This is a genomic window from [Clostridium] ammoniilyticum (assembly GCF_025566905.1).
GTDB lineage: Bacteria > Bacillota_I > Bacilli_A > Erysipelotrichales > Coprobacillaceae > Faecalibacillus > Faecalibacillus intestinalis.
On sequence record NZ_JAOQJR010000004.1, the window covers coordinates 18,933 to 76,603 of the forward strand.

The window sequence follows — 57,671 nt, forward strand, 5'->3', positions numbered from 1 at the left end:
TGATAAAAAAGTTCGTTATTTCTCATTTTTAACAATATAACAATAAAAAAATATATATCACTTGCCGACATTGCTAAGCTTGAAAAGCCAAAAAAAATAAGAAAAGTCATTAGAATCAATTTTTTTATAATGAATGATAAAAAAATAGGAATAATTGCCAAGACAAGCGTCGGAGATATTAACATTATTAGAGTTCTACACTTACTCATCTTCGCATCACTTTCAACAGATATTATCGGTTGTAAGTTCTTCATTTTGAATATTATTTTTTTTCTACTTTTTTTCGGATATGATAGCAAATGTATATATTCATGTACAATACTAAAAGGGAAAACAGAAATAAGCACGGCTCCAAATGCAGAAAAAAACAAGCCTATATCATTAATATAAAATCTTTTAATCTTTAAAAAAAATACCAATAGTAGCAATGTACATAACACAATGATCAACATACTAATATTTTCTGTTTTTTTGTTTATTTTAAGTATTTTAAAATTTCTATTATCATAAAACTTTTCTACCATACACATAAATCCTTTCTACTCATCTATACGAACTTGGATTAGCGATTCGAATAGACGCGGGAATACGTCCAATTAACTAGCACTGCTCTGGACTAGTAGTAAAATATGAAATAGACACTAATGATACTAAAACAGTCGTAATGATAACGTTAGAAATAGAACATCTGGGTTCTGGATTTCCATCATTACCACCAACAATTGATAATTCATTCAATTCTTCAACGCTAACTTTTATCTTTGTATTCTATTCCATGATTTTTTCCTAGGTTTCATCATGAACCTATTCCCTAGTACTATTATACAATTCTATGAGTATTTAATCTATCTAAAGACATAAATTATGTCGTAATTTTGCAAATTTGTAAACGTTCATCTTTTTTGTTCCGATTATATGTGTAAAATGTATCTTTTTTGCAAAATTTCCCTAAAAAAGCAAAAGAAGGCAAATTGGAAGAAACCAATCATTGTGTATGCTGTTTACAAGGATGTTTTGGAGAAGCGATGAAGGGCAACTTCACTTGTTTAGTAAATCCTAGATGTACAAGAGAATTTGAACATGATTTATCAAAAGCTGATAATACAAAAAATATTATGATTATTGGTGCTGATCCAGGTGGATTGCTGGCAGCTCGTATTGCAGCTCAAAGAGGTCATAATGTAACGGTTTATGATAAAGATACACATTTTGGTGGAGTATTTAGAAGTGCTGCTTATCCAATGGGAAAAGGAGAACTTTCTACTGTAATTTCTGCTTATAGAAAACAATGTGAAGTATTAGGTGTCACATTTAAAATGGGTCAAGAAGTATCTGAAGATACAATTAAAGAAGCTAGACCAGATACGATTGTTGTAGCAACTGGTTCAGTACCATTAACGCCACCAATTGAAGGAATCAATTCAGAAAACGTTGTAACTGCTTAAGATGTTCTTTATGGTAAAATAGATGTCAACCAAGAACCAGTTGTTGTTTGTGGTGGTGGAGAAGTAGGTGGAGAAACTGCTGAATTCATTGCACAAACAAATCATGATGTCACTATTTTAGAAATGAAACCAGCTATTATAACTGATATTGAAACTGATTGCAAAAACAAGCAGTCGTGTAGTTGAAGAAAAGATGGTTTAGATGTCAAAAACATTAGATAAATTATTTGAAACATATGCATACGATTCAAGACAAAAGACACAGCTCCGTTTAGCTGATGAAAAAGGACTTGATATTTCTAAAATGAAAGATCCTAAGTTTAATTGGGAGCAGATGCGAGAAATCTCATTAGCAATGGAATATGGCTTAACCCCAGATACTTTATGTGATCCTGAAATTAGTGCAGAATCTATGGAGAAGATTCGATACAGCCTAATGGATCAGCAGAGTGTTTTTGAAGATGCAAAAGAGGAGATAAAAAAGAAACGTCCTCAAAGAATCTCTTTAACTATTTTTATAATGGTATTTGCTTTTATTGTAAGTGTCGTTTATTTAATGAACAAAGATACAATTGATAAATACATTGAACCTGTTCCTCTAGAATTAACAACTGATAGAGTAACTGTTGAATACGGTGAAGATATTCATTTTATGGACTATGTAAAGTATTATGATAAATCTCAGCAATTGACAATGCCATTGAATGAAAAATTGAAAAAAGTAAAAGATTATAAATTTGATTATTCAGTTACGAATGGTATTAAAACAAAAGAAAAAGCACTTATAGTTAGTGTTGTTGATAATATAAAACCAACAATTGAATTGATACAAAGTGAAATTACTCTTAATAATGGAGAACAGTTTAATCCAAAAGATTATATTAAAAAAGTAGAGGATAATTATGATCAGTTATCAGCTGATAATGTTGTAATAAATAATTCTGTTGATTCTAATAAAGATGGTGATTATGAAGTTGAATATCAGTTAGAAGATCAACAAGGCAATGTTGCCATATCTACTTTAATAGTTCACATTAGAACAGTATCTCAAAACGAAGATAATACTGCTGTTGGAAATAAAGAAGATTCAGCAGTTATAAAGAATCAGGAACAGAATAATAAATCAAACAAAGTAGAAACACCTAAAGCAATAAATGTTGAACCTAAGATATTTTATATAAGAGATTACAACTATGATTTATCTTCTTGCAGTCAAGCAGCAAACAACTACATGAATCAAGTTTTGAGTAGTAGCAATATTAATTTAAGTTGCTATATAGAGCCGTATCAAGAAAATGGCGGAGTCGTTGGATATAAGGCTGTTTTTGATTGAAATATAAAAGATTAAAAAATAAGAACTAGCTAGAAATAGTGTATATATAGTATAATCTTTTTTGGTGGTAAGTATGAACAAAAAAGATATTATTTTAAAAAATGCATTGGAAATATTTAATGAAAATGGATATGTAGGTACATCAATAAATGATGTTGCAAAAAAATCAGGTATAGCTAAATCCACAATTTTTCATTATTTTGAAAATAAAGAAGATCTTTTTAATCAGGTATTTGTAAAAAGTAAAATAGCTTTTTCAAAAACAAACAATCCTTTTTTGTTTGGGGCAAGTAATGATGAATTAATAGAATTATTAGAATTTCAACGTAATCATATTGAAGAATTAAAATTTTTTAATCAGTTTGAATATTCTAAGTATATATCAGATGATTCAAAAAAATTAGCACAAGAAATACACGAAGATACGATTAACTATATAAAAAATGAACAAAAAAATAATAGAATGGTTGATTTAGATCCTATATTCATTTGTATGTTTATAACAAATACTTTTGTTAGCAATTATAATCGGATTTTTATTAATGGGAAAATAGATCTTGACTATGCTCTAAAGATAAAAAGATTCATCGAAAAAGCGCTTGTGATATAATTCACTTGAATAAACCGACCGTTCGGTCTATAATAAGTTTAGGAGGAATTTATTATGGAAATTAAAGAATTATTTGGTTTTGAAGGAAAGAATGTAGTTATTACTGGTGCGGCAAGTGGTATGGGAAAAGCTGCTTGTGAATTGCTGATTGAATTAGGCGCTAATGTTTATGCTGCTGATTTAAATCCTATTGATTTACCTGTCAAAAAAGCATTTCAAGCTAATTTAGGAGAAAAAGAAGAAATCGAAAAATTAGTTGATCAATTGCCAAATGACATTGTTGCTTTTTATTCATGTCAAGGTATTTCTCATTTTCCTGGTAGAGAATATTTAGTTTCAAAAGTTAATTTCTTAGGGCAAAAGTATATGACGGAATTACTTTTACCAAAAATTTCTGATTATGGAAGTATTACTTATATTTCATCTGTTGGTGGTTTTGGATGGGAAAGAAACTATCAAAACTGTTTAGATTTAATTAATCAAAAAACATGGGATGAATCAATGGAATGGTATAAAAACCATGAAGAGTTATTTATTGCGAAAGATAATAATGCTTTAGATTATACTTTTGCAAAACAATGTTTATTATCATATGTTAATGCAAAATGTATGGATAAACAATTTATTGGAAGATACATTAGAATTAATGCAATATGTCCTGGTGATACTACAACAGGATTGACAGATGATTTTAATAAATCAACTGGTAACGGTAATGCTGAAGCAGGTGCAAAAGCTATTGAACAAATTTTCTTATCAAGTTGGAATGGTTTTGCTGCTGAACCTAAGGATCAAGGCTATCCTTTAGTTGCATTGGGGAGTAAACTTTGTTCATACATATCTGGACAAAAACTTTATATCGATTATGGTTTAACATCATCCTGGACACATATGGGATTATGTGGTACATCAATGGGTTCAGCTCAAGAAGCGTCACAAAAAACAACAGAAAATAAATAATTTTGAGAGATTGTTTTAAAAATATAGTAGGATAATAAAGAAAAATCTAGCAAATAAATAGAAAAAGAATAATGAGACAGTATAACTGAAGCATTGTTCTTTTTTTTGTTAGACTTATATATGGAAAAATTCTATAGCAAAATAATTTAAAACATGAAAACTGTCTTTACAAGAAGGTTTGGGTATGAAAATTACTATAAATTGAAGCATTAAAAAAGTATAAGAAAATTAATGAAAATGATGCACGAAATTTAAGAGTTTTATCAGTATAGTGAAGGGATTGAAATAACCCTAGAGAGAACCTTGAAAACTGAATAAAGGTAATATCAATACATACCGGATTGTTAAATCAAAAATAATGATACTCATGATTAGCCTTAATTCGAGCGTTAAAAGCGTCGCAAATATAGGAATCGTACAGGATAAAACAAATTGAAACCTGTTTGTTATTAAACAAGTGCTCTGTTAAAAAGGTAATACAGAGATTGATATTTATAATTTGTACAGTTGAATATTTCAAATAATTCGTTCAACGTTCTTTGAAATATCGCAATTTCGTACATTACTCATTTCTTAGATTTTTTCTTATTATTTTAGCAAAGGAGGATACTAGTATGGATAACGATAAAAGCATTAAAATATTAACAAGGTCAAAATTGAGACCGTTTTGATATCATCCCAACAAGTTCAAAGAAAATTTGAAAGAAAATTTTACAAATATAATAGACACTTTATCAATAAGTGTTGTTTTTACAACCATAATGATTATTCTGCTTGTTGAATTAAATAAATCTCAAATTTATAATTATTAGTAACAAATTTAATAATATTATTAAAAATCAAAGGAGAAATAACAATGAAATGTTTATTACTTGAAGGTGTAAAAAAAGTAGTCTTTAAAGAATATTCAGTTCCAAAAGTTGGGGACGACGATGTTTTAGTTAAAATTGAAGCAAGAGGTATTTGTGGAACGGATTTGAATAGTTATCGTACAGGATGCCCTAATGGATTTGGACATGAAATTGGTGGATATGTTTATCTAAAAGGTAAAAATGTCAATATTGAATCAAATCAAAAAGTATTTGTTTCAAACTTAACACCAATGGATTTGGTTAGTTACGAGCAAGATGAACATTTTTCCTATATGGGAGGATTTGCAGAATATATTTTAGTGAAAAATTATAAAGAAAATGTAAATCTATACATTGTTCCAGAAACTATGAAATATACTGAAATAGCTTTGATAGAGCCATTTTGTGTAGGAATGAGAGGAGTAAAGAAATACAAATATCATAAAAATAGTCATGTTGTAATTTTGGGTGCTGGAATTATTGGAATGTGTTGTTTTTGCTATTTGAAGTCTAAAGGTGTCGATAATATTGTTATGGTTGATATTAATGAACATCGTTTAAATATCGCAAAAGAACAAGGAGCTATTATATGTAACACAAATAGAACACCTTTGGATCAATTTTTAAATGATCATTTTGGTAATAATTATTCAATGACTAAAGGACAAGTACCAGATGTTGATGTATATATTGATTGTGCAGGAGTTGGAAATCTTACGAACCAATGTATAGAAATGGCAAAAATGAATGCTCAAATAGTGGTTTTAGCAGTACATCATAAGCCAATGCTTGTTAATATGGAGAGTGTCATGTATAATAGCCTTAATATAGAAGGGTCTTGTATGTTTTCACATGATGATATTTTAGAAGCAATAGAAATAATTTCAAAACATCCGGATATTTCAAGAACTTTGATTTCACATGAAATCAATTTTGATAATGCTATAAAAGGGTTTGAAATTGCTGATGATCCAAATATATCATTAAAAGTAATGTTGGTAAAATAAATCAATGGTAGGTATGTTATAAATGGTAGATAATCGTAGGGTAAAAATCACCAAATTAATGTTGCAAGAAGCATTAATTGATTTGCTTCAAGAAAAAGCATTAGAAAATATTTCTGTTAGAGAACTTGTGAATAAAGCAGATATCAATCGATCTACTTTTTATTCGCATTATGATACCATTTATGATTTATTATATAGTATAACCGAGAAATACATGAAAAGAATTATTTTTCAAAATAAGATACATGACTCATCGTTAACTGAACACATTGAACTATTAAGATTTATGAAATCAAATAGAAAAGCGTATTTAGCTTTAATTAGAACTGGACAATTTTTTGACTATTTGATTGACAAATCTTTATTAATCTTTGATAGTAATGAAATGTCATTTAGAATGCTCAAAAAGGAATATAAATCAGCTTATGAAACTATGGTTCAATATAGTTGCGCTGGTACTGTACAAACTATTCGTTTATTTTTAGAAGATAAATTAGAATTAACGACTGCTCAAGTGGCTACTTTGTTATATGAAACACAGGAGGCTACCTATCATGTCTTGCTCGATTTTCAAAAATGAAAAAATAAAAGATTAAAAATTACTTAATTGATTATTTGAAAATGGTAATGATAATTCTTTACATTTTATAAATATAAAAAACCTAAATTTATTTATGTACTCCAAACCTTGATAGGGTTCTATCGAGATAGTATTTAAAGCTTTATGTGGACGCTGATCTCTATATTAAATTTAGAGTTAAAGATAAAAGACATCAGATTTATTACTTGTTAAAGGTAATAATTGATGTCTTTTTTGAAATAATATTAAACTTTGTTATATAAACCTATTTCTAGCTATGTCATTATTTAACTTTTTGATTAATTAAATAATATATTAAGTTTATGACTAAAAATTTCTAAGAAGAAAGAAAAAAGGAAGGATTATTCAAAATGTATTGAATATATAGACATTAAGCGATATAATTTGTCTATAATGATATTGGAGGAATTATTATGGCAAACCTACGAGAAACAATTAGACCATCAGCGGATTTAAGAAATCATTATAATGAAATTTCTAAACAATGTAGAGAAGAAAAAGAAGCGGTCATCATTACTGTACATGGTAAGGGAGATACTGTATCTCTTTCTTTTGAAGAATATCAAAATATGAAGGCTCATATTGAATTATTAGAAACACTTGCTGAAGCTGAAGATGATGTAAAAAATGGACGAGTTGCTCCTATAAATGAAACATTTGATGATTTAAGAATGATATTAAAAGGTAAGTAATATGAAATATAATATTATTCGAACAGATAAGGCAGATGAAGGAATCAGACACACTGTTTTATATTTAGCAAATCATTTTGGTAATGAATTTGCTATAGAAAAGTTAGATTATATTGAAAACACTATCTTACTATTAGAAGATAATCCTTATATAGGAACGTTGCCTAGATATGCAGTGTTAAAAAGACAAGGTTACAGAGTTCTGATATTAGAAAAGAATTTAGTATTCTATAAAGTTAATGAAGAAAAAAAAGAAGTTGTTATTTATGCGTTTGTTGATCAAAGACAAGATTATTTGAATATCATTAGAGGGTTATAAGGCTAAAAAGGGTTTTATATTCTAATTGTGTTGATAAAAATGAATAATTGCATGTAAATGATGAGCTTGGAGATAAAGCGAATGCTTATAAATCATAAACTTATTTTGTTGGATTACATGTATCTAACGAAAACATGTCATTCAAAATTACGAAAAGTGCATGGCTTTTTGATACAATGAAACACTATTCAGAAATTTCATTAAGTGATATGATTTTTATAGATAGCAAATTTGAAATATCAAATACTCTTTTAAAAGAAATACCTAAATAATCTTATTATAAAAGAATTACAACCAATAATATAACAATGCTACCAAATGAAAAGGTATTATAACAAAACAAAATAAACAACCATAAATAGAAAAAAAGAACAATGAGACAGTATAACTGAAGCATTGTTCTTTTTTTGTTTGACTTATATACGGAGAAAATCTACAACAAAATAATTTAAAACATGAGAACTGTCTTTACAAGAAGATTTGGGTATGAAAATTACTATAAATTGAAGCATTAAAAAAGTATTAGAAAATTAGTAAAAATGATGCACGAAATTTAAGAGTTTTATCAGTATAGTGAAGGGATTGAAATAACCCTAGAAAGAACCTTGAAAATTGAATAAAGGCAATATCAATACATACCTGATTATTAAATCGAAAATAATGATACTCACGATTAGCCTTAATTCGAGCGTTAAAAGCGTCGCAAATATAGGAATCGTACAGGATAAAACAAATTGAAACCTGTTTGTTATTAAACAAGTGCTCTGATAAAAAAAGGTTATACAGAGATTGATATTTATAATTTGTATAGTTGAATATTTCAAATAATTCGTTCAACGTTTTTTGAAATATCGCAATTTTGTACATTACTAATTTCTTGAATTTTTTCTTATGATTTAAGCGAAGGAGGAAATGAATATGGATAACAATAAAGATGAAAAAATACTACTAACATTAAAGGAAGCAGCAAATTATTTTGGTATTGGAATTAATACATTAAGGAGACTTACTAATAAACATACCAATTTATGTATTTTTAATGGAAATAGAAGAATGATCAAGAGACCAACCATGGAAAAGTGGTTACTTAATCATAATGTTTTTGATTGTTAGGTGAAATGTTATGGGAAAAGATTTAAGGAATAAAGAATTAGGACTAGGCATAAGTCAAAGAAAAGATGGAGTATATGTAGCTCGTTTTACTAATAGAGCAGGAAAACGTATCTTTTTTTGTGATACAAACTTAAGTTTGTTGAGAAGAAAGTTTGAAAAGGCTAAAGTTGAAGATTATGAAAACAGAAGTGTTGCTAGTGGATCTTATACCTTAAAAGAATGGTACAACTTTTGGATAAAAAATTATAAAATACCGAATGAAGTTACACCTCAATATGTAGAACATTTGGATGCGACATTTAATAAATATATTCTATTAAAAGATAGGGGAAATATTGATTTACGTGATCTGAGAAATATCGATATTCAATTAATGGTTAATGAAGCAAAAGAAAATTCAGTTAGTGCATCTAGAAATTTATTATCGATATTAAAACAAATGTTGGAGCTGGCTTATGAAAATGATTTAATTGTAAAAAATCCAGCCAAAAGTGTACACATAAAAAAGCCTAAAAGGAAAAGTACGGAATCAATGTCTAGAAAAGATGAAAAAATGCTTTTAAAGCATATTAGTTCTCAACAAGTAAGGGATATGGTTTTGATGATGTTAAATACTGGACTAAGAATTAGTGAATTATTAGGTTTATCTTTTGATGAAGTAAATTTAGAAGAAAGGTATATTGAAATTAGTCATCAATTATCTTACAAAAGGAATGAAGAACGTGAATATACTTTTACGCAAACTAAAAATAAAAAGAAAAGGATAATTCCAATTAATGATGTAACATTTGAAATATTAAATAGAGTTATAAAAAAAAGAGAAAAACAATTAGGAAAAACATATAGAGGTAAAAGTGCCATAAGTGATCAATTAGTATTTATTACAGTTTATGGTGATGCATATTGCCGCTCTGGATTTAACAGTACTCTTAATTATTCTATAAATAAAACTATTAAATCAGGGTATGAGTTTGAATGTCCAAGATTATCTCCACACATATTCAGACATACTTTTGCAACAAGATGTTTGGAGGCAGGTATGTCACCAAATACAGTAAGCTCATTGTTAGGACATGGAACAATTAGAATGACACTTTCTTATGTACACAATAGTCCAGAAAAATTCAAAGAAGATACGTCTTTATTGAATAGAATTTAACTGTTTTTGCTGGCATTGAGTTGGTATTGAGAAAATTTAATCTTAAAAAGCATTGATTTTATGGGTGTTTTTTTGATGATTCACCACATTCTTGTAAACATTGTCGTTAAATAAAATATTACAAATATTTAAGTAGAGATACGTCTCAAAAACCTTGAAAATCAAGTTTTTTGAAAAAGTGTCTCTACTTTTTTGTGAATATATGTATTTTTTTTGGTGACAAATAAAATCTTTATAAGAATGTCATGAAATAATGATTAAAGCTTGGAAATTGTTAAATTTTTATTGATTAAACTAACGATAGGTAGCAATATAACTAACATAAGGAAGTGAATGGATATGGAGAGGAAAGAAGAAATTATTCAGGCGACATTTATGTTAGCGTCTAAAAATGGAATAGACAATGTTTCAATGTCACAAATAGCGACGCATTAGGGATAAAGAAACCATCATTGTATAATCATTTCCGTTCGAAGGATGAAATTGTAAAGGCAATGTATGATTATTTAAGAACACAAGAAAAAGAAAAACTAAAAATAACGGATCTTGATTATGGAAAACTTGTCAAAGATAAAAGTCTAGAAGAAGTTTTAAAATTAGCGGTTCATAATTATTGTAAGATGAATACACAAAGTGAAATGTTTTCATTTTATAAAATCATTTATTCAACACGTGCTACAAATTGTATGGCTGCCCAAATTATGTGTGAGGAAACAGAAAAAATGCTTTTAGCAACAAAAAATCTTTTTTATGCATTACAAATTCATCAAAAAATATTTGTAAAAGACATTGATCAGGCAGCTATCTCTTTTACAATGACAATACATTCTTTGATTGATTATCAATTAGATAGGAAAAGTTGCAGGAACTGGACTAGGAATGTCTATTGTCAAAAAGCTTGTAGATGTAATGAATGGAAGTATTGAGGTTGAAACAGAACTAGGTAAGGAAACGAAATTTACCCTGGTTTTACAACATAAGGTTGCTGATAATAATTTATTTTTGACAAAGACAGATATGTCTTTAGTTGATGAACAACAAATTTTACAAGGAAAACACGTTTTATTGGCTGAAGATAATGATTTGAATGCAGAAATAGCGATAACGATTTTAGAAGATATGGGATTAATAGTTGAATGTATTGAAGATGGGATTCAATGTGTGACTAAAATGGAACAAATGCCTGCTAAAAGCTATGATTTGATTTTAATGGATGTTCAAATGCCTCATATGGATGGCTATAAAGCAACGAAAACAATTAGAGAATTATCTGATGAAGGAAAGGCTCATATTCCAATTGTTGCTTTAACTGCTAATGCTTTTGAAGAAGATAGAAAAATGGCAATTTCAAAAGGAATGAATGATCATATTGCTAAACCAATTGATGTAAAAAAGGTTGAGGAAGTTATTATTTCTGTTTTAAAATAATATTTTCAATAAAAAGAAAAAGGGTGTTATTTATCTAAAATCACATATTCTTCTCTTTTTTAGATATATTCATTGAATTTTTCTGCTTCTTTTTTTAAAATAAAACCATATCGAGGGGAAAAACATGCAAAATAGTAAAATAACAATGAAAGAACTTTTATATAAAATGGCTTGTTATCAAGAACTATATCCAAATGTACATCTTTTTGAAAAAACAGATTTAAATCAAATGAACTCTAATTTTTTAAGCAATACAATAGAAGCATTTCGTTTAAAAAAAGATTGTACAAAATTAGAATATTGCAAAGATAAACTTTATCATGTCATTTCTAAATACTATGTTGTAGATCAAAAAGAATATGTAATGGAAATTATTTGTTGTTTAGACGAACAACTAGAGCTATCGCGACAAGAAAATAGCAGTCTTATTTTAAAGTATTTGGGTAAACACGATGATTTTTATTTAGATGTATTAACAGGTGCTTATAATAGACGTTTTTATGAAGAAAAAATAAAACATCAAACAACTCCTGCAGGAATTGTTATGCTCGATGTGGATGATTTTAAGATTTATAATGATACATTTAGTCATGATTTCGGAGATAGGGTTCTTAAAATGATTGTTGAACATATTAAGAATTCACTTAGAAATCAAGACAAACTTATTCGCTATGGTGGAGATGAATTCATTATTTATTTGCCAAATATTGAAAAAGAAGATCTTTATTTAATTATGCAAAATATTTTAAAAAATATTCATCATGCAACAATCAAAGGGTATGAAAGTGTTCAATTTTCTATGAGTGCAGGGATTACAATGTATCAAACAGGGACAATTGAAGAAGCAGTTTCTTTGGCAGATCATTTATTATACCATGCTAAAAGAAAAAAGAATTGTATATTTACAGAATTAGATCATCAGTATTATTCTGATAGAAATGATACTAAACAAACAATTCTTATTGTTGATGATTCTGAGTTAAATCGTGCAATTCTTTATGAAGTATTAAAAGATGATTTTTATTTATTGGAAGCTACAAATGGGCAAGAATGTATTGACTATATTAAACAATATGGTTCGGGAATTTCTTTGATTTTATTGGATATTATTATGCCTGAAATTGATGGCTTTGATGTTTTACAATGGATGGAACAAGAAAAATGGTTAGATGATATACCTGTTATTTTAATTTCAAGTGAAGATTCAGCAAATATCATTAATAAAGGTTTTGTGATGGGAGCATCTGATTACATTAAAAGACCTTTTGATTATCGAATTGTTTATCGACGTGTTTATAATATAATTAAACTCTACGCTAAACAAAAAAGATTAATGGATTTATTAAAAAAACAAGTAGAAAAGAACTAAACGTTATTAATGATTTTATCGTATTGAATTTGGGAAATATATTTGATTTTTATCATAATGTTTTTATGGACAGGATAAACATCACAGTGGTCAAACTTTAAGGTTTATCCTTTTTTCTGTAAATTATTTTGATTTTAAGAAGATGATATAACATTTGTGAAAATAATAGAATAGTTAAAAAAGTTGATAACCAACAGAAAAAGCCAAAAGTTGATTTCCTGAGTTATTTGTAGCTCAAGAAATCCTCAAGTTTTTCAATTAATTGAATTATAGCGATACTATAATTTTTTTTATTAAAATCTTTGTTTAAATATGGTAAAATATTTTAAAGAAAGTTGGTGACGATATGAAAAGAAGAGCAATTTATAAACTTTCTTTTAAAGAATATTTAAAAGCAATAATGATTTTTATTGTTTTTATAATGATTTGTTCTATTTCGTTTTTCTTTTATATAAAAAAAGATATAGAAAATGAATCTGTTAATAAAGTGGTTGTTAAGACAGAAAAACAAACTGAAAGTTTAAAACAGTATATAGATATTCAATATCGATATCTTGAAGGTATTGGTAATCATATAAGTCAGCAAGATTTATTTTGCGAAGATAATATAAATTTAATTCATTCCATTAAAGAATATACAAAATTAGAAAATGTTGGAATTATTGATAAAAATGGAGAAAGTCATTATGATAATGGTGCCGTAAAGAATGTAAGTCATCGTGAATATTTTCAAGAAGCACTAAATGGAAATAGAGTCTTAAGTGCTCCACTTGAAAGTGTTATTGCAGGGAAGACACGTGTTATTATAGCGGTACCTATTTATGATCAACAAAAAGAAATTGTAGGAGTTATAGGTGGTAGCTATGATATCGGGGATCTAAATAAAATTGTTTTTAGAGGTATTTATGATGGAAAAGGATCGGCCTTTCTTGTTTCTAAAGAAGGGCAGTTGATTACTTATGATAATGCGGTTAAAAATAAAGATTTTTTAGCTTCTGAAAGTATTTATAGTTATTTTGCTGAATACAATGTTTTATCTCCGGATGATCTTCAAAGTTTAAAACAAAAATTTATTAAACAAGAAAAAGGTTATATGACTTTAAATCATAATAATAAAACATCTTATATGGCTTATTATCCATTAAAAATCAATGATTGGATCATGTGTTATAACATTGATGTAGATGTAGCACAGGAATCTTATACATTTATCATTTATGCTGAATATTTACTTTTTGCTTTATTTGTTTTTGCGTTAGTGATTTTGTTATTTACAATTTATAAAGTAAACAATAAACATCAAAAAAGATTATTAGAATTTACACGTATCGATGCATTAACAGGTATAAAAAATAAGGAAACATTGCAAAATGAAATTAGTACATATTTAAAAAATGACTCTTCTCAACAATTAGGGGCACTTTTTATGATCGATGTTGATAATTTTAAAACAGTAAATGATTTAAACGGCCATGTTATTGGTGATGAAGTTTTAAAAAACTTTGGCTCAATTTTAAAAGAGTCTTTTACAATAGAGGATATTGTAGGGCGTGCAGGTGGTGATGAATTTATTGTTTTTGTTAAAGATATTCAAGAGCATGGAAATGCGATAAATAAAGCCCAAGAAATATGTCAAAAGATAAGAAATATTGAAATTGACAATTTTAAAGGAACAATTTCTTGTAGTATTGGGATTGCCTTTTATCCTGAACATGGAACAACATTTAAAGGCTTGTATAATTTAGCTGATCAGGCTTTGTATCAAACAAAGAATCAAGGTAGAAATGGTTATACATGTTATACAAAATAATAAATTATAGATAAAAACTATCAAATTGATAATTTTTATCTATTTTTATTTATATAAATAGAAATGTATACTGTAGAACTAAGGGAGAGAAGAAAATGAAAAAATCTTATGTATATTTATTGACAACATTTATGTTATGGGGAAGTTTATATGTTGTCAGCCAATTTGTTTTAGGAAAGATTCCTACGTTTACAGTAGCAATGTTTCGCTATTTAATTGCTTTTATAGCATTAAGTTTAATCTCGTTAAAAAGTGAAAAAGAAAAAATAGAAAAAAGTGATTATAAATATTTCTTTATTATGGGATTTATTGGTTATTTTATTTCTGTTGATTGTCAACTTTTAGGAACTAAGATTGCCGGTGGATCAATGGCTTCACTTATTAATTCATTAAATCCAGTGATTATTAGTGTGATGGCAATGATTATTTTAAATGAAAAATTAGAAATGAATAAAATTGTTGGTATTGTATTATCGTTGGCTGGGGTTTATATGATTATAGGTACAGGAGCTAATATTCAGTTTTTAGGAGTTCTTATTTCTTTTATTGCAGTTATTGGTTGGGCTTTTATGTCTGTTATTTCAAGAAAGATTTCTAATAAATATAGTGCATTAACACTTACAAAAGTATCAATGTTGATTGCAACAATTTGTAATATCCCCGTGTCATTTTTAGAAGTACAAATGACACATCCTCTTATTCAAGTAGATTTAGGTGCTGTTTTAGGACTTGTTTATATGGGAGTTGTTTGTACGGCATTTACGAATATTTTATGGAATAAAAGTTTATCATTATTGCCTGCTAATACTTGTAGTGCTTTTTATCCAATTCAAACATTAACTTCTTCATTTTTAGGAGTTGTTGTTTTTCATGAGGTTTTGACAACTTCATTTGTATTGGGATCAGCTTTTATTATCGTTGGTGTTTTAATTAGCTTATTATTTAAAAAACGTACTCGAAAAGAAAAAGAAGTCCTAGTATAATCATATTAGGTGATACACATGAATTTATATCAATTACGTTATTTTACAACATTAGCACAAGAAGAACATTATACAAAGGCAGCTTTAAAATTACATATTACTCAACCGAGTTTAACGCATGCCATTCATTTATTGGAAGATGAACTAGATGTTGCGTTGTTTGAAAAAAAGGGAAGAAATGTTGTTCTAACAAAGTATGGAAAACTTTTTTTAAAAGAAATCGAGCCAATTCTTAATCGTTTAGATGATTCTATAGAAAATATTAAACAAATTTCAAAAGGAAAAGAAACTTTAAATATTGGTTTTGTAAGAAGACTAGGGATGAGCTATATTCCCCAACTGATTTCTTCTTTTCAAAATGAAAATGTGACCTTTCAATGCCATAGTGGTTTTTCTTATGATCTTATTCATGATTTAAAGAAAAATGATTTAGATATTGTTTTTTGTTCCTATGTAGATGATCAAGATATATTTTTTAAACCTGTTATAACACAAGAGTTTTATGTAATCGTCAGTCTTAATCATCCACTTGCTAAAAATGATGAAATTGATTTAAAACAAATAGAAGATCTACCTTTTATTACTTTTACTAAAAATAGTGGAATTCGTCCAATGATCGATCATCTTTTAGAAAAGGCAAAAATACATCCTCATATATCAATGGAATTAGAGGAAGATGAAGTTGTTGGTGGTTTTGTAGGTCATGATTTAGGGGTAGCGATTGTTCCTGATATGGCAGTTTATGATTTGTTGCCAATCAAAAAAATAAAAATTAAAGATATAGATGAAAAACAAACATTTTATATGGCTTATTTAAAGAATACGCAAAAATCAAAAGCATTTCTTGAATTTATTGAGCATGTAAATTGTGATGTATTGTAGAAAAACAAGTCTTTTTTCTAAAATGGAAAGAGATTTTTTTTAATTGATTAAAAATGATACACTATCATTTGTAGTAGAGAAAGTCGTATGGAATATAAACTAATAGCTTTTGATATGGATGGAACATTATTAAATTCTAATAAACAAATTTCAAAGAAAACCCAAGAAGCAATTGCTAGAGCAGTTGCGCATAATAAAATTGTGATTTTAAATACAGGAAGAAACCCTGCAGAGCTTGAAGAATTTTATGATATTTTACCAGGTGTTCGTTATTTAAATTGTATCTCAGGCGCACTTGTTTATGATTTAAAAGAAAAGAAAGCCTTATATCAAAAAAGTTTTGATGAAGATATTTTGAAAAATATTTATTAAAAGAGTAACGGAAGTTACTTTTTTTATGCTAGGATAAAAACAAAGGAAGTGTTTAAGATGTTTAAAAAACCAAATAACATGACGGTCATGGATTTTACAGGAATTTATGAAAATGAAAAGTTTTATAAACATAAAAATATTAGATGGCTTGATTTACATGAATTACAAGGTGTTTATGGTTATTGTAGTCAAGAAGCAAGAAGAACAATAGAAGCTAAAATAAGTAATCTATCTCCTGAAGGTATACATTTTATAGATTCTGGTAATTTTCATTATGTTAGTGAGTTTTGGATAGAAAAAATGGAACATGATTTTATTTTAGTTGTTTTTGATCATCATAGTGATATGATGCAACCGATGTTTGATGATATTTTAAGCTGTGGATCTTGGATTTTAAATAGTTTAGAAAATAATAAATATTTAAAAAAAGTGATTTTAATAGGTATTGATGAAAAACAGGTTTCATTGATTAAACGTCAAGATAAGGTTCTCTATTTAACAGATGATGATTTAGAAAATAGAGAAGTGTGGAAAAAAGTTGATGATTTATTACGTCAATATCCTTTATATATTTCAATTGATAAAGATGTTTTGAGTCAAAATGTTATTCAAACAGATTGGGATCAAGGTTCTATGCAACTCATGGAATTTAAAATATTACTCGCTTATTTATTTAAAAACAGTCAAACAATTGGAATTGATATTTGTGGAGAATGTGCTAATGAAGTAGGACAATTAAATGAAATTAAAGAAGATGATGCTTTTAATGAAAAAATACTTTCCTTTTTAAAAAAAGAAGAGGATTAAGTAAAAAGTCTTAATCCTCTTTTAAAGTATTATGAAACATATTTAAAAGTAATTCTACAAAGATTACAACAATCGATTGTAAATCAACAATTGATTGTTTTGATAAAGTATATCCTGGAAGAATAAGTGTATTTTCAATTAATAATTTAGGCTTTGGATTTAAAGTAATTATATACGTATTTTTAGAGGCGTTTGTAAGGTCAAAAAAACGAGAAACATTATTTTGATTACCTTCAATAGAAAAATAAATCAAAAGGTCATCTTCATGAATTGTATTATAAAGATGACTTGCTTGCATATAATCATAAGCAAAATAAGTATTAATACCTAAATCTTGTAATCCTAAAACTAAATGCTTTGCTGGTAAAGATGAATAATGAACACCAATGATATAGATGTTTTTGGTGTTTTTTATTTGTTTAATAAGTTGGTTGAGCTTATTTTGATCAATGTTATTGAATTGACGAATGACTGATAAATATTTAGATGTTAATTCATCAAATAGATTTTCAGAATTTACTTCAACATGTTCTTGATGCAAATAATGAAGCATGTCAAAACGAAAATCTTTATAACCTTTATAACCTAAAACTTGACAAAATCTTAAAATTCCAGAAGTTGAAACTTGACATAGTTCAGCAATTTTAGTAATCGTCGCTGTTTCAATAGCTGTAGGGTTTTGAACAATATAATCGTAAACTTTACGTTCTGTTTTAGAAAAATCATTTTTATGTAAGTGGATGGTTTCCATTAAGTTCATAGTCTCACCTCATGTTTATTTTATATAAAAATGATAAAATTGTCAAAATAATATGTAACTATTGACAAAAGAAAATAATAAGATTATGATTTGCTTGTAAAAATTATCAAAATAAAACGTAAAAAGTTACAAGGAGACTATTATGAAACAATTACCAGAAGGATTTTTATGGGGTGGCGCAACTGCTGATTTCCAATATGAAGGAGGATTCAATGAAGGAGGAAGAGGACTTTTATCACATGACTTTGAAACAGATGGATCAATGGAAAATCCAAGACATCATACATTTCAAATGCCTGATGGAACAATTTTAAAACCAAGAAGTTCATTTTTCTATGCTGATCCTGTTCCTAATGAAGCAAAGCCAGTTTTTTTAGATGATGAATATTATCCAAGTCATCAAGCGGTTGATTTTTATCATCATTATAAAGAAGATATTGCTTTAATGGCAGAAATGGGATTTAATGTTTTCCGTTTTAGTATTTGTTGGAGTCGTATTTATCCTTTGGGAGACGAAGAAACACCTAATGAAGAAGGATTAAAATTTTATGATGAAGTTATTTCGGAACTTGAAAAACATCATATGGAACCACTTATTACTATTTGTCATGATGAAATGCCAATGCACTTAGCTTTAAAATATGGTGGATGGTCAAATCGTTTTGTTATTGATTGTTATGTAAAATATTGTAAAACACTCTTTGAAAGATATGGAAAACGATGTAAATATTGGTTGACATTTAATGAAATCAATGCTGTTAGAGGATTTGGGCCATGTGGAACAAAAGAAAGTGATGGAAAAGTGAGATATCAAGCAGATCATCATATGTTTGTTGCTAGTGCTAAAGCTGTTATTTTAGGACATCAAATGATGCCAGGTAGCATGTTTGGAACAATGTATGCAATGAGTGAACTTTATCCAGCAACGTGTAAACCAGAAGATATGTTTAAACGTCTTCAAGCAAGAAGAGAAAACTGGTATTTTATTGATACGATGGCAAGAGGTTATTATCATCCTTATGCTAAAAGTGTGTGGAAACATCATGGCTTTGATTCATTAGAAATCACAGAAGAAGATAAAGAAATTTTAAAAGAAGGACAATTAGACTTTGTTTCATTTTCTTATTATCGTTCAAATACAGTAAAAAAAGATGATCCATGGTTTAATGTTGGAGGTTCTTCAAATCCTTATTTGGAAAATACACCTTGGGGATGGCCTGTTGATCCACTTGGGCTTAGACATTGTATGAATGAAATTTATGATCGTATTCAAAAACCAATTTTTATCGTAGAAAATGGTATGGGAGCTATTGATCAAGCAGATGAAAATGGATATGTTGAAGATGATTATCGTATTGATTACTTACAAAAACATTTATCAGCTATGGCTGATGCGATTAATGAAGATGGTGTTGAATGTTTAGGATATACGATGTGGGCACCAATTGATCTTGTTTCTTTATCAACTGGAGAAATGAAAAAACGTTATGGATTTATTTATGTTGATATGGATGATAAAGGAAATGGAACTTTAAAACGTACAAAGAAAAAATCATTTAATTGGATGAAACATATTATTGAAACAAATGGGAAAGCCCTTGATGAAAAACTCTAGCAATCAGCTAGAGTTCTTTTCATTATTGACACTTCTTTATAATTCCTATAATATTAGTAGGAAAAGAGAGGTACCTTATGATTTATTTAGACTATGCAGCCAATACACCAATAGAAAAAGAAGTACTTGATACGTATTATCAAGCAACCATGAAATATTTTGCTAATCCTAATGCAAGTCATACACTAGGATTACAAGCAAAAGAAGTTATTGATCAAACAACAAAGCACATTGCTGAACAATTACATGTTTTACCTGAAGAAATCATTTATACATCAGGAGCTAGTGAAGCCAATAACCTTGCAATCAAAGGTATTTTAGAAAGATATAAACATCGAGGTAAACATGTTTTAATTTCACCTTTAGAACATAATTCAATTTTATCAAGTCTTACAAAAATGCAAGAAAATGGTTTTATTGTTGAAATGATTCCTTTAAAAGAAGATGGACAAGTCAATGTTGAAAAAATGAAATCAATGATTCAAGAAGATACGATTTTAGTAAGTGTTTGTAGTGTGGATAGTGAACTTGGAATTAGACAACCGATTGAAGAAATTGGAGAAGTTTTAAAAGATTATAAATATTGTTTTTTTCATAGTGATGCTTCTCAAGCAATTGGTAAAGTAGCTATTGATTATCGAAATGTTGATTTGATTACTATTGCACCTCATAAGTTTTATGGTATGTTGGGAACTGGTATGTTAATTAAAAAGAAAAAAGTTGGTTTAAAAACACAAATTGATGGGGGAAAGTCAACAACTGTTTTTAGAAGTGGAACGCCTGAACTGGCACATATTGTATCGATTGAAAAAGCTTTAGAGATTGCTCTTTCCAAACAACAAGAACGAGAAATTTATGTAAAATCAATCAATCATCAAATGCTTGAACAATTAAAACAATATGATCAAGTATTAATAAATCGTACAAAATATTCTTTACCTCATGTTATTAATATTTCCTTAAAAGGAATGAAAGCTACAAAATTTGCACAAATGCTCGATCAACAAGGTATCTATATTTCTACTAAAACTTCATGTTGTCCTGTAGAAACACCTTCTAAAATGGTTTATGCGCTTTATCAAGATCGTCAAAGAGCGATGTCTTCTTTTAGAATTAGTTTATCGCATTTAACAACAGAAAAAGAAGTTCAAGATTTTCTAAAAATCTTTGATCAATGTTACAAGGAGTGCTTTGGAAATGGAAAAATATAAAGAAATAGAAAGAAGTATCATAAAAACATATCGTAAAGAAATTTGGTCTAAATTTATAAAAGCTGTTAAAAATTATCAACTTATCCAAGAAAATGATAAAATTATGGTTTGTATTAGCGGTGGAAAAGATTCTTTTTTAATGGCTAAGTGTATTCAAGAATTACAAAGACATGGGCGTGTTCCTTTTGAAGCTCATTATGTTGTGATGGATCCAGGATATAACAGTTATAATCGTGATTTTATTGAAGATAATGCAGATTTATTGAATGTACCTATTAAAATCTTTGAAAGTAATATTTTTGATGTGGTTTCAATAGTTGATAAAAGTCCATGTTATTTATGTGCAAAGATGAGAAGGGGCTATCTTTATAGTAAAGCACAAGAGTTAGGATGTAATAAAATTGCTTTAGGACATCACTTTGATGATGTGATTGAAACAATACTTCTTTCGATGTTTTATGGTTCTGAAATCAAAACGATGATGCCTAAATTACATAGTGAAAACTTTGAGGGATTAGAGCTTATTCGCCCTTTATATTTAGTAAAAGAAGAAAGTATTATTTCTTGGCGTAAACATAATGATTTGACTTTTATCAATTGTGCATGTCGTTTTACTGAAGGATGTTTTTTAATTAATGATGGAACAAGTAAAAGAAAAGAAGTCAAAGAACTCATTAAAACAATGAAACAAGTAAACCTAAATGTTGATCAAAATATTTTTAAAGCTTTAGATAATGTTAATTTAGATTGTATTTTAGGAACGAAAAAGGATAAAGTTTACCATAGCTTTTTAGAGGATTATGAAAAATAAAGAAATTATAAAAAAAGCTTTTGAAAAATCGATACCTATTATGTGTAGTTATCTTTTTGTATCGATTGCTTGTGGAGTGATGATGAACGAAGCGGGCTTTTCTTGGTATGTAGCATTACTTGTGAGTTTTTTGATTTATACGGGTGCTTTTCAATTTCTTTTGATTACTTTATTAAGTGGGGGAACTTCTTTACTTGCAATTGGTGTTACAACTCTTTTAATGAATAGCCGACAACTTTTTTATAGTTTATCTTTTATAGATGTTTTTAATAAAATGAAGCAAAAATGGTATATGATTTTTACCATGACTGATGAAACTTATGCGGTTAATTGTAATCTAGAAGATCAAGATAAAGAACAAGTTATGTTTTATATCGCACTTTTTTCAAGATGTTATTGGCTTATTGGAACTGTTTTAGGAGCGGTACTTGGTAATTTGATTCCGTTTGATTTAACAGGAATTGATTTTTGTATGACAGCCTTGTTTATTATTATTTTTATGGATCAATTAGAGAAAAATAAAGATCATTTTCCTGCTGTTGTAGGAATTGTTATCGCTATTATTTGTTTGATTGTTTTTGGCAGTCAAAACTTTATGTTACTTTCATTGATTATTTCTTCAATGATTTTACTTGTTAAACAAGGAGGAACATCTTATGAATAGTTATGTACTTTCAGCAATTATTCTTTCTGCTTTAATTACTTTTTTATTAAGAGCTTTTCCTTTTCTTTTGTTTAAAGAAAAAGAACTTCCTAAATGGTTTGAAAAACTAGAAAAGCATTTACCAATGACTATTATGGCAGTTCTTATTGTTTATTGTCTAAAAGATTTAAAAACGCAATTAACAACACTTTTTATTCCTTATCTTTTAGCGTGTTTAACAGTTGTTTTTTCTTATAAATGGAAAAAGAATACTTTTTTAAGCATTATTTTATCAACTCTTGTTTACATGATTTTTATCCGTCTATAGTTTGTTAAAAATATCACAAGCTATAGATTTTTTATTTTGGTAGTGCTATAATTATATCAACACTTAAAAATTGTATTTAAGGAGGAAATATAAATGGGATTTTTAACAGGTAAAACAGCAATTATTACAGGAGCAGGACGTGCTGTCTTAGAAGATGGAAGTTGTGGTTCTATTGGTTATGGAATTGCGACAGCTTATGCTAAAGAAGGAGCTAATCTTGTCATTACAGGACGTAATGTTAAAAAATTAGAAGCTGCTAAAGAAGAATTAGAAAGATTATATGGTATCAAAGTTTTAACAGTTCAAGCAGATGTCAATGCTGGTGCTGATAATGAAGCCGTTGTTAACAATGTTGTTAAACAAGCAATGGATACTTATGGAAGAATCGATGTTTTGATCAATAATGCGCAAGCATCAGCATCAGGGGTAACATTAGCTGATCATACAACAGAACAATTTGATCTAGCAATGTATTCGGGACTCTATGCAGCCTTCTATTATATGAAAGCATGTTATCCATATTTAAAAGAAACAAAAGGATCAGTTGTCAACTTTGCTTCTGGAGCAGGATTATTTGGAAACTATGGACAATGTTCATATGCTGCTGCCAAAGAAGGAATCCGTGGATTAACACGTGTAGCTGCTAATGAATGGGCGAAAGATGGAATCAATGTCAATGTGGTATGTCCTTTAGCTTGGACGGCACAATTAGAACAATTTGAAAAAGCATATCCAGAAGCCTTCAAAGCAAATGTTAAAACACCACCAATGGGACATTTTGGAAATAATGAATTAGAAATTGGACGTGTCTGTGTACAACTTGCTAATCCTGATTTTAAATATATGACAGGAGAAACACTTACATTAGAAGGTGGACTTGGATTAAGACCTTAATAATTAATCACTCTTAGGAGTGATTTTTTTATGTATTCTTTTATAATGAATATATAGGAAAGAAGGAATGGTTATGAAGTATGCATTAATTAATGGAAAAATTTTAAATGGTCATCAGGATATGGAAGTAGAAACAGGGAAAGCAATTTTTATTGAAAATGAAAAAATTGTGGCTATTGAACCTTATCGTAATTTAGATAAATCTTATCAAATTATTGATTTACAAGGAAAATATATTTTACCAGGACTCATCAACATGCATGTTCATCTTGCAGGAAATGGAAAACCACAAAAGAAACAAAAAGATAATGAAAAGACAGTTAAAATGTTGATGTCTAATCCATTATCACGAAAAATTACGTATAAAGTGGTTTCTAATTTCGCTAAGATCGAATTAATGAGTGGGGTAACAACAATTCGTACAGTTGGAGGAATTGCTCATTATGATTCTAAATTCAGAGATGAAATTTTAAAGAGAAAAGTTATTGGTCCAAGAATTGTTGCCAGCAATGAGGGAATTTCTGTTCCTCATGGTCATATGGCAGGATCAGTCGCCATTGCTGCCCATAATAATGAAGAAGCTCTAGCTTTAGTGGATAAAGCAAAAAGTCAAAATGTTGATTTGATTAAACTTATGATTACTGGTGGGGTTTTAGATGCAAAAGAAAAAGGTGTGCCTGGCGAATTAAAAATGCCTCCTGAAATGGTAAAAGCTGTTTGTGATAGAGCGCATCAACTTGGTTATAAAGTAGCTGCTCATGTTGAATCATCTGAAGGGGTACGAGTAGCTTTAGAAAATGGTGTTGATTCGATTGAACATGGAGCAAAATTAGATGATGAAATGATTGCTTTATTTAAAGAAAAGAAGGCTTTTTTATGTACGACGATTTCACCAGCACTTCCGTTTGCGTTGTTTGATCCAAGTATTTCCAATGTTTCAGAAATAGAAAAATACAATGGTGAACTCGTTTTCAATGGTATTATTGATTGTGCAAAGCAAGCATTAGAAAATGATATACCTGTTGTTTTAGGAAATGATGTAGGATGTCCATGGGTGAGTCAATATGACTTCTGGCGAGAACTTTATTATTTCCATAAATATATTGGTGTTTCTAATCGTTTTGCTTTATATACAGCCACTTCACTTGCTTCTAAATACGCTGGTCTTGAAAATATTACAGGAAGTATTGATGTTGGTAAGGATGCAGATATGATCGTTGTAAGTGAAAATCCTTTAGATGATTTAAAAGCTTTAAGATATGTTGAAAAAGTATTTACACGTGGTAAATTAATTGATCATCCAAAGGTAAAAATCAATAAAACAGTAGAAACAGAATTAGATAAGTATTTATAAGGAGTTAGTTATGAACAGAAAATTTTTCTTTTTTGACATAGATGGAACATTAGCAGTAGGAACACCAGGAAGACAATACATTCCTGAATCAACAAAAAAAGCAATTCGCATGTTAAAAGAACAAGGTCATTTTGTGGCTATTGCGACAGGAAGAAGTTATGCAATGGCAGTTGATCATATGAGAAGTCTAGGTTTTGAAAATATGGTGAGTGATGGTGGTAATGGAATTACAATTGATAATGAACTTATTACCATTAAACCATTAGATTATCAAAAATGTTTAAATCTCATAGATGAATGTAAAGAAAAAGGATTTATTTGGGCTATTTCACCAGATAATAAAACAAGAAGATTAGCTCCGGATCAACGCTTTTATGATTTTACACATGATGTCTATATGGATACTGAGGTTGTAGATGGATTAGATCCTAGAAATTATGATCAAATTTTTAAAGTCTATGTAGCTTGTTTTGCACCTGAGGAACAAAAATTAGAAACACTAAAAGAATTACCTTGGTGTCGTTTCCATAAAGAATATTTATTTGTAGAACCAGGTGATAAATCAGTTGGTATTAAAATGATGGTTGATCATTTTAAAGGTGATTATAAAGATATCGTTGTTTTTGGTGATGAAAAAAATGATTTAAGTATGTTTAGAGATGAATGGACAAGTATTGCGATGGGAAATGCTATCGATGAACTAAAAGAAAAAGCAACTTATGTAACGACACCATGTGATCAAGATGGTATTTATAATGCTTGTGTACATTTTGGGTGGATAAAAGAAAATGATTAAAAGTAATAAAATGACGGAGTGAACACCACTCCGTATTTTTTAATCATAGAAAAAATGTTGACTCTCCCCTTAGGGGATAATTCATAATTTGAAATAGGAAAGGAGAATAGGAAAATGTTAAAAATTGGAGAATTTTCAAAGTTGTCTCATTTAACAGTTAAAGCACTACGCTTTTACGAAAGAAAAGGCATTCTGATTCCTAAAAAAGTAGATGAACAAACAGGGTATCGTTTTTATGAAACAAGTCAACTTAAAGAGGCAGCAAGAATTAAGTCTTATCGTCAATTAGGGCTAACAATTGAAGAACTACAAGCAACTAATAAAGGTATTAATCTAAAGGAAATCCTAATATCTAAAGCAGAGTCCTTGAAAAGTCAAAAAGAAGAAATTGAAAATAGGCTTTTGATTATTCATCATCTTTTGAATGCTAGTGAAATGCAATATCAAGTAATTGAGAAAGTAATACCTGAAACAATTGTCTATTACAGCGAAGTAAAGATAAAAAATTATTCGGATATGATGAAAATTATTCCTAACCTTGCAAGTGAATGTATAAAATTGAATCCAGATATAAAATGTACAAGACCGCCGTATGAATTTTGTGAATATTTAGATAAAGAACATAAGGAAAATAATATTTTGATTCGACACAATGAAGCAGTGGAATGTATGGGTAAAGAAAGTGAACGCATAAAGTTTAAAATAATTCCAACAACAAAGGTATTAAGTATCTTTTATAAAGGGGCTTATGATGAAATTGGTGTGGCGTATAGTTTTCTTATGAAATATGTAGAGGATAATGGTTATCAAGTATCGGGACGATCAAGAGAATGTTATATTGATGGTATTTGGAATAAAGAATCAGTTGATGAGTGGCTTACAGAAATTCAAATACCCATTGTTTAGGAGGAAAGAAAGATGGCTTTTGATTTTAAAAAAGAATTCAAAGAATATTATAGACCTAAAAATAAACCAGAAATTATCAATGTACCATCATTTAATTTTATTGCTATAAGAGGAAAAGGCAATCCTAATGAAGAAAACGGGAGTTATCGGCAAGCCATTCAAGTACTTTATGCAGTAGCTTATACTTTAAAAATGAGTTATAAAACAGATTATCAAATTAAAGGTTTTTACCAATTTGTTGTACCGCCACTTGAAGGTTTTGGGTGGCAAGAAAATGTTGAAAATGTTGATTATTTACATAAAGAAAATTTTAACTGGATTTCAGTAATTAGACTTCCTGACTTTATTACAAAAAAAGATTTTGATTGGGCAGTAAAAAGAGCCACTATTAAAAAGAAGATAGATTGCTCAAAAGCGGAATTTTTTACTTTTGAAGAAGGATTATGTGTGCAAATGATGCATCAAGGATCTTTTGATGATGAAATAAATACAGTAGAAATAATGAATCAATTTCTTCAAGAAAAGGGGTATCAAAATGATTTTAGTAAATCAAGATTGCATCATGAAATTTATTTATCAGATGCAAGAAAAAATGCTCCGGAAAAATGGAAAACAGTGATTCGTCATCCAATATGTAAAATCGACAAAAAATAAAGATTTTATGGATGAAAATAATGTTTGACATTGGTATAAATATATAGTATGATGACAAGGCAGTAAATGAATAGCAGCACATAGAGGATTGAAAAAATGCGTTAATATCAAATGATTGCAAAGTACCTGGCTGCAATGGGAAATGCTTAATATTAACACTTATCGATTGATCTATGCAATGTTATTGCTTTATGCAAATAAAACAATACGGAGGAAAATTTATGGCACGTTATACAGGACCACAATGGAAAATCTCTCGTCGTTTAGGATTCTCAATCTTAGAAAACGGGAAAGAATTAAACAGAAGAGCTTATGCTCCAGGTCAACATGGACAAAAAAGAAAAAAACAAACTGAATATGGATTACAATTAGCAGAAAAACAAAAAGTAAGACATATGTATGGAGTTAATGAAAAACAATTCCACAACACATTTAATCAAGCAGGTAAAATGGAAGGTATCCATGGTTACAACTTCTTATGCTTATTAGAAAGAAGATTAGACAATGTTGTTTATAGATTAGGTTTTGCTTCTACAAGAAGACAAGCTAGACAATTAGTAAACCATGGTCATTTCTTAGTAAATGGTGTTAAAACTGATATCCCATCATACAGAGTAAACGTTGGAGATGTTATCGAAGTAAGAGAAAGATCATTAAATTTAGCAGTTATTAAAGAAGCTTTAGAAAACAAAGTTGCAACTCCAGCTTTCGTTGAAGTTGATACTAATAAATTAACTGGTAAATTAACTCGTTTACCTGAAAGATCTGAATTAAACTCAGAAATCAATGAATCATTAATCGTTGAATACTACAACAGACTTGGTTAATAAGAAAAACAGCTTTTATAGCTGTTTTTTTGTATATAAAGGAGAATTTATGAACGCAAAGCTCATTATTTATTGTAAGGAAAAGATTCAAAATTATGAATCATTAAAACAATTATGTTTGTTGATGAACATTGAAATAATTTTATTGAATGAACAGATGACACAAAATAAAGTTAAAGATATTTTAAATAAAAAGATTAAAAAAACAAAAAAGAATAATTTAGAACCAGCAGTTGTTGTTTTTTCAAACATTGCAGCTTTACAAATGGATCAAATATTATCAAAATTAAAAAATAATTCAACACTTTGTTTAAAAGCTGTTGTGACAGCAACAAATTATAATTGGACATTTGAAAAATTAGTTTTACATTTACTAGAAGAATATCAAAAAAATAAATAAATCGTGTAGAATAGAGGTAGTAATTTTGGTATAATGGTAAAAGAATAATAAGGAGGTTTTTATGAACGAAAGTAGAATTTGTATTGCTCTTGATTTTAAGACAAAAAGTGACGTTGAAAACTTCTTAAAACAATTTGAGGGAGAAAGTCTTTATGTAAAAGTAGGGATGGAATTGTTTTATGGAGAAGGAATTGAAATCATTAAAATGATTAAAGAAATGGGACATAAAATCTTTTTAGATTTAAAATTACATGATATTCCAAATACTGTAAAAAGTGCCATGAGACAACTTGCTAAGTTAGATGTTGATATGGTCAATGTTCATGCTTCAGGTGGTATTGAAATGATGAAAGCTGCTATTGAAGGATTAGAAGAAGGCAAAACAAGTGGTAAAAGACCATTATGTATTGCTGTAACATGCTTAACATCTTTAGATCAAGATGTTTTAGATAATCAGTTACTTATTCATGAACCATTAGAAAATGTTGTATTAAAATGGGCTGAAAATGCAAAAGCAGCAGGATTAGATGGGGTTGTATGTTCACCATTAGAATCAAAAATCATTCATGATCATTTAGGAAAAGAATTTTTGACAGTTACACCAGGAATTCGTCTTGCAAGTGATAATGTCAATGATCAAAAACGTGTAACAACACCAGCTATGGCAAAAGAACTTACTTCAAGCTATATTGTTGTTGGTAGGACAATTACAGGAAGTCAAGATCCTTTGGCGACATATAAAAAAGTTTATCAAGATTTTCAAGGAGAATAGAAATGAAAAAAATTATTGCTAAAGATTTATTAGATATTAAAGCTGTCTTTTTAAGACCGAATGAACCATTTACTTGGGCAAGTGGTATTAAATCACCAATTTATTGTGATAACCGTTTAACTTTATCTTATCCAAAAGTAAGAAAAGATGTTGAACAAGGACTTGCTCAACTTGTAAAAGATAATTTCCCAGATGCAGAATGTTTAATGGGAACAGCTACTGCTGGGATTGCACATGCTGCTTTAGCTGCTGATATTTTAGATTTACCAATGGGGTATGTTCGTGGAGGAGCTAAATCTCATGGACGTAATAACCGTATTGAAGGTGTTGTTAAAGAAGGAATGAAAGTTGTTGTTGTTGAAGATTTAATTTCAACTGGTGGTTCTTCTTTAGAATGTGTTGAAGCTTTAAGAGAGGCTGGATGTGAAGTTTTAGGATTAATTGCTATCTTTACTTATGGTTTAGATAAAGCAACAGTTAATTTTGAAAATGCACATTGTCCATTTGTGACTTTATCAAATTATGATACTTTAATTGAAGTAGCAAAAGAACATGACTATATTAAACATGAAGATATGGAAAAATTAAAAGCTTGGAAAGTTGATCCAAGTGATGAATCATGGATGGATAAATAAGTATTTTTAGGGAATGATGGTTATTTAAAGCCATTGTTCCTTTTTTTTGTTTTTATTTGCAAAAAATAGTGGTATGATGTAAAAGTAATAGTAGGTTTACTTTTTGGAGGTAAGTATGTTTAAAAGTATTCGATATGTATTAAAAGAAAACTTTACAAATTTGTATCGTATATATTGTATTTCAAAATATGAATTGCTTTCTGATATGCGAGATTCAAGATTAGGTGTTTTTTGGAATTTTGCTAATCCAGCAATTCAAATTATAACGTATTATTTTGTGTTTGGTTTAATTATGAATAGAAAGGCTGTAGGAAAGATTCCTTTTATTCAATGGATGTTATGTGGGATGGTGGTATGGTTTTTTATTAGTCCATGTATTACTAATGGAGCCAATGCTATTTATGCTAAACGTAATGTCATTACAAAAATGAAATTTCCGGTATCCGTTTTACCAGCTACAGTTGTTGGAAAAGAATTGTTTAATCATTTTTGTTTGATGGCTATCTTAGTTGTCTTTTTGCTTACACAAGGGATCATGCCTTCACTTTATTGGCTTGAACTCATTTATTATCTTTTTGCAGCAATTTGTTTGACAATTTCACTTGCGATGATTACATCTGTTTTAAATATGTTAGCTCGTGATACAAGAAAGCTTATTTTAGCGTGCATGCGTTTATTACTTTATTTAACACCAATTTTATGGCCAATTTCACGTTTACACAAATATGGGTGGCAAATGACAGTAAGATATATTATGAAAGCTAATCCAATTTATTATATTGTATGTGGTTATAGAGATTGTTTCTTATATCATCATGGAATCTTATTTTATTGGAAACAAATGCTTTTCTTTTGGGTGTTTGTCATTGTGATTTTTACAATTGGTAGTATGATGATGTATAAATTTAAACATAAATTTATTGATATGATTTAGGTGGTAATAATGGAAGATTATGCAATTAAATTTGAACATGTTTCAAAAATATATAAATTAAAAAAGAAAAATGATGGTAAATCAAAAAGCTCAGTTACACAAAGATTCTATGCTTTAAATGATATTACTTTTACAATTCCTAAAGGAGAAGTTGTAGGAATTTTAGGAACAAATGGTTCGGGTAAATCAACATTATCATTGATTTTAGCAGGTATTTCACAAATTGATGAAGGTACAATGGATATCAATGGAGAACAGGCTTTAATTGCAATCAATACAGGATTGGATATGCAACTTACAGGGCTTGAAAATATTAATGTTAAAGGAGCATTACTTGGACTTTCTAGAAAAAGAATTCAAGAAATTACGGAAGGTGTTATTGAATTTGCTGAAATTGGTGATTTTTTATATCAACCCGTTAAGAAATATTCAAGTGGGATGAAATCAAGATTAGGTTTTTCAATTTCACTTTATTTAAATCCTGATATTATCATTGTCGATGAAGCTTTATCGGTTGGGGATAAAGGATTTGCTCAAAAGTGCTTAGATAAAATGAATGAACTTAAAGATCAAGGAAAAACAATTGTCTTTATTTCTCACTCTTTGCCACAAGTAAGAGGATTCTGTCAAAAGGCTATGTGGATTGAAGGTGGACGTTTAAAAGAATATGGTGACGTTGAAGAAGTATGTGATGAGTATGCCGAATATGTTGATTTTTATAATAGTTTAAAGAAAAAAGAAAAGAAAAAATTAAATGATGAAAAATTTGCAAGTCGAATTGTTCAAAATCCTAAAATTGGTTTTTGGGAAAAATTATTAGATAAAATGAAGAGATAGGAGAGATAGGATGAAGAAAGTTATCACATATGGAACATTTGATTTGTTTCATGTAGGTCATTTAAATATTTTAAAAAGAGCAAAAGCTTTAGGCGATTATTTAATTGTTGCGGTAAGTAGTGATGCTTTTAATGCCCAAAAAGGTAAGAAAGCTTATCATAGTGATCAAGATCGTATGGCTATTTTAAAAGCTATTAAATATGTAGATGAAGTTATTTTAGAAGAATCATGGGATCAAAAAATAAAAGATGTTCAAGAACATGATGTTGATGTTTTTGTTATGGGTGATGATTGGAAAGGCCAATTTGATTTCTTAAAAGATTATTGTGAAGTAGTTTATTTACCTCGTACAGAAGGTATTTCTACAACTAAAATCAAAGATGATTTAAAAGATAAATTATAATAAAGGAGAGTTGTATGAAAATTAGTGTGATTGTCCCTTATGAAGGATATTATCAATATTTAAAAGATTGTTTAGAAAGTTTAAGTGAACAAGAAAATGTTGAAATTGAAACATTATTAGTGGGAAGTCAAGATGACCAAAAATTTCAACAATTAGTAGACTCATATAAAGATAAAATATCTTTGAATGTTATTCCTTGTTCAATAGAAGAAGGCGTTGCTAAAAAAAGAAATCTTGGTTTAGAAAATGCAACAGGAGATTATATTTATTTCATTGATAGTGATGATTATATTATGCCTCAAACATTATCTTGTTTGCTTCAAGATGCTATGCAAAAAGATTTAGATTTAGTTGTTGGTAGAAGATGGATCACATGGTTTAAAAAACAAGTTTTTGAAACCATGGGTGATGAAAAAAATGAAGAATTAAATTTGAAGGATAAAGATGATGATCGTAATCATAAATTCTTAGAAAAAGATTATTCTGACATAGATGATAGTGATGAACAAAGAAGAATTGATTTATTAATTAGAGCGAAAAAAGGGATTCGAAATATTTCAGTTTTAAATATTTTAATTAAGCGTACTTTAATTGAAGAAAATCATTTACGTTTTAATGAAGATTTCATTTATTATAGTGATTTACCTTTTGTAGAAGGACTTGTTATGTATGGTCATAAGATAGATTTCAATGACAAAACACTCTATGCAAAAAGAAAACATAATGATCCAATCAATACACCAGCTTTGTCGCAAATTAAAGATGAAACTAAATTTGATGAATTTATTAATGTCTATAAGTATGCTATTTCTTTAGTAGATAAAGAAAGTAGAATTCGTTATTATTTAGATTCTAAAATGATTAAATATTATAGTAATTTCTTTGCTAAGAAAATTAGACGATCTAAAGATGATTTTTGGAGAGATGAAAGATTTGATCAAATGTCTATTTTAATGCAGGATGTAAGAGATGATTTATTGAAAAATATGTCTCATTATCAAAGAAAGATGGTGAAACTTGCTAGAAATCATGATCTACAACAAACACAAAAAGTGATTGCTAAACATCTTGCTAAAAATAAGATGAAAAAGATGTTAAAAAATAAAAATGAAATTAATAAGTATTTATATCGTCATAAATATATCAATGAACCAATTGAAGAAAATTGGATCATGTTTGAAACTTTTATGGGTAAAAGTTATGCGGATTCACCAAAGTATATTTATGAATATTTAGCTAAAAATTATCCAGGAAAATATAAATTTATTTGGGTTTTAAATGATCCTAAAGAAAAACTGCCTTATGAAGGAATTATTGTTAAAAGATTTACGAAGAAATATGCTTATTATTTAGCTAAATCTAAATATTTTGTTTTTAATATCAGACAACCTTTATGGTTTAGAAAAAGAGAAGGTCAAGTTTTCTTAGAAACATGGCATGGAACACCACTTAAACGTTTAGCTTTTGATCAAGAAGAGGTGACTGCAGCTTCTCCAACTTATAAATCTCAATTTTATCGTCAAAAACAAGAATGGGATTATTTAATTGCAGCAAATAAATTTTCAAGTGATATTTTTAAAAGTTGTTTTATGTATACCAATGGAACAATGTTAGAAATTGGATATCCTCGTAATGATTTATTGTATGCACCAAATAAAGATCAAATTGCATTAGATTTGAAAAAGAAACTTCATATTCCGTTAGATAAGAAAACAATTTTATATGCACCAACATGGAGAGATGATGAATACTATGGGAAAGGGCAATATAAATTTAAGTTAAAATTAGATTTAGAAATGATGAAAGAAGAGTTAGGAGATGAATATGTCATCCTACTTAGAACACATCATTATATTGCAGATGCGTTAGATGTTACAGGAGTTGAAGATTTTGCTTATAATTTATCTAAATATGATGATATTACTGAAATTTATTTAATTTCTGATATTTGTATTACAGATTATTCAAGTGTTTTCTTTGATTATGCTAACTTAAAAAGACCAATGTTATTCTATACTTATGATATAGATAAATATCGTGATGTTTTAAGAGGTTTCTATATTGATATGGAAAAAGAACTTCCTGGTCCACTAGTTTATTCGACTAAAGAAGTAATTGATCAAATTAAACGTCTTGATGAAATGAATCAAAAATATGCTCAACGTTATGAAGTATTCTATGATAAATTCTGTTCTATCGATGATGGAAATGCTTCACAAAGAGCAGTTGAAGCAGTTTTTAAATAAGGGGGTTACCCCTTATTTTTATAAGGAGGTTTAAAATGATTAGATTAATAAAAAATATCTTAGGTAAAACAATTAAGTTTATTTATCGAATAACTTATAAGTTAATACCAACTCATAAAAAAACAGTCTTGTTTATTGCTTTTCATGGTAGGGGATATAGTGATAATCCTAGAGCTATTTATGAATATATGAGACAACAAGATCAATTTAAAGATTATCGTTTTATATGGGCTATTAAGCACCATAAAAAGAAAAACATTTCTATTGAAAATGCTAAAGTGATTGAATATTTTTCAATTCCTTATTTCTTTTATCTTGCAAGAAGTCAATATTGGATTGCTAATTGTAAATTACCAATGTATGTTTTAAAAAAGAAAAATCAAATATATTTACAAACATGGCATGGAACACCGCTTAAAAAATTGGCTTTTGATATAGAAGTTCCTGAAGGAACTACTTTTTATCGAAGTGGCATGAATGAAGAAATGATGCATGAAACATACGCACAAGATGTTAAAAAGTATAACTATATGATTTCTCCAAGTGCTTTTACAACTGAGATTTTCCAAAGTGCTTTTAGAATTAATAGAGAAAGATTAATTGAAACTGGCTATCCGCGAAATGATTTTTTAACAAACTATACAGAAGAAGATGTTTTAAATATTAAGAAAAAATTAGGAATTCCTCTTGATAAAAAGGTACTTCTTTATGCACCAACGTGGAGAGATAATTCTTATATAACCAAAGGGTATACTTTTAAATTAGAAGTTCACTTTGATAAATGGCAAAAAATATTAGGGGATGAATATGTTATTGTATTTAAACCTCATTATTTAATTGTTAATGATTTTGATATTGATCAATATCAAGGATTTGTTTATTTTGTAGAAGCTAATGAAGATATTTCTAATTTATATATTATTGCAGATGCTTTAGTTACTGATTATTCAAGTGTTTTCTTTGATTATGCTATTTTAAAAAGACCTATTTATTTTTATATGTATGATTTGATTCATTATCGAGATGAATTAAGAGGTTTTTATTTAGATGTTTATCATGATTTACCTGGAGATATTATTGAAGATGAAAATCAACTATTAGAAGAAATTAAAAAAGGTTACGATTATCAACGTTTAGATAAGTTTAATCAACGTTTTAATAATCATGAAGATGGTAAAGCTTCTAAACGAGTAGTTGATATTGTTTTTAAGTAGGTGCTAAGATGGGATTACAAAAATTAATATTAAATATTATTTTGGGATTTTTAAATATTTTTGTTAAGAGATTTAAAATAAAAGAAAATCAAGTTGCCTTTGTTTCTTTGGAATCTAAATATTTAGATTCTGATATGAAATTGATTTATGATGTTTTAAAACAAGATAAACAATTAAATCTCAAAAAAGTTGTTATTGAGTATGATCAACAAGGAATAAAACAAAACTTTTTATATATGCTTAATTGTATTCAACAGCTTTTTGTAATTAATACATCAAAAGTGGTTATTATAAGAGATAATAATTATGTTGTTTCGACGTTTAAAAGAGAAGGAGTTAATGTGATACAAGTATGGCATGCTTGTGGTGCGATAAAAAAATTTGGGAATGCACTTGCTAGAAAATATCCAATTAAAAATTATGATTATGTGATAGCAAATAGCTCTTATTGGAAAAAACCGTATAGTGAAGCTTTTTCTGTTAAAGAAGAAAATGTGGTTGTTACTGGTATGCCAAGGGTAGATTGTTTATTTGATGATAATTATTTAAAAGCATCTAAAAATAAATTGTTAGCTAAGTATCCAATTTTGAAGGATAAAAAAATTATTTTATATGCTCCTACTTTTAGGGGAAATATCTACCAAGGTTTTTCAATGCTTCCATTTGATGGTGAAAAGTTAATAAATTCTTTTGATGAAAATACGTATCTCATTTATAAATTACATCCATTGTTAAAAAATGTTTGTCTTCCGCAACACCCTCGTATTATTGATATGTTTAATGAAGATACACATGAATTGTTTGCTTTAAGTGATCTCTTGATTTCAGATTTTTCATCGATTGTTTTTGATTATTCTATTTTAAATAAAACAATGTATTTTTATGTTCCAGATTTAAATGATTATTTAAAAGATGTTGGATGTTATGTAAATATAGATTTATTTCCAGGAAAGATTTGTAAAAATATTGATGAGTTGATTCAAGGAATACAAAAGAATGAAGTGGGAAATTTAGAAGCTTTTAAAAATATATTTTTTGAATATCAAGATGGTAAAAATACAAAACGTGTTGTTGAATTGATTTATGATATATTAAAAAAGTCTCTTTAATTAGAGACTTTTTAAATACGCTGTAACTTCAGTTAAATCTTTTAAAATTTTAAATGTTTTTTCTTCATATTGTTTTTCTGGATATTTCATATCAGGAATGCAAATTACTTTGATGTTTGCATCATAGCTTGCTTGAATTCCTGCTTCACTATCTTCTAAAACAATAGCTTCATCAACATTAACGCCAAGTTTTTGACAAGATTTTAAGAAAACTTCAGGATTTGGTTTTCCTTTAGTAACTTCGTCACCACAAATAGAATCATCGAAGAATTCTGTGATTTTAGCTTGTGCTAAAATTTTATCTACACGATCACGATTACTTGAAGTAGCAACGATTGTTTTATAATTATTATCTTTTAAATAATGTAATAATTCAACAAGTCCTTTTTTTACAGGAACTCCTTCTGTTTCAAAACGTTCAGCCATTAATTGATGTACATCTTGAATCACATTGTCAATAGGAAAATCATTTCCATAAACATCATAAAATCTTTGATAGATTCCTTTAATAGGTTTCCCTAATAATGTTTTATAAAATTCTTCATCCATTGTTAAATTCATATCTTTTAATCTTTCTTGATAACATTCAAAAGTCACTCTTTCGCTATCAATCATTAAACCATCCATATCAAATATTATTGCTTTAATCATTTTAGTATCTCCTTTTTTTATTATTCGTGATATATCATAGCATAAATCAAGGTGTTAAAGAAGTGATTATCATAATTTGAAAAACGACTCATAAAATCCAATAGGAGGTTATTTTATGATTAGTAGGGGAGATATTTATTATGCTGATCTTTCACCGGTTATAGGAAGTGAACAGGGTGGAATAAGACCTGTTTTAGTATTACAAAATAATAAAGGAAATAAATTTTCAACAACTGTTATTGTTGCCCCGATTTCGTCAAAACTCACCAAAAATCCTATTCCCACGCATGTCATTATTCGTTGTGATTCTTTAGAAAAGAAATCTGTTATTTTACTTGAACAAATAAGGACGATTGACAAAGTTCGATTTCAAGAAAAATTAGGTACTTTAGATGATTATTTTATGAAGAAAGTAAATGAGGCTATTAAAACAAGTTTGGATTTAAAATAGTTTTCATCAAATATAATATTTGTTATAATGCCTTTATAGGATGGTGAAAGAAATGAATATATATGATATCAAAAATAAAGCAAATGAAGTATTAAGACAACCTAATCAGTTATTTAAGGTTATTTTATATGTTGGTATTATTCAAGCTTTATTTTCGGCTTTATCAGGATTATTTGATGGCATTTTAGGAAGTATTATAAGTTTAATTTTAAGTATTTTAACAGTTACTTTGGGACATGGAATTATTGTAGCGTCTTTAAAGGTTGTTAATAATAATGGAAATTTAGTTGATGAAAAAGAAGATTCACTTGTAGGAATTAAACGATTTGGTCAACTTTTTCCAACATATTTTTTGTATAGAGTTGTTGTTGCCTTAGCGGGTATTGTTGTAGGGGTTATTGGAATGCTTTTGATGTATACAATGATTACAGATGCACAATTTTCAAATTTATCTCAACTTGTTTTAATGTATGTTAATAAATCAACGATTTCTCAAGATGAAATTGTTAATATTGTTGCTTCATTATCAAATGTGTTTTCATTTGTTTTTATACTCGTAATTATTATTTCGATTTTATCTGTTTATTTATCATTAAAATTTGGATTATTTAACTACATTTTACAAAAATATAATTATACTGGATTAACAGCCTTAAAAGAATCCAGTCGCTTAATGAAAGGAAATAAATGGACTTTGTTTAAATTAGAATTTTCTTTCTTTGGATGGATGATTTTGGCTGGTTTGGTTTCAGGCGTTGTGGCAATGTTTGTAGAAACGATTATGCCTATTCCTTTTTTAGCAACATTTATAACAGGGGTTGTTTCTACTTTCTTTAGTGCTTATTTTTATGATGTAAAGCTTAATACATGTTTTGCTGTTTTCTATGAAGAATTAGATTATGCAGATAAAAATAGTGTTGAGCTATAGTTGAAGGGATGTTTATGATGACTGAAAGCTTTGCAGGAAAGATTAATGGAAAACAAAAAGCAATTGGATTTATTCTTTTATTTCCGTTATATTTATATGTCATACCAAGGTTTGCTAATTTTGGTATTTATCTTTTATTAAAGTATACAAATATTACAAGAGATACGACAGTTTTAGGAATCTACTTAAATTTGATTTGTTCATTATTGAGTTTTGTTTTGGTTGTATGGCTTTTAAAAGATTTTTTGATAGATAATATAAAAAGATTTAAGGAACATTTTACAGATAATTTTGTTTATTCTATTACAATTGGTATTGTAATGATTTATGGAATTTCAATTGTTGCTAATATGATTATTAATTTTGTATTGGGTGGAGGATCAAATGATTCTGCCAATCAATTATTATTTGAAGATTATCTAAATAATGGTGCCTTATTGATGGCTTTTCAATCGGTTGTTTTAGCACCTATATTAGAAGAACTTTTATTTAGAGGACTTGTTTTTAGAAGTCTTAGAGATAAAAGTAAATGGTTAGCTATTTTTGCAAGTTCATTCTTATTTGGCTTTTTACACATTTATTCTGCTTTATTTGCTGGTGATCTATCGCAACTAATTTATTTGCTTTCCTATGGTGGAATGGGGTTTGCTTTTTCCTATGCTTATGAAAAAAGAAAAACAATTTGTGTACCTATTTTAATGCATATGATCAATAATTTGGTTGCCATTATATTATTAGTTTTTATGTAAAACTCCGTATAGGAGTTTTTTATACTTTTATACCTTTTATTAGATAAGACCATGTTTTTTTACCAACGATGCCATCTACTTTTAAATTTCTATTATTTTGAAATTTCTTAACAGCTTTTTCGGTATTGATACCAAAGATACCATCAATTTTTAAGTTGAATCCTAAAAAGTTAAGGCGTTCTTGAATGAGTCTTGTAATTTTTCCTTGGGCATCTCTTTTAACAGTAGGATACATGCGAAAACCTTGTTTTTTAATTTCTTGATTTAAACGTTGCAACCAAGTATCTTCTAAAACAATATGATTTGAAGAAATAATTGTAGAAAATGGAAAATGGGTTCCTGGGCAATCTGTAGAAGCAACATCTTTATGTCTTTTAATGCTAGAAATGTGATATTTATTTTTTATATAAGAAACTAAATCAATTAAAGCATTGAGTTGTAAAGGATTCATTTCTTCTTTCATGAAATCTCCTTCAGCACAAATACCGATTGAATCATGATTTGCACCTTTAGCATGCGCTCCGATTGTATCTTCAGGTCTACCTTGATAAATCGTACCATCTTTTCTTACTAAGAAATGATATCCAATTCCACTCCAACCTTTTTTTAAATGCCACTGATGGATATCTTCTACACTACATGTTTTTGCTTGTGCATGATGCAAAATAATTTTATTTGTTTTATTTCTTTTGAACAATGGAGAAGCCCAGTTGTATTTTTTACGAATGATTTGCATAGTTCACCTCCCTATAGTACTTATATGCTTAAGAAATAAGATGATATAGGTAAAATAAAAAATAGTTTATTAAAACTATTTTTGTACAAAGGTAATTACATCATTAGGTTGACAATCAAGAATCAAACATAATTTTTCAAGAGTGAGAGCTGTAATATTACTATTCTTTTTTAATCTGTCTAAAGTTTTATGATCAATACCACTTTTTAGAAGAACATATTGAGAAATCTGCTTTTCTTCCATTGTATGCCATAACGGTGAATAATCAATCATTGTTATGTCCTCCTTATATGTATAATTATATAGAATTATTCTTGCAAAAATATTGTGAACATATACACAATAACGTATAATATGATTTAGGTGATCAAAAATGGCAATGTATACTTTAAAAGGGATTGGTGAAATATCAACAGATGCTTTTGATGAAAAAATTACTTTAAGAAATCTATTACAACATTTTAGTTTTTATGATTTTATTATTGTAGATACAAAACAAAATATTCTTTTTCAATATAATTCAAATGATGATTGGTTTCATAATCTAATTAGTTTAAAGAAGTTTTATAATCAAGAAGTTATTACAGTATATAAAAAAGAAAATCATTTTTATATTTCAATAGATTTTTAAGAAATTTAATGATTTTCCTTGATTTTAAAAATAGATTGTATTAGAATATCATTGTTATCTCTCCGTAGCTCAGTTGGTAGAGCATCTGACTCTTAATCAGAGGGTCCACGGTTCGAGACCGTGCGGGGAGACCAATTGATAAAATGGCTTAAACACTAGGTTTTACTAGAGGTTTGAGCTTTTTTTATATCTTGTTTTAGAAACTTTGCTTGGTTAAACTAGGGCATATTAGGTTGAACTAAAAGTGTGCAAAAAAATGAAATATAATCTTATAACAAAATATTTAATGAAAAAAATGTAATTCTAAGTGAAAGTTCTACATTTTTTTATCATATATTTAATAAAATGTATGCTATAATTACAAAAGGGAGGGTGATTTTATGTTTTATAGTCAAACATGTGAAAATATAAAATTGATTATTTTTACGTTAGATGGTGGCTTATTAGATCTCAATAGACTAAGATATAATTATTATCGAAGTACATGTGAAACCTATCATAAAGTTGCTACTCGTGAAGATTTTTCTAAAATGCTTGGAAATATGAATACGATGTATGATCATTCTTTACTGTCTGATTATATTTCTGCTAAAGATTTTAATAGAATGGTTGAAAAGGATTTATTTGAATATATTAAATTAAAACCTAATATTAAAAGAGAAGGCGTTGATGAGTTGATTCAATATTGTAAACAAAAAGATATCAAGATTGCAGTATATACGACTCATAAAACAAAAAGAGCTATTCAGTATTTACAACTTGCAAAGATCTATGAAAAAATTGATTTTTTAATTGGTGGAGATTCACGACTTAAACCTTTACCTGAAGTGGATGTTTTAGAGGTGACATGTCAACAAATGAACATTGATCCTTCTCATACAATGGTGGTTGCTAATTTTGAATCAATGGTTGAAGCGGCTAATCATTTACTTGCAAATGTTATTTACATGCCAGATTTAGTGCCAGCCAGTGATAAGATAAAGGCCAGTGTTTATAAAACGACTAAAAATCATTTAGAAATTATGAATATGTTTTTATTTTCTAAGTATGATTCTGTGGAATTGTTTTCACCGCTTCTTGGAATGAATGCACAAATGGATTTAGAAACTTTGACACATACTCGAAATCAATTATTGGATAAATATAAAGATGATGAGCAATTAATTGCATTGGTTAATAGAACATATGATTATTTCAATGAAATCTTATCAAAACAATTTTTAATTAATGAGTTAGAAAAACAAGAAACAAAGAGATTTTCATTTGATGATGAACAAAATGATAATGTTCAAGAGGTTCATGATAAATTTAATGATGTTGTTTTAGAACAAGAGCAAGAAGATGAAATTTTACCTGATGAACATGATGATACGTTTCTATTTTCTAAGGCCTCTTCTTTGGATCCCCAAAGAATGAGTGAATTAATGGATATTATAAATGGAGATGCCGTAGATGAAAAAAGTCATGAAGAGAATAAAACAAATGAAGAAAATAAAAATAATACGATAGAACAAGAACATTGGTTAAATAAAGTAATTGATGTTGTTTATAATTTATTGATTTCGGTTATTATTGTATTTTTTGCTTTAATTGTACAAATTTTATTTCAAGGAAATTCTTCTAAACTTTCACAAATTATCAATATGATAATCGATGGTTATGTAGGAATTATAAATTTTATTTTTGGTGTGTTGTTTGATATTTTACATAGTTTTATAAGTGTAATACCATCATATAAAATGTTTGTTTATCATAATTCATCGCTATCATCAATGGCAGTAATTGCGTTATTGGCTATTATTTCAAATTTTATTTTAATAACTTTAATTAAGAAAATTGTTCAAATGTTGAAAAAAGACTAAAAATTAGTCTTTTTTTTAAAAAACTATTTACAAATGTAAAATTAGATGATATTATAAATGGGCACTGATGTGATGGAGACATACTCAAGAGGCTGAAGAGGCGCCCCTGCTAAGGGTGTAGGTCGGGAAACTGGCGCGAGGGTTCAAATCCCTCTGTCTCCGCCATTTTATTTGGTCTGGTAGTTCAGTTGGTTAGAATGCCGCCCTGTCACGGCGGAGGTCGCGGGTTCGAGTCCCGTCCAGACCGCCAAATAAAAAATAAACTGCTTATACAGCAGTTTTTATTTTATATATTTATCATTGTATGCTTTCATAATAGCAATGATTGTTTTAGAATCATGGATTTCATTATTCATGATTTTTTTATAGGCTTCATCTATTGGCATAGAGATAACGTCTATAAATTCATCTTCATCTCCTTCAAGGGGATTTTCAACTTTAAATAGACCTTTTGCTTCATATAAATGAATAACTTCATCACAATATCCTGTTGTTGGATATATTTCATTAATAAGTTCCATGGATTTACAACTATAACCAGTTTCTTCTTCCAATTCTCTTTTACCGGCAGGTCCAGCTTCTTCACCTAATTCTAATTTACCAGCAGGAATTTCTAAAGTATCTTTATTGTAGGCATATCTAAATTGTTTGACGAGCAAGATACAATCATCGACGACTGCTAAAATACCTACACCGCCATGATGTCTTACGATTTCTCTTGTTGCGAGCCTTTTGTTGGGACATTCTACCTGATCTTTATAGACTTTGATGATTTTTCCATCGTAGATTATTTCACTTTTAACTTTTTTTTCCATCTTTTTTACCTCGTTTATATTTTATAATTCTATTATACGTTATTTTGAAATGAATAAAATAAAAAAAGTATGCGGGGGTGCATACTTTTTTTTCATCTATTATTTACGTAAGGATGATAATAGGGGGATGTTAGAGTGAATGCGTTTCACTTAACAAATATATTATAACACGTTTATTTTTAATGTAAAGGGTTTCATAAAAATAAAAGATAACTTTAGCTTAGTCTATGTTATAATGACGTTGGTGATAGAAATGAAAAAAATAGTAATTAAAGAAAATGATGCAAATCAAAGAATCGATAAATATTTAAAAAAATTATTATGTAATGCACCTAGTAATTTTATATATAAGATGTTTAGAAAAAAAGATATTAAAATTAATGGTAAAAAAGTAAATGAAAAATATATTCTACAAAAAGATGATATTTTAGAAATGTTCCTTTATGATGATAAATTTAATGAATTTACAAAAGAAAAAGATATTTATGATTTAAAAAGAGAATTTAAAGTATTATATGAAGATCAAAATATTTTAATTGTTGATAAACCAGTAGGTTTATTAGTTCATGGGGATGCTAAAGAAAATGTAAATACGCTTTCTCATCAAGTTTTAAGTTATTTAAAAGAAAAAGGTGAATTGGATGTAGGCAGAGAGAGTACCTTTACTCCAGGACCAGTCCATCGTTTAGATCGTAATACAAGTGGGATCGTTATTTTTGGAAAGACTTTAGCTGCTTTGCAGGATTTAAATGAAATGATGAAAAAACGACATCATATTGAAAAATCATATATGACGATTTGTAAAGGAAAGCTTACTAAACAACAAGAACTCGTAGGATATGTTAAAAAGATAGATAATGAAGATCGTGTACGTTTTGTTAAAAAAGATGATAAAGATGCTCTAATGATGAAAACAATTGTAAAGCCAATCAGAACTACAAATGATTTTTCTTTAGTTGAAGTTAAAATTATTACAGGAAGAATGCATCAAATAAGAATACATTTATCAAGTATTGATCATCCGGTTATAGGTGATCGTAAATATGGTGATTTTGCTTTAAATAAACAAATGAAACAACAATTTGGATTAAATAATCAACTTTTACATGCCTATAAAATTAATTTTGTTGATCCGTTTGGTTCACTTAGTTATCTAAAAGGGAAAAAAATTATTTGTCCTAAGCCAACACAATTTAAAAAAATTGAAAAAAGTTTATTTGAAAGCGTTCTCTAAATACATATTTTATTGTATAATTTAGCTATAGTTTTAGGAGGAAATAGAATGAAATATTATATCGGTATCGATTTAGGTGGAACAAATGTAAGAACACTATTAGTAGATGAAAATGGTGAATCTTATAGTGAAGTTAAAGGACCTACTGAATGTGAAAATGGTCCGGATTATGTATGTGATAAGATAATAAAACAAATCGAATCATTAGATACATCTGTATGTGGTGGTTTGCAAGGTGTTGAAGGTATTGGAATTGGTGCTCCAGGGCCAGTAGATACAGAACTTGGTATCATGATTATGGCAAGTAACTTACCAGGATTTGAAAACTATCCAATTTGTCATAAATTAAAAGCAAAATTTGGATTACCAACTTTTATTGATAATGATGCCAATGTTGCAGGTTTAGCGGAAGCTATATTAGGTGCAGGAAAAGATTATAAAACAAATTATTTTATTACTTGTTCAACTGGTGTTGGTGGAGCATTTGTTGTTGATAAAAAATTAGTATCTGGTGGTAGAGGTCACGCTGGTGAAATTGGAAACATGATTCTTGTACCAGGTGGTTATAAACAAGGTGCTTTAAATCCAGGAGCTGTTGAAGGAGAAATTTCTGGTACTGCTCTTACAAGAAAAGGAAAAGAAGCTAAAGGCGATTTAGTAAAACATGCAGGTGATGTTTTCAAATTAGCTGCTGAAGGAGATGAAGCTTGTCAAAAAATTGCTGAAGAATTTATTGATGGTTTCTCGACATTACTTGCTAATGTTGCTCATACTGTAGATCCACATTGTTTTGTATTAGGTGGAGGAGTTTTCAAATCTAAAGCTTATTTCTGGGATGAACTTGAAAAAAGATTTAATAGTAAAATTCATGTAGGTATGAGAAATCATATTCCTCTATTATTTAAAGAAATTGATGATTGTGGTGCAATCGGTGCTGCCATGTTACCAATGTCTCAATTAGATTAATAAGAAATAGCCCCTTTAAGGGGCTGTTATTGTGTCTTACTGTTTTACTTTGATTTTGTTTTTGATATAATACACGAGAAGGAGGACGATTATGAAAAAAAGAGTCGTTTTAGGATTAAGTGGAGGTGTTGACTCTGCTGTAGCAGCTTATTTACTTAAACAACAAGGATATGAAGTTATTGGCGTATTTATGCGAAACTGGGATAGCCAATTAAATAATGATATTTTAGGTAATCCCACAAATGATAACGATATTTGTCCTCAAGAACAAGATTATAATGATGCTAAAGCAGTAGCTAAACATCTTGGAATAGAAATTAGAAGAGTCGATTTTATTAAAGAATATTGGGATAAAGTTTTTACGTATTTTATTGATGAATATGCTAAAGGAAGAACACCAAATCCTGATATTTTATGTAACAAACATATTAAATTCAAAGCGTTTTTAGAATACGCTGAAGAACTTAATGCAGATTTTATCGCAACAGGACATTATGCGCGTGTTGAACATCATGAAGGTAAAGATTCAGTGATGTTAAAAGGAATTGATCAAAATAAAGATCAAACATACTTTTTATGTCAACTTAATCAAAAACAATTACAAGCTTCTTTATTTCCTTTAGGAAATATTACAAAACAAAAAGTTAGAAAAATTGCTGAAGAATTAGATTTACCGGTAGCTCATAAAAAAGATAGTACAGGAATTTGTTTTATTGGAGAAAGAGACTTTAAACAATTCTTACAAAATTATATTCCAGCAAAACCTGGAAAGATGGTTGATATTCAAACTGGTAAAGTGATTGGTGATCATATTGGAATTATGTACTATACGATTGGTCAAAGAAAAGGTTTAGGTATTGGTGGTTCAGGTGACGCTTGGTTTGTTGTTGGGAAAAACTATGATCGAAATATTTTATATATTTGTCAAGGTGACCAAAATGATTGGTTAATGTCTACAGGTGCTTTAATTACAGATGTTAACTGGATACCAAGTATTAAACCTCAAGAAGCTATTAAATGTAATACAAAGTTTAGATATCGTCAAAAAGATAATCCAGTAACTCTCACTTTTATTGATGAAAATACTGTAAAATTAGAATTCGATCAACCTGTTAAATCTGTAACTCCAGGACAAGCAGCTGTTTTCTACGATGGAGATGTTTGTTTAGGTGGAGGAACGATTGAAAAAGTCTATAAAGACGGAAAAGAGATTGAATATCTATAATGTTAAAATATACAGGATATATTAGAAAGATTCGCTATTATAGCGAATCTTCTCATTATATAGTTGCATTATTAGAAGTAGAGGAAGATCAGGAACTTTTGACCATGAATGGTTATATGTCAAATTTTAATGATTATGATAAATATGCTTTTTATGGTGATTTTGAAATTCATCCTAAATATGGTCAACAATTTAAGTTGGATCATTATGAAATAGTTTTAAGTACAGATGAAGAAGAAATTATTAAATATTTATCAAGTCCCTTATTTAAGGGAATTGGTCCTACACAAGCAAAATACATTGTTGATGCATTAGGAGAAAATACACTTTCTTTAATCAAAGAAGATAAACATCATTTAGATTTAGTTAAAGGAATGACAGTGGCTAAAAGAGAACTTATTTATGAAGTATTGACTTCTAATGATTATGATCAAGAAGTCACACAATTCTTTATGGGACATGGTATTTCTTTAAGGCATATTGGTATTATTCAAGAAACTTATAAAGAAAAAACATTAGAAATTTTACAAAATCATCCATATCAATTAGTAGAAGACATTGATGGTATTGGTTTTAAAACAGCAGATGAACTTGCTTTAAAAACAGGAGGAACTTTAGATAACCCAGATCGTTTAAAAGCAGGGGTTATTTATAGTATTAAACAAAGTTGTTTTTCATCAGGAAGTACATATGTACTTTATGATGAAATAAAAAAAGCTTTTCATAAAATTATTTATCATATTGATGATGAGGTTTTTGATGAATATCTCAATACTTTAGTAGAAGAAGGAAGAGTCATCAAAGAAGGAGAATATTATTATGATGAAGAGCTTTATGAAAGTGAAGAAATCATTGCAAATTTTTTACACAAAATAAATGATTATCCAGAAGAATTTTATGATGAAAATGAATTAGAAAGACTGCTTGATAACTATCAGGATAAATTTGGTATTGTCTATTCAACAAAACAAAAAGAAGCAATCGAATACTTTTTAAAATATCCAATGATGATTTTAACCGGAGGACCAGGAACGGGGAAAACAACGGTTGTTAAAGCGCTGATTCAAATCTATCGAACACTTTATCCAGAAGATGCAATTTCTCTGGTAGCACCTACAGGAAGAGCAGCGAAAAGATTAAGTGAATTAACAGGTTTGGATGCTTGTACGATTCATCGAGAACTTAAATGGGATTTACATAAAAATTCATTTGCGATGAATCGAAATAATCCTTTAAGTAGTCAAGTTTTAATTATTGATGAGTTTTCGATGGTTGATAGCTTACTTTTATCTAAATTGTTTGATGCAAGCAGACGTGTTCATAAAGTGTTGTTTATTGGTGATTATCATCAACTTCCTTCAGTAGCACCAGGAAATGTTTTAAAAGATTTTATTGAAAGTCAATTAAAAGTTATTGAATTGGATGAGATTTATCGTCAATCAAAAGATTCAGGAATTGTGCAATTGGCACATCAATTAATTCATCAAGAAGTGAATGATTTATCATTGTTTGAACAATATAAAGATATTCATTTTTATAATAGTACCAATTTTGAAATTATTAAAAATGTGACAACAATTGTAAAAAAAGCAATAGAAAATGGCTATGATCAAAATGATATACAAGTTTTAGCACCAATTTATCAAGGTGTTGCAGGAATCAATGCTTTAAATTTGGCTTTACAGGAAATTTTTAATCCTAAGAATCATCAAGAAGAATATCGTATTGGACAGAAAGTTTATCGAGAAGGAGATAAGATCTTACAGTTAAAGAATAGACCAGATGATGATATTTATAATGGTGATATAGGTGTTTTAGTTGAAATTAACCGTAAAGATGGTTTTGAATATTTAGAAGATACGCTTATTGTTGATTATGATGGTAATTTAGTCGAATATACATCAAAAGATTTTATGACTTTTACATTGGCTTATTGTATGTCAATTCATAAAGCTCAAGGAAATGAGTTTAAAATTGTTATTATGCCTGTTTTAAATGATTATTATATTATGCTTAAAAGAAATTTGATTTATACAGGTCTAACAAGAGCTAAACAAGCTTTATTTATTTTAGGTAATCCACAAGCTTTTCTTTATGGTATAAAAAATATTTCTGATAGTAAAAGAAAAACAACATTAGTAAGTAAAATCAATCAAAATAAAAATGTTGAAACATATGAAGAATCTTCATATAATCAAGAACTTAAACAAAATATTACAGATTTTTTAAATGATGATGAAACTGTATAATTTTATAAAATAAAGACATACTCAAATAGAGGTGATAAAATGAAACGCAATAATATTATTATGGCATTAACTCTTACATCATTAGCACTTCTATTTAGTGAAACTGAATGTGGTTGCCATGTTATGGAAACAATTAAAGAAAAAATGTAAGATATTGAAATACTTTTGTATTTCGTGTATAATGCAAATAAATCGTTGAAAAAGATCAGTACTATATAGAATATTTTAGAGAGAACATGGTGGGTGAAAATGTTTATAGGATATATAGGAAAGCTACTTTGGAGAGTAATTAATGATTACCGTAGAACTGCGTTAAAGTTTAATTAAGGGCATGTATTTTTACATGAACTAGGATGGTACCGCGATAAAGTCGTTCCTAGATAAGGACGGCTTTTTATATTGTCAAAAAAGGAGAAAAGAAATGAAACAATTAACAGGAAATCAAGTTAGACAAATGTTCTTGGATTATTTCAAATCTAAAGGACATATGATCGAACCAGGTGCATCACTTATTCCTCATAACGATCCAACTTTATTATGGATCAATGCAGGAGTTGCTGCACTAAAAAAATATTTTGATGGTAGTGAAAAACCAGCATGTAATCGTATTGCGAATGCACAAAAATCAATTCGTACAAACGATATTGAAAATGTTGGTAAAACAGCAAGACATCATACTTTCTTTGAAATGTTAGGAAACTTCTCAATTGGAGATTATTTCAAAGAAGAAGCGATTCCATTTGCTTGGGAATTTTTAACAAGTCCAGAATGGATTGGTTTTGATAAAGAAAAATTATATGTTACTGTTTATACAGATGATGAAGATGCTTATCGTATTTGGACAGAAGTATGTCATGTAGATCCAAGTCATATTTTAAAAACATATGAAAACTTCTGGGAAATTGGAGAAGGTCCAGGTGGTCCTGACTCAGAAATTTTCTATGACCGTGGAGAAAAATATGATCCTGAAGGTTTAGGAGAAAAATTATTCTTCGAAGAAATGGAAAATGATCGTTATATTGAAGTATGGAACGTTGTTTTCTCTCAATATGATTGTAATCCAGCGATTGATCGTAAAGAATATAAAGAACTTCCACAAAAAAATATTGATACTGGTATGGGACTTGAAAGATTAGTAAGTATTATTCAAGGTGGAGAAACAAACTTTGATACTGATTTATTCTTACCAATCATTCATGCTACTGAAAAATTAGCCAATGTTTCTTATGAAGAAAATAAAATGGCTTACCGTGTTATTGCTGACCATATTCGTACTGTAACTTTTGCTTTAGCTGATGGAGCAATGTTTGATAATGCTGGTAGAGGGTATGTTTTAAGACGTATTTTAAGACGTGCTGTTCGTTATGGTAAACAAATTGGTATTGAAAAAGCATTTATGTATGATCTAGTACCATTAGTTTGTGATATGATGAAAGATTTCTATGATTATTTACCAGAAAAACAAGATTTTATTTCAACAATGGTAAAAAAAGAAGAAGAAGCTTTCCATAAAACATTATTAAATGGTGAAAAATTATTAAAATCATTAATTGATAAAAATGAAAATGGAGAAATCAGTGGAAAAGATGCTTTCAAACTTTATGATACATATGGTTTCCCATTTGAATTAACATTAGAAATCGCTGAAGAATCAAATTTAACAGTTAATGAAGAAGAATTTAAAGAAGAATTAAAAATTCAACAAGAAAGATCTCGTGCATCACGTGATAACAATGAATCAATGGCAAGTCAAAAACCTGATTTAATGGCTTTTGTTGAACCTTCTACATTTGTTTATGATCCTACACCAATCCAAGGAAAAGTTATTGGATTATTCAAAGATGGTGTTAAAACAGATGAAATCACTGATAAAGGAGAAGTTATCTTTGATACAACTCCATTCTACGCAGAAATGGGTGGACAATGTGGTGATACTGGATCATTAGATAATGAGACAACACATGCAAATGTTGTTAATACTTTAAATGCACCAAATAAACAACATATGCATTTTGTTGAAGTAAAAGAAGGAGCTATTCATTTAGGTGATACTTTTACATTATCAATTGATCAACAAAAACGTCGTCAAATTACAGCAAACCATAGTGCAACACATATTTTACAAAAAGCTTTACAAGAAACTTTAGGTGATCATATCAGCCAAGCAGGTTCTTATGTTGATGATAAAGTTTTAAGATTTGACTTTACTCATTTTGAAAAAATTTCTGCTGAATTATTAAAAGAAATTGAAGAAAAAGTTAATCAAATTGTTTTTGAAGGACGTCCTGTTGTTATTGAAAATATGACAAAAGAAGAAGCTTTAGCATCAGGGGCAATGGCTTTATTTGATGAAAAATACGGAGATGTTGTTCGTGTTGTCAACATTGGAGATTACTCTATTGAATTATGTGGTGGTTGCCATGTTTCAAACAGTTCTGAAATTGGTTTATTTAAAATCGTGAGTGAAGAATCTGTAGGTAGTGGAATTAGACGTATTGTGGCACAAAGCGGTTTAGCTGCCTATAATGCAATGGTTCATGAAAAAGAAACAGTAGATACAATTGCTTCAACATTAAATCTTAAAAATAGAAAAGATGTTGTAAACAAAGTAGAAGCATTAAAAGAGGAATTAAAAGAAGCTAAAGTAGAAGTTGAACAATTATCAGCTAAATTAAATGCAATTCAAGCCGCTTCAAAAGCAAATGATATTGAAGAAATCAATGGAGTTAAAGTTCTTTATGTTGAAGAACAATTAGAAAATGCCAAAGCAAAACAATTAACATTTGATTTTAGAGACCAATTAGAAAGTGGAATCGTTGTTTTAGTTTCAAAATATGAAGAAAAATGTTCGTACTTTGTTTCTGTGTCAAAAGATTTAGTTGGTCAATATAAAGCAGGAAATATCATTAAAGCAATCAATGAAGTTGTTGACGGTCGTGGTGGTGGAAAACCTGACTTTGCTCAAGGTGGATGTGCTATCAATGATAATATTTCTAAAATCAAAGGTGCTTTAAAAAATATTTTGTAATTTAATACAGTATAAGGTATAATATATATTATAGAAAAGAGGGTGAGTTAGATGGAAGATTTAACAAAAACAAGAGTATTTAGTTCAGAAGATATGCGTAGAGAAATGATACGCAGTAATCTTAAAACAGTTATCAATGCTTTAAATGAAAGAGGATACAATGCTGTACATCAAATCGCGGGTTATCTCATATCTAATGATCCTGCATACATCTCTTCTCATAAAAATGCAAGAAATATTATTCAACAAGTTGAAAGAGATGAAATTATTGAAGAATTAGTAAAATCTTATTTGGAGAAAGAATAATGAAAAAAGTATTAGGTCTTGATTTAGGGTCTAGAACTTGTGGTATTGCCATGTCAGACATTCTAGGAATGATTGCTCATGGTGTTGAAACGTTTCGTTTTAAACCTGATGATTATTTGACATGTGCAAAACATGTTAAAGAAATTGTTGAAGAAAATGATATTGAAACGATTGTTTTAGGTTTACCAAAACATATGAATGGTGATATTGGTGAAAGAGGACAAATTTCAATTGAATTTAAAAAACAATTAGAAGAAATGATTGAAGGAATCAATGTGATTTTAGTTGACGAGAGATTAACAACGGTAGTTGCTGAAAATCAACTTCTTTTTGCGGATGTATCAAGAAAGAAAAGAAAACAGGTAATTGATAAAATGGCGGCAGTTGCTATTTTACAAGGTTACTTAGATAGAGGATAAGTTATGGATGAAAATACAATTGTTGTAACTGATGAATTAGGAAACGAAGTAGAGTATGAAATTTTATTTACATTTGAAAATGAAGAAAATGGACATCAATATGTTGTTTACTTCGATCCTGAAAAAGATGAACCAGAAGCACAAGCAGCAATCTTTGATGATGAAGGTGGACTATTTCCAATTGAAACTCCTGAAGAATGGGAATTAGTTGAAGAAGTTTTCCAATCATTTGTTTCAGAAGAAGATGAAGATGAAACTGAATATTGTGAAGGAGAAGATGAAGATTGTAATTCATAAAAGCTAATGAAAATTAGCTTTTTCCTTTTTTAGACATGAACAGTTCATAGAAGGAAATTAGAATAATCAATGAGGTGAAAGAAATGGCATTTAATTTATTTGGAGGAAAAAGAAGAATTACGAAAGGTTTTTTTGCTAATTCTTTAGGAAATAAACAAACAAGAGGAATCTATACATTTCAAATCGATGTGGAAAATGGAGAGTTGATATTTAAAAAATATTTTGTAACACCAACGGATCCAGTTTATGCATTCAATTATGGACGCTTTTCATGTATTACTTATAGGAATAGAACAGGTTCTGTAGATGATGGAGGAATTTGTTCTTATGCAGCAACTGCTGAAACATTAGCACTTGCTTCACGTGTGACAGATAAAGGAAAGACATATGTGCATGCTTGTGCAAATGGTGATGTAGAAACTGCTGATAAAGTATTCTGTGTTGATTATTTTAATAGTGAAATTTCGGTAATTTCTATTATTAAGAAAAAACTTGTAAAATGTATTTCTCATTTTAAGTTGAATGGAAGTGGAAAAGATCCTGTTAAACAAGCACAACCATATCCTACATATGTGAGTTTTTTACCAGATGAAGATAAACTTTATGTTGTTTGTTTAGGGTTAGATCAAGTATGTTTCTTTGATGTTGGTGAAGATGGAACATTAACATTAGATAATGTACATACATTACAATTAGAACCAGGTTGTGGTCCTAAAAAAATGATTTTTAATCAAAAAGGTGATCGTGCTTATGTAATGAATGAATTAAACAGCACAATTTGTGTTTATAAATATGATCATTTAAACTTTGAATTAATTCAAACAATCGATAGTTATCCAAAAGATGATGATCCTGAACTTGTAAGTTCTTTAAGTGATATTAAATTTAATAGTGATGATAGTCATTTATATGCAATTAATAAAGGACATGATTCTCTTGTGTTGTTCGAAGTCAATGAAGATGGAACTCTTACATATATTGACTTTGAAGATACTTCTTATGATCCAGTAGATATGCTTGTTTATAATGAAGAAGGAAATGAATGGATCGTTGTGGCTTGTCAAAAAGGTGGAATTGTTGAATCTTATCGTTTTGGTAAGGAAAAAGGTGGACAAGTTTATGAAACTGAATATAGCTGTATGGTAAATGAACCTGTTTGCTTAACACCATTTATTAATAATTTCTAAGGCAATTTATTTGCCTTTTTTCTTTGGTTGAATATCGACAAAAAATAACATATAATGATACAAGGTGAGGACTCAACATGGAAAAAAAGAAATTAGATATGAAGATTAAAATAGTATTAGGTATTATTATTTTTATTGTTGTTTTATTTATTGGAAGTTTTGTATATTATAAGCAAGGAATCAAGGCTACGTCTTCTAAAAATAAGGAAGTGATCGTCACTATTCCTAAAGGTAGTAGTGGAAATGATATTATTAAAATATTAGATAAAAATAAACTTATAAAAAGTTTTACATGTGCCAAAATATATTTAAAAATGAATCAACATGATTTTAAAAGTAATGTTTATATTTTAAATAAAAAAATGGATTTAAAAACAATTTTTAAAGCAATTGAAGGAAAAGATAAAAAATATATTTCTAATACTAAAATAACAGTTTTAGATGGACAAACAATTCCTGAATATGCTTCTATTATTTCTAAACAAACAGGAATAGATTATAATGAGATCATTCAAAAATGGACAGATCAAACATATCTTCAAAAGTTAATTAAAAAATATTGGTTTTTAACAGATGATATTTTAAGTGATGGTATTTATTATCCATTGGAAGGATATTTAGCACCAGAAACTTATTTTCTAACACAAGAAGATACGATTGAAAGTATTACAAAAATGATGTTAGATCAAACACAAAAACATCTAGAAAAATATAAAACACAAATATTAGATTTTAAAGTGAACTCACAACCATTAACAGTTCACCAATTTATGACATTATCATCTATTGTTCAAAGAGAATCACCAGTCAATGACGAAGATAGGCAACTTGTTTGTGGTGTTTTAATTAATCGTTTAAATAAACAAATGCCATTACAATGTGATGTCACTGTTAATTATGGAAATCAAGAAGTAAAAATTGATGTTAAACATACAGATTTAAATAAAGATACAAAATATAATACATATAAATATAATGGTTTACCTGTTGGTCCTATTAGTTCAATTTCAACAGGAATTATAAAAAATGTTTTAAATTATAAGGAAAGTGAGTATTATTATTTCTTTGCAACACAAGATGGAAAAGTTTTATATGCGAAAACATATCAAGAACATCAAGCAAATGTAAATAGTAATAAGTGGTATTAAAATGAAGTATTTTGATGAAATAGAAAAAAGTGCAAGAGAAAGAAATATTCCAGTCATGGAAAAAGAGGGTTTGGAATTTTTAATACAAACATTCAATGAACATCAATGTCATCGCTGTCTTGAAATTGGCAGTGCCATTGGTTATTCAGCAATGATGATGGTTTCAAATATAGATGATTTTGTAGTTGAAACAATTGAATTAGATGATGCACGTTATCTTGAAGCTATTCAAAACATTAAAGAACAACAATTAGAAGATCAAATAGAAATCCACCATGATGATGCATTAACATTTGATATCAATGATTTAAAATACCAAGAATTTGATTGTTTATTTATTGATGCAGCGAAAGCACAATATCAAAAATTCTTTGAAAAATACATGCCTTTAGTTCAAAAAAATGGAATTTGCATTGTTGATAATTTAGATTTTCATGGGATGATTTTTGATATTGATCATATTAAAAATAGAAACACAAAACAACTTGTTAAAAAAATTAAAAGATTTAAAGATTGGATTTTCAATCATGAAGAATATCAAGTCACTTATTATGGTGTAGGTGATGGAATTTGTGTAATAAAAAGGAAGTGAAATAAGTGTCATTAATAATTAATATAAATAGTTTATCATATCTTTATGATTATTTGGATTTAGGTGTCCATGATTTTATTGTAGGAACAAATCAATTTTCATGTCGACAAGCTTTAACAGTTGATTATATAGAATTAAAAGAAATAAAGGAAAAATATCCAATGATTCGTTTATTTGTTTTAGTTAATGCGTTAGTTGAACAAAAATATTTAGATGATTTAAAGAATCATTTAGATAAATTAAATGAATGTCAAATAGATGGGATTATTTTTCAAGATTTTGGAGTTTTACAAATTTGTAATGAAAAAGGATATTCATTTGAAAAAATCTATGATCCAGAAACATTAAATACAAATCATCTCACATTATCTGTTTTAAAAGAACAAGGAATAGATGGCGCTTTTCTAGCAAGAGAAATCCCGCTAAAAGAAAAACAAATGATTGGACAAAATTGTAAATTAAAAACAATGGTTCAAGTACATGGGGTTGAATATATGGCTTATTCAAAAAGAAAGTTATTGTCTAATTATAAAGAGTATACACATCTTGATTTTAATGTAGATAAAGAGGCACAAATTGAAATCAAAGCCAATGGTGTAGAGGACCATTGTCATATTTATGAAGATCAATATGGAACCCACATCACTTCAACTAATCAAATGTGTGCACTAGATGTTCTTAATCAATTCAATGATTTTGATTATTTATATATTGATGGTCAATATATAAATGAAACAGATTTATTAGAAATTACACATCTTTATATACAAGCTATAGAAGCAATTAAAAATCAAACATACAGTAAAGAATCAATAGAGTTGATGCAATTACTTTATCGTTTAACACCAAATGTTCATTACTACCATAGTTTTTTATTTGATTCAACTGTTTATAAAATTTCTGATGTAAGAAAGAGAGAAGAAAATGAGAGAAGTTAGTCAAGTTATTAATGGAAAAAGAGTCATTGTTAAAAAGCCAGAGTTACTTGCGCCAGCAGGTAATTTAGAAAAACTAAAAGTAGCTATTTTATATGGTGCAGATGCAGTTTTTATAGGTGGAAAAGAGTTTTCTTTACGCTCAAGTGCTTCTAACTTTTCTTTAGAAGAC

61 protein-coding genes, 3 tRNA genes, 1 pseudogene and 1 other annotated feature (1 of these 66 only partly in view) are annotated in these 57,671 nt (G+C 28.4%); of the genes and pseudogenes, 59 read left to right on the forward strand and 6 right to left on the reverse strand.

Annotated features, from left to right (window positions below; genetic code table 11):
- The coding region (locus OCV55_RS04870) for a DUF3267 domain-containing protein (RefSeq protein ID WP_147580085.1) at positions 1-524 on the reverse strand (524 nt) is incomplete at its 3' end.
- 591 nt (positions 525-1,115) lie between these two features.
- Here OCV55_RS04870 and OCV55_RS14090 point away from each other — a divergent pair.
- The 18 genes and pseudogenes from OCV55_RS14090 to OCV55_RS04960 all read left to right on the forward strand — a co-directional run bounded on the left by OCV55_RS14090 (position 1,116) and on the right by OCV55_RS04960 (position 17,741).
- Positions 1,116-1,631, forward strand: a pseudogene (locus OCV55_RS14090) (FAD-dependent oxidoreductase).
- A 16-nt stretch (positions 1,632-1,647) separates the two neighbouring features.
- On the forward strand, positions 1,648-2,778 hold the full coding sequence (locus OCV55_RS04880; protein ID WP_147579971.1) for an immunoglobulin-like domain-containing protein: 1,131 nt from the start codon (positions 1,648-1,650) through the stop codon (positions 2,776-2,778).
- Between the two features lie 73 nt (positions 2,779-2,851).
- On the forward strand, positions 2,852-3,388 hold the full coding sequence (locus tag OCV55_RS04885; RefSeq protein ID WP_147579972.1) for a TetR/AcrR family transcriptional regulator: 537 nt from the start codon (positions 2,852-2,854) through the stop codon (positions 3,386-3,388).
- Positions 3,389-3,442: 54 nt separating this feature from the next.
- The gene (locus OCV55_RS04890) at positions 3,443-4,348 is read left to right on the forward strand and encodes an SDR family oxidoreductase (protein ID WP_147579973.1); all 906 of its coding nucleotides are present in this window, start codon (positions 3,443-3,445) and stop codon (positions 4,346-4,348) included.
- A gap of 856 nt (positions 4,349-5,204) precedes the next feature.
- Positions 5,205-6,206 carry a zinc-dependent alcohol dehydrogenase gene (locus tag OCV55_RS04895; RefSeq protein ID WP_147579974.1) on the forward strand — a complete coding sequence of 334 codons (1,002 nt, stop codon included), beginning with the start codon at positions 5,205-5,207 and terminating at the stop codon, positions 6,204-6,206.
- A 22-nt stretch (positions 6,207-6,228) separates the two neighbouring features.
- Positions 6,229-6,786, forward strand: coding sequence for a TetR/AcrR family transcriptional regulator (locus OCV55_RS04900; protein WP_147579975.1), 558 nt, complete (start codon positions 6,229-6,231; stop codon positions 6,784-6,786).
- Positions 6,787-7,220: 434 nt separating this feature from the next.
- Positions 7,221-7,499, forward strand: coding sequence for a type II toxin-antitoxin system Phd/YefM family antitoxin (locus OCV55_RS04905; RefSeq protein WP_009300572.1), 279 nt, complete (start codon positions 7,221-7,223; stop codon positions 7,497-7,499).
- Between the two features lies 1 nt (position 7,500).
- Positions 7,501-7,818, forward strand: a complete 318-nt coding sequence (locus OCV55_RS04910) for a type II toxin-antitoxin system RelE/ParE family toxin (RefSeq protein WP_147579976.1) — start codon at positions 7,501-7,503, stop codon at positions 7,816-7,818.
- 918 nt (positions 7,819-8,736) lie between these two features.
- Positions 8,737-8,931 (forward strand): excisionase, encoded by a 195-nt coding sequence (locus OCV55_RS04915; protein WP_009300576.1) that lies wholly within the window; start codon positions 8,737-8,739, stop codon positions 8,929-8,931.
- Between the two features lie 10 nt (positions 8,932-8,941).
- A complete protein-coding gene (locus OCV55_RS04920; RefSeq protein WP_147579977.1) occupies positions 8,942-10,090 on the forward strand; it encodes a tyrosine-type recombinase/integrase in 1,149 nt (382 codons plus the stop codon).
- A gap of 494 nt (positions 10,091-10,584) precedes the next feature.
- The gene (locus tag OCV55_RS04925) at positions 10,585-11,016 is read left to right on the forward strand and encodes a hypothetical protein (RefSeq protein WP_267309819.1); all 432 of its coding nucleotides are present in this window, start codon (positions 10,585-10,587) and stop codon (positions 11,014-11,016) included.
- Positions 10,970-11,518, forward strand: coding sequence for a response regulator (locus OCV55_RS04930; RefSeq protein ID WP_147579979.1), 549 nt, complete (start codon positions 10,970-10,972; stop codon positions 11,516-11,518). The genes OCV55_RS04925 and OCV55_RS04930 overlap by 47 nt, the downstream gene beginning before the upstream one ends.
- Before the next feature lie 124 nt (positions 11,519-11,642).
- Positions 11,643-12,887 carry a diguanylate cyclase domain-containing protein gene (locus OCV55_RS04935; protein WP_147579980.1) on the forward strand — a complete coding sequence of 415 codons (1,245 nt, stop codon included), beginning with the start codon at positions 11,643-11,645 and terminating at the stop codon, positions 12,885-12,887.
- Between the two features lie 346 nt (positions 12,888-13,233).
- Positions 13,234-14,697, forward strand: coding sequence for a sensor domain-containing diguanylate cyclase (locus OCV55_RS04940; protein WP_147579981.1), 1,464 nt, complete (start codon positions 13,234-13,236; stop codon positions 14,695-14,697).
- A 95-nt stretch (positions 14,698-14,792) separates the two neighbouring features.
- The gene (locus OCV55_RS04945) at positions 14,793-15,680 is read left to right on the forward strand and encodes a DMT family transporter (protein ID WP_147579982.1); all 888 of its coding nucleotides are present in this window, start codon (positions 14,793-14,795) and stop codon (positions 15,678-15,680) included.
- Positions 15,681-15,698: 18 nt separating this feature from the next.
- Positions 15,699-16,562 carry a LysR family transcriptional regulator gene (locus OCV55_RS04950; protein WP_147579983.1) on the forward strand — a complete coding sequence of 288 codons (864 nt, stop codon included), beginning with the start codon at positions 15,699-15,701 and terminating at the stop codon, positions 16,560-16,562.
- A gap of 87 nt (positions 16,563-16,649) precedes the next feature.
- Complete coding sequence (locus OCV55_RS04955; RefSeq protein WP_147579984.1) at positions 16,650-16,934, forward strand: HAD family hydrolase; 285 nt, start codon at positions 16,650-16,652, stop codon at positions 16,932-16,934.
- Between the two features lie 57 nt (positions 16,935-16,991).
- A complete protein-coding gene (locus tag OCV55_RS04960) occupies positions 16,992-17,741 on the forward strand; it encodes an arginase family protein (RefSeq protein ID WP_267309820.1) in 750 nt (249 codons plus the stop codon).
- 10 nt (positions 17,742-17,751) lie between these two features.
- Here OCV55_RS04960 and OCV55_RS04965 read toward each other — a convergent pair whose 3' ends face one another.
- Positions 17,752-18,501, reverse strand: a complete 750-nt coding sequence (locus tag OCV55_RS04965; protein WP_147579985.1) for a MurR/RpiR family transcriptional regulator — start codon at positions 18,499-18,501, stop codon at positions 17,752-17,754.
- A gap of 142 nt (positions 18,502-18,643) precedes the next feature.
- On the opposite strand from OCV55_RS04965, the gene OCV55_RS04970 reads away from it, so the two are divergent.
- The 20 genes from OCV55_RS04970 to OCV55_RS05065 all read left to right on the forward strand — a co-directional run bounded on the left by OCV55_RS04970 (position 18,644) and on the right by OCV55_RS05065 (position 37,090).
- Positions 18,644-20,116 (forward strand): glycoside hydrolase family 1 protein, encoded by a 1,473-nt coding sequence (locus tag OCV55_RS04970; RefSeq protein ID WP_032091396.1) that lies wholly within the window; start codon positions 18,644-18,646, stop codon positions 20,114-20,116.
- Positions 20,117-20,193: 77 nt separating this feature from the next.
- Positions 20,194-21,327, forward strand: a complete 1,134-nt coding sequence (locus OCV55_RS04975; RefSeq protein WP_147579986.1) for a cysteine desulfurase family protein — start codon at positions 20,194-20,196, stop codon at positions 21,325-21,327.
- Positions 21,314-22,138, forward strand: a complete 825-nt coding sequence (locus OCV55_RS04980; RefSeq protein WP_147579987.1) for a tRNA 2-thiocytidine biosynthesis TtcA family protein — start codon at positions 21,314-21,316, stop codon at positions 22,136-22,138. The genes OCV55_RS04975 and OCV55_RS04980 overlap by 14 nt, the downstream gene beginning before the upstream one ends.
- Complete coding sequence (locus OCV55_RS04985; RefSeq protein WP_267309821.1) at positions 22,128-22,802, forward strand: AzlC family ABC transporter permease; 675 nt, start codon at positions 22,128-22,130, stop codon at positions 22,800-22,802. The genes OCV55_RS04980 and OCV55_RS04985 overlap by 11 nt, the downstream gene beginning before the upstream one ends.
- Complete coding sequence (locus OCV55_RS04990) at positions 22,795-23,109, forward strand: branched-chain amino acid transporter permease (protein WP_147579989.1); 315 nt, start codon at positions 22,795-22,797, stop codon at positions 23,107-23,109. Before OCV55_RS04985 ends, OCV55_RS04990 begins: the two co-directional genes overlap by 8 nt.
- A 93-nt stretch (positions 23,110-23,202) precedes the next feature.
- Positions 23,203-24,003: an SDR family NAD(P)-dependent oxidoreductase gene (locus tag OCV55_RS04995; protein WP_032091392.1), complete on the forward strand. Its 801-nt coding sequence runs from the start codon at positions 23,203-23,205 to the stop codon at positions 24,001-24,003.
- 73 nt (positions 24,004-24,076) lie between these two features.
- Positions 24,077-25,357 carry an amidohydrolase family protein gene (locus OCV55_RS05000; protein WP_147579990.1) on the forward strand — a complete coding sequence of 427 codons (1,281 nt, stop codon included), beginning with the start codon at positions 24,077-24,079 and terminating at the stop codon, positions 25,355-25,357.
- Positions 25,358-25,367: 10 nt separating this feature from the next.
- Positions 25,368-26,153 carry an HAD-IIB family hydrolase gene (locus OCV55_RS05005; RefSeq protein WP_147579991.1) on the forward strand — a complete coding sequence of 262 codons (786 nt, stop codon included), beginning with the start codon at positions 25,368-25,370 and terminating at the stop codon, positions 26,151-26,153.
- A gap of 114 nt (positions 26,154-26,267) precedes the next feature.
- Complete coding sequence (locus OCV55_RS05010; protein WP_147579992.1) at positions 26,268-27,059, forward strand: MerR family transcriptional regulator; 792 nt, start codon at positions 26,268-26,270, stop codon at positions 27,057-27,059.
- Positions 27,060-27,071: 12 nt separating this feature from the next.
- A complete protein-coding gene (locus OCV55_RS05015) occupies positions 27,072-27,713 on the forward strand; it encodes a GyrI-like domain-containing protein (RefSeq protein ID WP_147579993.1) in 642 nt (213 codons plus the stop codon).
- A 221-nt stretch (positions 27,714-27,934) separates the two neighbouring features.
- Entirely contained in the window at positions 27,935-28,540 is a 606-nt protein-coding gene (gene rpsD, locus OCV55_RS05020) for a 30S ribosomal protein S4 (RefSeq protein WP_022001159.1), read from the forward strand.
- 49 nt (positions 28,541-28,589) lie between these two features.
- Positions 28,590-28,940: a DUF3783 domain-containing protein gene (locus OCV55_RS05025; RefSeq protein ID WP_147579994.1), complete on the forward strand. Its 351-nt coding sequence runs from the start codon at positions 28,590-28,592 to the stop codon at positions 28,938-28,940.
- Between the two features lie 61 nt (positions 28,941-29,001).
- On the forward strand, positions 29,002-29,712 hold the full coding sequence (gene pyrF, locus OCV55_RS05030) for an orotidine-5'-phosphate decarboxylase (RefSeq protein WP_022001157.1): 711 nt from the start codon (positions 29,002-29,004) through the stop codon (positions 29,710-29,712).
- A gap of 2 nt (positions 29,713-29,714) precedes the next feature.
- Positions 29,715-30,347 carry an orotate phosphoribosyltransferase gene (pyrE, locus tag OCV55_RS05035; protein WP_032091382.1) on the forward strand — a complete coding sequence of 211 codons (633 nt, stop codon included), beginning with the start codon at positions 29,715-29,717 and terminating at the stop codon, positions 30,345-30,347.
- A 115-nt stretch (positions 30,348-30,462) separates the two neighbouring features.
- Positions 30,463-31,281 carry an ABC transporter permease gene (locus tag OCV55_RS05040; RefSeq protein WP_119363195.1) on the forward strand — a complete coding sequence of 273 codons (819 nt, stop codon included), beginning with the start codon at positions 30,463-30,465 and terminating at the stop codon, positions 31,279-31,281.
- A 9-nt stretch (positions 31,282-31,290) separates the two neighbouring features.
- Entirely contained in the window at positions 31,291-32,118 is an 828-nt protein-coding gene (locus OCV55_RS05045) for an ABC transporter ATP-binding protein (protein ID WP_032091380.1), read from the forward strand.
- A 10-nt stretch (positions 32,119-32,128) separates the two neighbouring features.
- Entirely contained in the window at positions 32,129-32,521 is a 393-nt protein-coding gene (gene tagD / locus OCV55_RS05050) for a glycerol-3-phosphate cytidylyltransferase (RefSeq protein ID WP_032091379.1), read from the forward strand.
- 14 nt (positions 32,522-32,535) lie between these two features.
- Positions 32,536-34,767, forward strand: a complete 2,232-nt coding sequence (locus OCV55_RS05055; RefSeq protein ID WP_147579995.1) for a bifunctional glycosyltransferase family 2 protein/CDP-glycerol:glycerophosphate glycerophosphotransferase — start codon at positions 32,536-32,538, stop codon at positions 34,765-34,767.
- Between the two features lie 35 nt (positions 34,768-34,802).
- The gene (locus OCV55_RS05060; RefSeq protein ID WP_264472079.1) at positions 34,803-35,981 is read left to right on the forward strand and encodes a CDP-glycerol glycerophosphotransferase family protein; all 1,179 of its coding nucleotides are present in this window, start codon (positions 34,803-34,805) and stop codon (positions 35,979-35,981) included.
- An 8-nt stretch (positions 35,982-35,989) separates the two neighbouring features.
- The gene (locus OCV55_RS05065) at positions 35,990-37,090 is read left to right on the forward strand and encodes a CDP-glycerol glycerophosphotransferase family protein (protein WP_147579996.1); all 1,101 of its coding nucleotides are present in this window, start codon (positions 35,990-35,992) and stop codon (positions 37,088-37,090) included.
- Here OCV55_RS05065 and OCV55_RS05070 read toward each other — a convergent pair whose 3' ends face one another.
- Positions 37,091-37,741 carry an HAD family hydrolase gene (locus OCV55_RS05070; protein WP_147579997.1) on the reverse strand — a complete coding sequence of 217 codons (651 nt, stop codon included), beginning with the start codon at positions 37,739-37,741 and terminating at the stop codon, positions 37,091-37,093.
- A 115-nt stretch (positions 37,742-37,856) separates the two neighbouring features.
- Here OCV55_RS05070 and OCV55_RS05075 point away from each other — a divergent pair, with 115 nt between their 5' ends.
- The 3 genes from OCV55_RS05075 to OCV55_RS05085 are packed head-to-tail and all read left to right on the forward strand — an operon-like array spanning position 37,857 to position 39,869.
- Positions 37,857-38,192, forward strand: a complete 336-nt coding sequence (locus tag OCV55_RS05075; RefSeq protein WP_022001148.1) for a type II toxin-antitoxin system PemK/MazF family toxin — start codon at positions 37,857-37,859, stop codon at positions 38,190-38,192.
- A gap of 52 nt (positions 38,193-38,244) precedes the next feature.
- Positions 38,245-39,120: a DUF975 family protein gene (locus tag OCV55_RS05080; RefSeq protein WP_175300723.1), complete on the forward strand. Its 876-nt coding sequence runs from the start codon at positions 38,245-38,247 to the stop codon at positions 39,118-39,120.
- Between the two features lie 14 nt (positions 39,121-39,134).
- Positions 39,135-39,869 carry a CPBP family intramembrane glutamic endopeptidase gene (locus OCV55_RS05085; RefSeq protein ID WP_267309822.1) on the forward strand — a complete coding sequence of 245 codons (735 nt, stop codon included), beginning with the start codon at positions 39,135-39,137 and terminating at the stop codon, positions 39,867-39,869.
- A gap of 19 nt (positions 39,870-39,888) precedes the next feature.
- Here the strand turns inward: OCV55_RS05085 and OCV55_RS05090 are convergent, their stop codons facing one another.
- Complete coding sequence (locus OCV55_RS05090; RefSeq protein ID WP_147580000.1) at positions 39,889-40,605, reverse strand: peptidoglycan recognition protein family protein; 717 nt, start codon at positions 40,603-40,605, stop codon at positions 39,889-39,891.
- Positions 40,606-40,680: 75 nt separating this feature from the next.
- On the reverse strand, positions 40,681-40,878 hold the full coding sequence (locus tag OCV55_RS05095; protein ID WP_022001144.1) for a helix-turn-helix domain-containing protein: 198 nt from the start codon (positions 40,876-40,878) through the stop codon (positions 40,681-40,683).
- Positions 40,879-40,978: 100 nt separating this feature from the next.
- Between OCV55_RS05095 and OCV55_RS05100 the strand changes: the two genes are divergently transcribed.
- The 5 genes from OCV55_RS05100 to OCV55_RS05120 all read left to right on the forward strand — a co-directional run bounded on the left by OCV55_RS05100 (position 40,979) and on the right by OCV55_RS05120 (position 43,348).
- Positions 40,979-41,236, forward strand: a complete 258-nt coding sequence (locus OCV55_RS05100) for a hypothetical protein (RefSeq protein WP_032091374.1) — start codon at positions 40,979-40,981, stop codon at positions 41,234-41,236.
- 58 nt (positions 41,237-41,294) lie between these two features.
- Positions 41,295-41,370: transfer RNA gene (locus OCV55_RS05105), tRNA-Lys, on the forward strand.
- Between the two features lie 246 nt (positions 41,371-41,616).
- Complete coding sequence (locus OCV55_RS05110) at positions 41,617-43,098, forward strand: HAD hydrolase-like protein (RefSeq protein ID WP_147580001.1); 1,482 nt, start codon at positions 41,617-41,619, stop codon at positions 43,096-43,098.
- A 74-nt stretch (positions 43,099-43,172) separates the two neighbouring features.
- Positions 43,173-43,263 (forward strand) — tRNA-Ser (locus OCV55_RS05115).
- 8 nt (positions 43,264-43,271) lie between these two features.
- Positions 43,272-43,348 (forward strand) — tRNA-Asp (locus tag OCV55_RS05120).
- Positions 43,349-43,379: 31 nt separating this feature from the next.
- Here the strand turns inward: OCV55_RS05120 and OCV55_RS05125 are convergent.
- Entirely contained in the window at positions 43,380-43,913 is a 534-nt protein-coding gene (locus OCV55_RS05125) for an NUDIX hydrolase (RefSeq protein ID WP_117347116.1), read from the reverse strand.
- Positions 43,914-44,166: 253 nt separating this feature from the next.
- Here OCV55_RS05125 and OCV55_RS05130 point away from each other — a divergent pair, with 253 nt between their 5' ends.
- The 13 genes from OCV55_RS05130 to OCV55_RS05190 all read left to right on the forward strand — a co-directional run.
- The gene (locus OCV55_RS05130) at positions 44,167-45,147 is read left to right on the forward strand and encodes an RluA family pseudouridine synthase (protein ID WP_147580002.1); all 981 of its coding nucleotides are present in this window, start codon (positions 44,167-44,169) and stop codon (positions 45,145-45,147) included.
- A gap of 48 nt (positions 45,148-45,195) precedes the next feature.
- Complete coding sequence (locus OCV55_RS05135) at positions 45,196-46,113, forward strand: ROK family protein (protein ID WP_147580003.1); 918 nt, start codon at positions 45,196-45,198, stop codon at positions 46,111-46,113.
- A gap of 91 nt (positions 46,114-46,204) precedes the next feature.
- Positions 46,205-47,338, forward strand: a complete 1,134-nt coding sequence (gene mnmA, locus OCV55_RS05140) for a tRNA 2-thiouridine(34) synthase MnmA (RefSeq protein WP_147580004.1) — start codon at positions 46,205-46,207, stop codon at positions 47,336-47,338.
- The gene (recD2, locus tag OCV55_RS05145; RefSeq protein ID WP_147580005.1) at positions 47,338-49,587 is read left to right on the forward strand and encodes an SF1B family DNA helicase RecD2; all 2,250 of its coding nucleotides are present in this window, start codon (positions 47,338-47,340) and stop codon (positions 49,585-49,587) included. The genes mnmA and recD2 overlap by 1 nt, the downstream gene beginning before the upstream one ends.
- Positions 49,588-49,773: 186 nt before the next feature.
- Positions 49,774-49,968, forward strand: a binding site (T-box leader).
- A 40-nt stretch (positions 49,969-50,008) separates the two neighbouring features.
- Positions 50,009-52,615, forward strand: a complete 2,607-nt coding sequence (alaS, locus tag OCV55_RS05150; RefSeq protein ID WP_147580006.1) for an alanine--tRNA ligase — start codon at positions 50,009-50,011, stop codon at positions 52,613-52,615.
- Between the two features lie 51 nt (positions 52,616-52,666).
- Complete coding sequence (locus OCV55_RS05155) at positions 52,667-52,921, forward strand: IreB family regulatory phosphoprotein (RefSeq protein WP_022001134.1); 255 nt, start codon at positions 52,667-52,669, stop codon at positions 52,919-52,921.
- Positions 52,921-53,340 carry a Holliday junction resolvase RuvX gene (gene ruvX / locus OCV55_RS05160; protein WP_119363208.1) on the forward strand — a complete coding sequence of 140 codons (420 nt, stop codon included), beginning with the start codon at positions 52,921-52,923 and terminating at the stop codon, positions 53,338-53,340. The genes OCV55_RS05155 and ruvX overlap by 1 nt, the downstream gene beginning before the upstream one ends.
- Before the next feature lie 3 nt (positions 53,341-53,343).
- On the forward strand, positions 53,344-53,637 hold the full coding sequence (locus OCV55_RS05165; RefSeq protein ID WP_052011100.1) for a DUF1292 domain-containing protein: 294 nt from the start codon (positions 53,344-53,346) through the stop codon (positions 53,635-53,637).
- 83 nt (positions 53,638-53,720) lie between these two features.
- Positions 53,721-54,824: a lactonase family protein gene (locus OCV55_RS05170; RefSeq protein WP_119363209.1), complete on the forward strand. Its 1,104-nt coding sequence runs from the start codon at positions 53,721-53,723 to the stop codon at positions 54,822-54,824.
- A 77-nt stretch (positions 54,825-54,901) separates the two neighbouring features.
- The gene (gene mltG / locus OCV55_RS05175) at positions 54,902-55,972 is read left to right on the forward strand and encodes an endolytic transglycosylase MltG (RefSeq protein WP_147580007.1); all 1,071 of its coding nucleotides are present in this window, start codon (positions 54,902-54,904) and stop codon (positions 55,970-55,972) included.
- A 1-nt stretch (position 55,973) separates the two neighbouring features.
- On the forward strand, positions 55,974-56,564 hold the full coding sequence (locus tag OCV55_RS05180; protein WP_032091364.1) for an O-methyltransferase: 591 nt from the start codon (positions 55,974-55,976) through the stop codon (positions 56,562-56,564).
- 5 nt (positions 56,565-56,569) lie between these two features.
- Positions 56,570-57,502: a peptidase U32 family protein gene (locus OCV55_RS05185; protein ID WP_032091363.1), complete on the forward strand. Its 933-nt coding sequence runs from the start codon at positions 56,570-56,572 to the stop codon at positions 57,500-57,502.
- On the forward strand, positions 57,489-57,671 hold the 5' end (the start) of the coding sequence (locus OCV55_RS05190; protein WP_032091362.1) for a peptidase U32 family protein. Its footprint extends 1,071 nt past the window's final position; only the first 183 of its 1,254 coding nucleotides appear in the window; the start codon lies at positions 57,489-57,491; its stop codon lies beyond the right edge, outside the window. The genes OCV55_RS05185 and OCV55_RS05190 overlap by 14 nt, the downstream gene beginning before the upstream one ends.

Bases quoted from the DNA above. Each gene is read 5' to 3' on its own strand.
- OCV55_RS04880 (WP_147579971.1), top strand. From the start codon at position 1,648: ATGTCAAAAACATTAGATAAATTATTTGAAACATATGCATACGATTCA.
- OCV55_RS04885 (WP_147579972.1), top strand. From the start codon at position 2,852: ATGAACAAAAAAGATATTATTTTAAAAAATGCATTGGAAATATTTAAT.
- OCV55_RS04890 (WP_147579973.1), top strand. From the start codon at position 3,443: ATGGAAATTAAAGAATTATTTGGTTTTGAAGGAAAGAATGTAGTTATT.
- OCV55_RS04895 (WP_147579974.1), top strand. From the start codon at position 5,205: ATGAAATGTTTATTACTTGAAGGTGTAAAAAAAGTAGTCTTTAAAGAA.
- OCV55_RS04900 (WP_147579975.1), top strand. From the start codon at position 6,229: ATGGTAGATAATCGTAGGGTAAAAATCACCAAATTAATGTTGCAAGAA.
- OCV55_RS04905 (WP_009300572.1), top strand. From the start codon at position 7,221: ATGGCAAACCTACGAGAAACAATTAGACCATCAGCGGATTTAAGAAAT.
- OCV55_RS04910 (WP_147579976.1), top strand. From the start codon at position 7,501: ATGAAATATAATATTATTCGAACAGATAAGGCAGATGAAGGAATCAGA.
- OCV55_RS04915 (WP_009300576.1), top strand. From the start codon at position 8,737: ATGGATAACAATAAAGATGAAAAAATACTACTAACATTAAAGGAAGCA.
- OCV55_RS04920 (WP_147579977.1), top strand. From the start codon at position 8,942: ATGGGAAAAGATTTAAGGAATAAAGAATTAGGACTAGGCATAAGTCAA.
- OCV55_RS04925 (WP_267309819.1), top strand. From the start codon at position 10,585: ATGTATGATTATTTAAGAACACAAGAAAAAGAAAAACTAAAAATAACG.
- OCV55_RS04930 (WP_147579979.1), top strand. From the start codon at position 10,970: ATGTCTATTGTCAAAAAGCTTGTAGATGTAATGAATGGAAGTATTGAG.
- OCV55_RS04935 (WP_147579980.1), top strand. From the start codon at position 11,643: ATGCAAAATAGTAAAATAACAATGAAAGAACTTTTATATAAAATGGCT.
- OCV55_RS04940 (WP_147579981.1), top strand. From the start codon at position 13,234: ATGAAAAGAAGAGCAATTTATAAACTTTCTTTTAAAGAATATTTAAAA.
- OCV55_RS04945 (WP_147579982.1), top strand. From the start codon at position 14,793: ATGAAAAAATCTTATGTATATTTATTGACAACATTTATGTTATGGGGA.
- OCV55_RS04950 (WP_147579983.1), top strand. From the start codon at position 15,699: ATGAATTTATATCAATTACGTTATTTTACAACATTAGCACAAGAAGAA.
- OCV55_RS04955 (WP_147579984.1), top strand. From the start codon at position 16,650: ATGGAATATAAACTAATAGCTTTTGATATGGATGGAACATTATTAAAT.
- OCV55_RS04960 (WP_267309820.1), top strand. From the start codon at position 16,992: ATGTTTAAAAAACCAAATAACATGACGGTCATGGATTTTACAGGAATT.
- OCV55_RS04965 (WP_147579985.1), bottom strand. From the start codon at position 18,501: ATGAACTTAATGGAAACCATCCACTTACATAAAAATGATTTTTCTAAA.
- OCV55_RS04970 (WP_032091396.1), top strand. From the start codon at position 18,644: ATGAAACAATTACCAGAAGGATTTTTATGGGGTGGCGCAACTGCTGAT.
- OCV55_RS04975 (WP_147579986.1), top strand. From the start codon at position 20,194: ATGATTTATTTAGACTATGCAGCCAATACACCAATAGAAAAAGAAGTA.
- OCV55_RS04980 (WP_147579987.1), top strand. From the start codon at position 21,314: ATGGAAAAATATAAAGAAATAGAAAGAAGTATCATAAAAACATATCGT.
- OCV55_RS04985 (WP_267309821.1), top strand. From the start codon at position 22,128: ATGAAAAATAAAGAAATTATAAAAAAAGCTTTTGAAAAATCGATACCT.
- OCV55_RS04990 (WP_147579989.1), top strand. From the start codon at position 22,795: ATGAATAGTTATGTACTTTCAGCAATTATTCTTTCTGCTTTAATTACT.
- OCV55_RS04995 (WP_032091392.1), top strand. From the start codon at position 23,203: ATGGGATTTTTAACAGGTAAAACAGCAATTATTACAGGAGCAGGACGT.
- OCV55_RS05000 (WP_147579990.1), top strand. From the start codon at position 24,077: ATGAAGTATGCATTAATTAATGGAAAAATTTTAAATGGTCATCAGGAT.
- OCV55_RS05005 (WP_147579991.1), top strand. From the start codon at position 25,368: ATGAACAGAAAATTTTTCTTTTTTGACATAGATGGAACATTAGCAGTA.
- OCV55_RS05010 (WP_147579992.1), top strand. From the start codon at position 26,268: ATGTTAAAAATTGGAGAATTTTCAAAGTTGTCTCATTTAACAGTTAAA.
- OCV55_RS05015 (WP_147579993.1), top strand. From the start codon at position 27,072: ATGGCTTTTGATTTTAAAAAAGAATTCAAAGAATATTATAGACCTAAA.
- rpsD (WP_022001159.1), top strand. From the start codon at position 27,935: ATGGCACGTTATACAGGACCACAATGGAAAATCTCTCGTCGTTTAGGA.
- OCV55_RS05025 (WP_147579994.1), top strand. From the start codon at position 28,590: ATGAACGCAAAGCTCATTATTTATTGTAAGGAAAAGATTCAAAATTAT.
- pyrF (WP_022001157.1), top strand. From the start codon at position 29,002: ATGAACGAAAGTAGAATTTGTATTGCTCTTGATTTTAAGACAAAAAGT.
- pyrE (WP_032091382.1), top strand. From the start codon at position 29,715: ATGAAAAAAATTATTGCTAAAGATTTATTAGATATTAAAGCTGTCTTT.
- OCV55_RS05040 (WP_119363195.1), top strand. From the start codon at position 30,463: ATGTTTAAAAGTATTCGATATGTATTAAAAGAAAACTTTACAAATTTG.
- OCV55_RS05045 (WP_032091380.1), top strand. From the start codon at position 31,291: ATGGAAGATTATGCAATTAAATTTGAACATGTTTCAAAAATATATAAA.
- tagD (WP_032091379.1), top strand. From the start codon at position 32,129: ATGAAGAAAGTTATCACATATGGAACATTTGATTTGTTTCATGTAGGT.
- OCV55_RS05055 (WP_147579995.1), top strand. From the start codon at position 32,536: ATGAAAATTAGTGTGATTGTCCCTTATGAAGGATATTATCAATATTTA.
- OCV55_RS05060 (WP_264472079.1), top strand. From the start codon at position 34,803: ATGATTAGATTAATAAAAAATATCTTAGGTAAAACAATTAAGTTTATT.
- OCV55_RS05065 (WP_147579996.1), top strand. From the start codon at position 35,990: ATGGGATTACAAAAATTAATATTAAATATTATTTTGGGATTTTTAAAT.
- OCV55_RS05070 (WP_147579997.1), bottom strand. From the start codon at position 37,741: ATGATTAAAGCAATAATATTTGATATGGATGGTTTAATGATTGATAGC.
- OCV55_RS05075 (WP_022001148.1), top strand. From the start codon at position 37,857: ATGATTAGTAGGGGAGATATTTATTATGCTGATCTTTCACCGGTTATA.
- OCV55_RS05080 (WP_175300723.1), top strand. From the start codon at position 38,245: ATGAATATATATGATATCAAAAATAAAGCAAATGAAGTATTAAGACAA.
- OCV55_RS05085 (WP_267309822.1), top strand. From the start codon at position 39,135: ATGATGACTGAAAGCTTTGCAGGAAAGATTAATGGAAAACAAAAAGCA.
- OCV55_RS05090 (WP_147580000.1), bottom strand. From the start codon at position 40,605: ATGCAAATCATTCGTAAAAAATACAACTGGGCTTCTCCATTGTTCAAA.
- OCV55_RS05095 (WP_022001144.1), bottom strand. From the start codon at position 40,878: ATGATTGATTATTCACCGTTATGGCATACAATGGAAGAAAAGCAGATT.
- OCV55_RS05100 (WP_032091374.1), top strand. From the start codon at position 40,979: ATGGCAATGTATACTTTAAAAGGGATTGGTGAAATATCAACAGATGCT.
- OCV55_RS05110 (WP_147580001.1), top strand. From the start codon at position 41,617: ATGTTTTATAGTCAAACATGTGAAAATATAAAATTGATTATTTTTACG.
- OCV55_RS05125 (WP_117347116.1), bottom strand. From the start codon at position 43,913: ATGGAAAAAAAAGTTAAAAGTGAAATAATCTACGATGGAAAAATCATC.
- OCV55_RS05130 (WP_147580002.1), top strand. From the start codon at position 44,167: ATGAAAAAAATAGTAATTAAAGAAAATGATGCAAATCAAAGAATCGAT.
- OCV55_RS05135 (WP_147580003.1), top strand. From the start codon at position 45,196: ATGAAATATTATATCGGTATCGATTTAGGTGGAACAAATGTAAGAACA.
- mnmA (WP_147580004.1), top strand. From the start codon at position 46,205: ATGAAAAAAAGAGTCGTTTTAGGATTAAGTGGAGGTGTTGACTCTGCT.
- recD2 (WP_147580005.1), top strand. From the start codon at position 47,338: ATGTTAAAATATACAGGATATATTAGAAAGATTCGCTATTATAGCGAA.
- alaS (WP_147580006.1), top strand. From the start codon at position 50,009: ATGAAACAATTAACAGGAAATCAAGTTAGACAAATGTTCTTGGATTAT.
- OCV55_RS05155 (WP_022001134.1), top strand. From the start codon at position 52,667: ATGGAAGATTTAACAAAAACAAGAGTATTTAGTTCAGAAGATATGCGT.
- ruvX (WP_119363208.1), top strand. From the start codon at position 52,921: ATGAAAAAAGTATTAGGTCTTGATTTAGGGTCTAGAACTTGTGGTATT.
- OCV55_RS05165 (WP_052011100.1), top strand. From the start codon at position 53,344: ATGGATGAAAATACAATTGTTGTAACTGATGAATTAGGAAACGAAGTA.
- OCV55_RS05170 (WP_119363209.1), top strand. From the start codon at position 53,721: ATGGCATTTAATTTATTTGGAGGAAAAAGAAGAATTACGAAAGGTTTT.
- mltG (WP_147580007.1), top strand. From the start codon at position 54,902: ATGGAAAAAAAGAAATTAGATATGAAGATTAAAATAGTATTAGGTATT.
- OCV55_RS05180 (WP_032091364.1), top strand. From the start codon at position 55,974: ATGAAGTATTTTGATGAAATAGAAAAAAGTGCAAGAGAAAGAAATATT.